Source organism: Calothrix sp. NIES-2098 (assembly GCF_963875125.1).
Lineage (GTDB): Bacteria > Cyanobacteriota > Cyanobacteriia > Cyanobacteriales > Nostocaceae > Aulosira.
The window spans coordinates 990001-1047671 of record NZ_CAWNKJ010000001.1 but is presented as its reverse complement, the minus strand read 5'-3'; the positions used below and the strand labels follow the sequence as shown (position 1 = coordinate 1047671).

Annotated in this window: 49 protein-coding genes, 2 tRNA genes, 2 rRNA genes and 1 CRISPR repeat array (2 of these 54 only partly in view); of the genes, 35 read left to right on the top strand and 18 right to left on the bottom strand. The window is 41.7% G+C overall.

All coding sequences use genetic code 11. The features are described 5' to 3' along the window. Together AACU33_RS04390 and AACU33_RS04385 are read right to left on the bottom strand one after the other, a co-directional pair. On the bottom strand, nucleotides 1–1364 hold the 5' portion of the coding sequence (locus tag AACU33_RS04390; RefSeq protein WP_096587214.1) for a sensor histidine kinase. It extends 361 nt beyond the left edge of the window; 1364 of the gene's 1725 nt are visible here — the first part of the coding sequence; its start codon is at nucleotides 1362–1364; the stop codon falls past the left edge of the window. A 601-nt stretch (nucleotides 1365–1965) separates the two neighbouring features. Further along, nucleotides 1966–2712: a creatininase family protein gene (locus tag AACU33_RS04385; RefSeq protein ID WP_096587213.1), complete on the bottom strand. Its 747-nt coding sequence runs from the start codon at nucleotides 2710–2712 to the stop codon at nucleotides 1966–1968. A 127-nt stretch (nucleotides 2713–2839) separates the two neighbouring features. Here AACU33_RS04385 and AACU33_RS04380 point away from each other — a divergent pair, with 127 nt between their 5' ends. Continuing rightward, nucleotides 2840–3400, top strand: coding sequence for a hypothetical protein (locus AACU33_RS04380; protein ID WP_096587212.1), 561 nt, complete (start codon nucleotides 2840–2842; stop codon nucleotides 3398–3400). 67 nt (nucleotides 3401–3467) lie between these two features. On the opposite strand, the gene AACU33_RS04375 is transcribed toward AACU33_RS04380, so the two are convergent. The 5 genes from AACU33_RS04375 to AACU33_RS04355 all read right to left on the bottom strand — a co-directional run bounded on the left by AACU33_RS04375 (nucleotide 3468) and on the right by AACU33_RS04355 (nucleotide 7170). After that, complete coding sequence (locus AACU33_RS04375) at nucleotides 3468–3740, bottom strand: cupin domain-containing protein (protein ID WP_096587211.1); 273 nt, start codon at nucleotides 3738–3740, stop codon at nucleotides 3468–3470. A gap of 18 nt (nucleotides 3741–3758) precedes the next feature. After that, nucleotides 3759–4109: a Mo-dependent nitrogenase C-terminal domain-containing protein gene (locus AACU33_RS04370; RefSeq protein WP_096587210.1), complete on the bottom strand. Its 351-nt coding sequence runs from the start codon at nucleotides 4107–4109 to the stop codon at nucleotides 3759–3761. Between the two features lie 1030 nt (nucleotides 4110–5139). Further along, nucleotides 5140–5595, bottom strand: a complete 456-nt coding sequence (locus tag AACU33_RS04365) for an NUDIX hydrolase (RefSeq protein WP_096587209.1) — start codon at nucleotides 5593–5595, stop codon at nucleotides 5140–5142. Nucleotides 5596–5612: 17 nt separating this feature from the next. Continuing rightward, on the bottom strand, nucleotides 5613–6065 hold the full coding sequence (locus tag AACU33_RS04360; protein WP_096587208.1) for a DUF3531 family protein: 453 nt from the start codon (nucleotides 6063–6065) through the stop codon (nucleotides 5613–5615). Nucleotides 6066–6237: 172 nt separating this feature from the next. Next, the gene (locus AACU33_RS04355; RefSeq protein ID WP_096587207.1) at nucleotides 6238–7170 is read right to left on the bottom strand and encodes a Sll0314/Alr1548 family TPR repeat-containing protein; all 933 of its coding nucleotides are present in this window, start codon (nucleotides 7168–7170) and stop codon (nucleotides 6238–6240) included. A 514-nt stretch (nucleotides 7171–7684) separates the two neighbouring features. Between AACU33_RS04355 and AACU33_RS04350 the strand changes: the two genes are divergently transcribed. Both AACU33_RS04350 and rsmG read left to right on the top strand, forming a co-directional pair. Continuing rightward, complete coding sequence (locus tag AACU33_RS04350; RefSeq protein ID WP_096587206.1) at nucleotides 7685–8359, top strand: ABC transporter ATP-binding protein; 675 nt, start codon at nucleotides 7685–7687, stop codon at nucleotides 8357–8359. Nucleotides 8360–8449: 90 nt separating this feature from the next. Beyond that, the gene (gene rsmG / locus AACU33_RS04345; RefSeq protein ID WP_096587205.1) at nucleotides 8450–9187 is read left to right on the top strand and encodes a 16S rRNA (guanine(527)-N(7))-methyltransferase RsmG; all 738 of its coding nucleotides are present in this window, start codon (nucleotides 8450–8452) and stop codon (nucleotides 9185–9187) included. Between the two features lie 28 nt (nucleotides 9188–9215). Here the strand turns inward: rsmG and AACU33_RS04340 are convergent, their stop codons facing one another. Both AACU33_RS04340 and AACU33_RS04335 read right to left on the bottom strand, forming a co-directional pair. After that, the gene (locus AACU33_RS04340) at nucleotides 9216–10085 is read right to left on the bottom strand and encodes a rhodanese-like domain-containing protein (protein WP_096595130.1); all 870 of its coding nucleotides are present in this window, start codon (nucleotides 10083–10085) and stop codon (nucleotides 9216–9218) included. A 200-nt stretch (nucleotides 10086–10285) separates the two neighbouring features. Beyond that, complete coding sequence (locus AACU33_RS04335; RefSeq protein ID WP_096587204.1) at nucleotides 10286–10552, bottom strand: Precorrin-3B methylase; 267 nt, start codon at nucleotides 10550–10552, stop codon at nucleotides 10286–10288. 181 nt (nucleotides 10553–10733) lie between these two features. Between AACU33_RS04335 and AACU33_RS04330 the strand changes: the two genes are divergently transcribed. From AACU33_RS04330 to AACU33_RS04285, 10 genes are all read left to right on the top strand, one after another. Then, a complete protein-coding gene (locus AACU33_RS04330) occupies nucleotides 10734–11519 on the top strand; it encodes a hypothetical protein (RefSeq protein WP_096587203.1) in 786 nt (261 codons plus the stop codon). 57 nt (nucleotides 11520–11576) lie between these two features. Further along, complete coding sequence (locus tag AACU33_RS04325; RefSeq protein WP_339375759.1) at nucleotides 11577–13415, top strand: LuxR C-terminal-related transcriptional regulator; 1839 nt, start codon at nucleotides 11577–11579, stop codon at nucleotides 13413–13415. Nucleotides 13416–13533: 118 nt separating this feature from the next. Next, nucleotides 13534–14157: a type 1 glutamine amidotransferase family protein gene (locus tag AACU33_RS04320; RefSeq protein ID WP_096587202.1), complete on the top strand. Its 624-nt coding sequence runs from the start codon at nucleotides 13534–13536 to the stop codon at nucleotides 14155–14157. A 15-nt stretch (nucleotides 14158–14172) separates the two neighbouring features. Further along, a complete protein-coding gene (locus AACU33_RS04315) occupies nucleotides 14173–14517 on the top strand; it encodes a DUF3703 domain-containing protein (protein ID WP_096587201.1) in 345 nt (114 codons plus the stop codon). A 115-nt stretch (nucleotides 14518–14632) separates the two neighbouring features. Continuing rightward, on the top strand, nucleotides 14633–15316 hold the full coding sequence (locus AACU33_RS04310) for a class I SAM-dependent methyltransferase (RefSeq protein ID WP_096587200.1): 684 nt from the start codon (nucleotides 14633–14635) through the stop codon (nucleotides 15314–15316). A gap of 2 nt (nucleotides 15317–15318) precedes the next feature. After that, nucleotides 15319–15783: an anthrone oxygenase family protein gene (locus AACU33_RS04305; protein WP_096587199.1), complete on the top strand. Its 465-nt coding sequence runs from the start codon at nucleotides 15319–15321 to the stop codon at nucleotides 15781–15783. Nucleotides 15784–15863: 80 nt separating this feature from the next. Beyond that, on the top strand, nucleotides 15864–16355 hold the full coding sequence (locus tag AACU33_RS04300; RefSeq protein ID WP_339375758.1) for a carboxymuconolactone decarboxylase family protein: 492 nt from the start codon (nucleotides 15864–15866) through the stop codon (nucleotides 16353–16355). 64 nt (nucleotides 16356–16419) lie between these two features. Next, the gene (locus tag AACU33_RS04295) at nucleotides 16420–16710 is read left to right on the top strand and encodes a hypothetical protein (protein WP_096587198.1); all 291 of its coding nucleotides are present in this window, start codon (nucleotides 16420–16422) and stop codon (nucleotides 16708–16710) included. After that, entirely contained in the window at nucleotides 16707–17648 is a 942-nt protein-coding gene (locus AACU33_RS04290) for an RNA polymerase sigma-70 factor (RefSeq protein ID WP_096587197.1), read from the top strand. The genes AACU33_RS04295 and AACU33_RS04290 overlap by 4 nt, the downstream gene beginning before the upstream one ends. A gap of 51 nt (nucleotides 17649–17699) precedes the next feature. Next, nucleotides 17700–18353 (top strand): methyltransferase family protein, encoded by a 654-nt coding sequence (locus AACU33_RS04285; RefSeq protein WP_339375757.1) that lies wholly within the window; start codon nucleotides 17700–17702, stop codon nucleotides 18351–18353. Between the two features lie 84 nt (nucleotides 18354–18437). Next, nucleotides 18438–19076: a CRISPR direct-repeat array (repeat unit 37 nt; unit sequence GTTTCAATCCCCTTGCGGGGTAATAATTCGTGGAAAC). A 456-nt stretch (nucleotides 19077–19532) separates the two neighbouring features. Here the strand turns inward: AACU33_RS04285 and AACU33_RS04280 are convergent. From AACU33_RS04280 to nagA, 3 genes are all read right to left on the bottom strand, one after another. Then, on the bottom strand, nucleotides 19533–20078 hold the full coding sequence (locus AACU33_RS04280) for a GNAT family N-acetyltransferase (protein ID WP_096587195.1): 546 nt from the start codon (nucleotides 20076–20078) through the stop codon (nucleotides 19533–19535). Nucleotides 20079–20346: 268 nt separating this feature from the next. Continuing rightward, on the bottom strand, nucleotides 20347–20559 hold the full coding sequence (locus AACU33_RS04275) for a hypothetical protein (protein WP_096587194.1): 213 nt from the start codon (nucleotides 20557–20559) through the stop codon (nucleotides 20347–20349). A gap of 450 nt (nucleotides 20560–21009) precedes the next feature. After that, entirely contained in the window at nucleotides 21010–22185 is a 1176-nt protein-coding gene (gene nagA / locus AACU33_RS04270; RefSeq protein ID WP_096595127.1) for an N-acetylglucosamine-6-phosphate deacetylase, read from the bottom strand. Nucleotides 22186–22264: 79 nt separating this feature from the next. On the opposite strand from nagA, the gene purE reads away from it, so the two are divergent. From purE to AACU33_RS04245, 5 genes are all read left to right on the top strand, one after another. After that, entirely contained in the window at nucleotides 22265–22783 is a 519-nt protein-coding gene (gene purE / locus AACU33_RS04265) for a 5-(carboxyamino)imidazole ribonucleotide mutase (RefSeq protein ID WP_096587193.1), read from the top strand. Between the two features lie 785 nt (nucleotides 22784–23568). Then, nucleotides 23569–25167, top strand: coding sequence for an ammonium transporter (locus tag AACU33_RS04260; protein WP_096587192.1), 1599 nt, complete (start codon nucleotides 23569–23571; stop codon nucleotides 25165–25167). Between the two features lie 135 nt (nucleotides 25168–25302). Beyond that, complete coding sequence (locus AACU33_RS04255; protein WP_096587191.1) at nucleotides 25303–25626, top strand: YnfA family protein; 324 nt, start codon at nucleotides 25303–25305, stop codon at nucleotides 25624–25626. A gap of 465 nt (nucleotides 25627–26091) precedes the next feature. Then, nucleotides 26092–27480, top strand: a complete 1389-nt coding sequence (locus AACU33_RS04250; protein ID WP_445291746.1) for an ammonium transporter — start codon at nucleotides 26092–26094, stop codon at nucleotides 27478–27480. 429 nt (nucleotides 27481–27909) lie between these two features. After that, on the top strand, nucleotides 27910–28839 hold the full coding sequence (locus tag AACU33_RS04245) for a carbohydrate ABC transporter permease (RefSeq protein WP_096587189.1): 930 nt from the start codon (nucleotides 27910–27912) through the stop codon (nucleotides 28837–28839). Nucleotides 28840–28934: 95 nt separating this feature from the next. Here AACU33_RS04245 and AACU33_RS04240 read toward each other — a convergent pair whose 3' ends face one another. After that, the gene (locus tag AACU33_RS04240) at nucleotides 28935–29723 is read right to left on the bottom strand and encodes a hypothetical protein (RefSeq protein WP_096587188.1); all 789 of its coding nucleotides are present in this window, start codon (nucleotides 29721–29723) and stop codon (nucleotides 28935–28937) included. A 482-nt stretch (nucleotides 29724–30205) separates the two neighbouring features. Here AACU33_RS04240 and AACU33_RS04235 point away from each other — a divergent pair, with 482 nt between their 5' ends. After that, entirely contained in the window at nucleotides 30206–30484 is a 279-nt protein-coding gene (locus AACU33_RS04235) for a Calvin cycle protein CP12 (protein WP_096587186.1), read from the top strand. On the opposite strand, the gene AACU33_RS04230 is transcribed toward AACU33_RS04235, so the two are convergent. Beyond that, nucleotides 30481–31299 (bottom strand): TlyA family rRNA (cytidine-2'-O)-methyltransferase, encoded by an 819-nt coding sequence (locus AACU33_RS04230; RefSeq protein ID WP_096595126.1) that lies wholly within the window; start codon nucleotides 31297–31299, stop codon nucleotides 30481–30483. The two genes, AACU33_RS04235 and AACU33_RS04230, sit on opposite strands and share 4 nt — an antisense overlap. Nucleotides 31300–31473: 174 nt before the next feature. Between AACU33_RS04230 and AACU33_RS04225 the strand changes: the two genes are divergently transcribed. Beyond that, nucleotides 31474–31953: a hypothetical protein gene (locus AACU33_RS04225; protein WP_096587185.1), complete on the top strand. Its 480-nt coding sequence runs from the start codon at nucleotides 31474–31476 to the stop codon at nucleotides 31951–31953. A 303-nt stretch (nucleotides 31954–32256) separates the two neighbouring features. Here AACU33_RS04225 and apcB read toward each other — a convergent pair whose 3' ends face one another. Then, a complete protein-coding gene (gene apcB, locus AACU33_RS04220; RefSeq protein ID WP_096587184.1) occupies nucleotides 32257–32766 on the bottom strand; it encodes an allophycocyanin subunit beta in 510 nt (169 codons plus the stop codon). Between the two features lie 356 nt (nucleotides 32767–33122). Here apcB and glnA point away from each other — a divergent pair, with 356 nt between their 5' ends. Next, the gene (glnA, locus tag AACU33_RS04215) at nucleotides 33123–34538 is read left to right on the top strand and encodes a type I glutamate--ammonia ligase (RefSeq protein WP_096587183.1); all 1416 of its coding nucleotides are present in this window, start codon (nucleotides 33123–33125) and stop codon (nucleotides 34536–34538) included. A gap of 250 nt (nucleotides 34539–34788) precedes the next feature. On the opposite strand, the gene AACU33_RS04210 is transcribed toward glnA, so the two are convergent. Then, nucleotides 34789–34989, bottom strand: a complete 201-nt coding sequence (locus AACU33_RS04210) for a hypothetical protein (protein WP_096587182.1) — start codon at nucleotides 34987–34989, stop codon at nucleotides 34789–34791. Nucleotides 34990–35549: 560 nt separating this feature from the next. Between AACU33_RS04210 and AACU33_RS04205 the strand changes: the two genes are divergently transcribed. Further along, nucleotides 35550–36443 (top strand): DUF455 family protein, encoded by an 894-nt coding sequence (locus AACU33_RS04205; protein ID WP_096595125.1) that lies wholly within the window; start codon nucleotides 35550–35552, stop codon nucleotides 36441–36443. 58 nt (nucleotides 36444–36501) lie between these two features. On the opposite strand, the gene AACU33_RS04200 is transcribed toward AACU33_RS04205, so the two are convergent. Beyond that, nucleotides 36502–37314 (bottom strand): ABC transporter permease, encoded by an 813-nt coding sequence (locus AACU33_RS04200; protein ID WP_096587181.1) that lies wholly within the window; start codon nucleotides 37312–37314, stop codon nucleotides 36502–36504. Between the two features lie 635 nt (nucleotides 37315–37949). On the opposite strand from AACU33_RS04200, the gene AACU33_RS04195 reads away from it, so the two are divergent. From AACU33_RS04195 to AACU33_RS04155, 9 genes are all read left to right on the top strand, one after another. After that, nucleotides 37950–41507, top strand: a complete 3558-nt coding sequence (locus AACU33_RS04195) for a DUF4912 domain-containing protein (protein ID WP_339375756.1) — start codon at nucleotides 37950–37952, stop codon at nucleotides 41505–41507. A gap of 570 nt (nucleotides 41508–42077) precedes the next feature. Beyond that, a complete protein-coding gene (locus AACU33_RS04190; protein WP_096587180.1) occupies nucleotides 42078–42782 on the top strand; it encodes a LabA-like NYN domain-containing protein in 705 nt (234 codons plus the stop codon). 196 nt (nucleotides 42783–42978) lie between these two features. Next, nucleotides 42979–43689, top strand: a complete 711-nt coding sequence (locus AACU33_RS04185; protein ID WP_096587179.1) for a response regulator transcription factor — start codon at nucleotides 42979–42981, stop codon at nucleotides 43687–43689. 105 nt (nucleotides 43690–43794) lie between these two features. After that, nucleotides 43795–44907: a sensor histidine kinase gene (locus tag AACU33_RS04180; protein WP_096587178.1), complete on the top strand. Its 1113-nt coding sequence runs from the start codon at nucleotides 43795–43797 to the stop codon at nucleotides 44905–44907. A 217-nt stretch (nucleotides 44908–45124) separates the two neighbouring features. Continuing rightward, nucleotides 45125–45430: a hypothetical protein gene (locus AACU33_RS04175; RefSeq protein ID WP_096587177.1), complete on the top strand. Its 306-nt coding sequence runs from the start codon at nucleotides 45125–45127 to the stop codon at nucleotides 45428–45430. Then, complete coding sequence (locus tag AACU33_RS04170; RefSeq protein ID WP_096587176.1) at nucleotides 45417–47402, top strand: ATP-binding protein; 1986 nt, start codon at nucleotides 45417–45419, stop codon at nucleotides 47400–47402. The genes AACU33_RS04175 and AACU33_RS04170 overlap by 14 nt, the downstream gene beginning before the upstream one ends. Nucleotides 47403–47412: 10 nt before the next feature. Beyond that, nucleotides 47413–50784: a PAS domain S-box protein gene (locus AACU33_RS04165; RefSeq protein ID WP_096587175.1), complete on the top strand. Its 3372-nt coding sequence runs from the start codon at nucleotides 47413–47415 to the stop codon at nucleotides 50782–50784. Nucleotides 50785–50858: 74 nt separating this feature from the next. Further along, nucleotides 50859–51236 carry a response regulator transcription factor gene (locus AACU33_RS04160; protein WP_096587174.1) on the top strand — a complete coding sequence of 126 codons (378 nt, stop codon included), beginning with the start codon at nucleotides 50859–50861 and terminating at the stop codon, nucleotides 51234–51236. 1259 nt (nucleotides 51237–52495) lie between these two features. After that, nucleotides 52496–52933: a hypothetical protein gene (locus AACU33_RS04155; protein WP_339375755.1), complete on the top strand. Its 438-nt coding sequence runs from the start codon at nucleotides 52496–52498 to the stop codon at nucleotides 52931–52933. A gap of 169 nt (nucleotides 52934–53102) precedes the next feature. On the opposite strand, the gene glyQ is transcribed toward AACU33_RS04155, so the two are convergent. Continuing rightward, entirely contained in the window at nucleotides 53103–53984 is an 882-nt protein-coding gene (glyQ, locus tag AACU33_RS04150) for a glycine--tRNA ligase subunit alpha (protein ID WP_096587172.1), read from the bottom strand. Nucleotides 53985–54295: 311 nt separating this feature from the next. Between glyQ and AACU33_RS04145 the strand changes: the two genes are divergently transcribed. The 4 genes from AACU33_RS04145 to AACU33_RS04130 form a co-directional block, all read left to right on the top strand. Then, nucleotides 54296–55782, top strand: a 16S ribosomal RNA gene (locus tag AACU33_RS04145). 119 nt (nucleotides 55783–55901) lie between these two features. Further along, nucleotides 55902–55975, top strand: a tRNA-Ile gene (locus tag AACU33_RS04140). A gap of 87 nt (nucleotides 55976–56062) precedes the next feature. Next, nucleotides 56063–56135, top strand: a tRNA-Ala gene (locus AACU33_RS04135). Between the two features lie 271 nt (nucleotides 56136–56406). Beyond that, nucleotides 56407–57671, top strand: a 23S ribosomal RNA gene (locus tag AACU33_RS04130) (it continues 1560 nt past the right edge of the window). Together the 16S and 23S rRNA genes with 2 tRNA genes alongside form the textbook arrangement of a ribosomal RNA operon.

Here is a 57671-nt window from a genome sequence, read left to right as displayed (position 1 = left end):
GTTTGATCGGCATACATCGTACCCAGTTGTTCATCACAATCTACTTCTAAGACATTGCCGTTTTTCTCGACAGCCGATCTAACTGTGAGCACTACATTATTAATTAGCGTAGCAATCTCAAATGTTTCTGGGTAGAGAGTCATTTTCCCCGCTTCAATTTTTGATAAGTCGAGGATGTCATTAATTAGTTCTAGTAAATGTCTACCAGCAGAGTTAATTGTTTCTAAGTCAGTGATAAAATCTCCCGATAAACCTAAATCTGTCGCATCATCTTGTAGGAGTTGGCTTAAGCCAATCACAGCATTTAAAGGCGTGCGTAATTCATGACTAACATTTGCTAGAAAGATGCTTTTAGCTTTGCTAGCAGCTTCGGCTAATTCTTTAGCTTGTTGAAGTTCTTTAGTACGCTCAGATACACGTTCAATTAAACGATTTAGTGATTTAGCTAATAAGCCAATTTCATCTTCGGTGGTGACAGGCGCGCGTAAATCAAAATTAGATTTTCTGGCTACTTGTTCGGCCACTTGCGTAACAGTGATCACTGGTTCTGCGATCGCGCGACTAGTACGCCAAGCTACAATGGCGGCGATCGCCACTGACACCAGCATACTCATAATGACAATTAATCTCTCAACTCCTTTAGCCTGCTCTACAGCTTGTGTCCTTTCTTGCTCTTGAAATTCAGCATTTTGTAAGATATTACTCAGTGTTTGCGAAAGCTGCTCTAGCCGTATAGCGGTTTCGCCACGCATAATTTTTAGTAACTGCTCGCGTGCTGATGCAACTTCCTGTGTCGGCACTTGCCGATCGTCAATTTGCTGTAATACAGACGTTATTTGCTTCACATACGACTCTAAGCTAGTCGTATAATCTTCCAATAAAGCTACTAAAGTGGCACTGTTTGCTGCTAATCTTTTAGGTTTCCTATCTATAAAATTGGTAATTTCTGATTCTAATTTTTTAGCTTTATCAACATTTCTCAGAAATTCGTTTTTCTTAGTTTGTAACCTTTTAGGATCTTCTAATACTGAAACTAGATTAGAGCTATATAATTGTGCCCCAATGACGGCATCTTTATAATTAGTCAGTAGTTGCCCTTGCTCATGAGCTTGATTTAATTGCCTAATTTCCCTTCCCCGGTAATAGTTCGCAATTACTAAACCGGTAAGCGAGCCAAAAAAACCAATGCCAATGGCTACAAAATATCCATAGCCAATTTTTTGATGTATGCGCCAGGAACTAGCTTTGAGTTTCCCGCGTGAAGGAAACTCAATAGTCGGGAGTTCGTCTGTCGATGGCTCTTCTGCTGGCACTGTTTCGCTTTCTGAACTGCTGTCAACAGGGATTGGCTGTTGAGTTTGCATCCCTCAAATCTCCTTACCCTCCCGTAAAAGTCACCACATTCATCTCACTTAGGCAATCAATTGAACTCGCAATGTCACTTAAATTACCTTTTTTCTATGACAAAAGCAAATTATCGCTGATTAGATAATTGGCATGACCATTATTATATTTGAGTTATTTGTGATGTGTCTGATGAATATGCAAGCTTACGGTCAATAAAAATAACTTTTTCTAAAAAAAGCGCTTCTCTGAAGAAAATGCACTCCTACAAGGATACCTTTTTCATCAATTGAATTTGAATTAAGGTTGATAGCAGCTATCTTGAGCGATCGCGTAAGCTACTAATTCACTCTTCTCTAGCTTTCCAAAATTAGCTTCAAGCTGTCGAAAGCATTTTATTTTAGTGTCTTAGGTAAAACAGTAACAAGATTACTGCTATCGATCGGCAGGCTTACTGCTTATCAATCTTATCACGATTCTCCAATAAACTATCTGCTGCGATCGGCTAGGAATGAGCTTGAGAGTCAGTCTTAGCTTCAGGGAGATGCAGCTAGCTATTAATAGTGCGCGATCCCACAAGCGATCGCGCACCCTCAAATTGGGATATTTACTGCAAAAGGGCTATTCTGCGTTTAAAAATTCTAAATACCCACTGCTGAGTTCCTTTACAGCCAAATCAAAAAACTGCTTACCGTGTTCTGGGGTAGCTAAAGCAGGATTCGATCCCATGCGTCCATCGGGGTAACGCGCGCGAAAGTCAGTTGCACTATAAATACTGTGTCCTTTTCCAACTTCCGGTGAAAGGGGTGCTTGCTTAATCGCTTCTGGGTAAACATACTGAGTGACAGCAACTTCGCTGGGTGTAGCATGGAAACCTTCTCGATCCCCATATAATTCTTTAGCCAATTTGTATACGGAACTGCACATAAACCAATTAGCAACTTGACATTGGACTCGATGTGCATCATGTATTTGCAAATCTTCTAAATGAGCATAAGTTTCTGAAAAAGCGGCTTTGAGGGTGGCAATATTACCGCCATGTCCGTTGATAAAGTAGAACTTGTTAAAACCTGCTTTGGCTAAACAAGTCACATAATCTCGCACCAGCTGAATTAAAGTACTGGGGCGCAGACTTATAGTACCGGGAAAGGCGGTGTGATGTAGTGCCATACCTACATTAATTGTCGGCCCTACCATTGCTTGGGTTGCTTCACCCACACCACGGGCGATCGCTTTTGCACAAATAGCATCTGTACCAATTAAGCCAGTGGGGCCATGTTGCTCTGTGGAACCAATAGGCAGAATAATACCTCTAGACTGTTGTAGATAAGCTTCAACCTCAGGCCAGGTACTCAAATGTAGTAACATTTCTAGTCAATATCCTCTTAAAAATTGCTGTGGCAAGCAACATTTTCTTACTAAGTAGCATCATTGATCGTAAGCCTCCCACTAACACGATTATGAACTCCCTGGCTGGGAGGTGGAGGTAATTAGGATGAAATTCTGTGATTTATACCAAGCTTTTACCGGGTTAACCGTGGGATTTCTGCTCGTTAACAGCTTTCTCACCCTTCCTGCTTGGGCTGGACGTTATGTTTTGAATCAAACACCCGAAACGATTGAGCGCTATTTTGGGCGTTATACTAGCAAAAAAACTAACGGCGAACAAGTTACTTATACTTACGCTCCCAAAAGCTTCCGCCGGCTATTTCCCCAGTTTCCTAAAAGTAATTTTTCGATCGCTTTCACGAACAATCAAGCAAAGTCTATTAGCCTAAACTTCAACGGAGATTTTTTTGCCTACCCAGGAAGCTACAATTACGATAAAGCTGAAGCGTCCAAGTTTTATAACTATATATTTGGGTATCAGCCACCAATTTGGAAGGAACTCTCTGCCAAATTTGGGGGTAATGAAACCATGTACTCTTACGAATATTGTTTGGGTGATGGAGTTGCAACGAGTTTTGATAGATACGGATACAAGCAGTTTACAGATACCGCTACTTTATTCTATAACAATCGTTGCGAACCCCCATACAACTTAAATCAGAATTGATTGATTTAAGCGCAGCCTATTTACTAAATAATGTGAGGAGTTAACGGCTATTACTCCGATTTATTGCCTAGTCAAAGTAATAATGTTTTTTGACATCGCTGATAATTTGCCATGTACAGGACATTCCAGCCGGAAAGATTACTAAATCTCCTTTACCTATTTGCACTGGCTGTCCGCTATCAGGTGTAACGATTGCTTCCCCTGCTAAAAAGTAGCAAGTTTCTTGAGTATCATAAGTCCAAGGAAATTTTGAAACTTCTTTTTGCCAAATTCCCCATTTTGCAACACCTAACTGATTAAGGCGTTCTTGACTAGGTTGATGCTCAATTTTAATTTCCATGCCGTAATCGATCTATTTTTAGCAGTAGGACTGAATATCTTCTCCACATTTATCTACTAAATAGCATAAAGCGCGAAAACGCAAGCCGACGAATTGATCGTAAAGCGGATTGAGCTTGCACATCGGGGGAATGTGAGCAATCTTGCGACCAAATACCACGATATCGCGCTCAAAGGGACACTGAGCCGGAATTAATTTAGCAATCAATTTCGCTAATTTACGATTCTGGATTTCGAGTTCATCGAGCCATTGGCGTAACGGTTGTAATAAATCAAATTTAGGTTTAGCGAATTGGGGATGATTAACAGTTTCGCTAACAGGGCTAATAAAAGCAGAGAGAATAATACTTTGATTTGCGGTTTTAATCATATTCATAAGTCAGGTTTTTTGTTTTAGATGAACTAATTAGCAGTTTGGTTTTACCTAGACTTTTTCGCTATGCAATTTATCTGGTGCTTGGCAATAAAAATTAGGTAAGGACAAAATGCTAATTTGCATGTTAGTCGCGGGATAAATGGTGCAACTAATGGTTATTTAAACGCACCACACCCTAGAGAACTGTCCAGTTAAATACAAAATAACAAAGAAATTATAAAGATGGTATAGTTTCCAGTTATTAATTACTTATATTCTCTATACCAATCTTATATCTTGAGTCTAAATCTCTAGTTATGAAAATGCACAGTATCCTGAGATGGAGTTGTATACATACAAGAGATGGACTTTTGTCTGTACAAGCGGTATTTGCTCTTACTTTCGCCAGATTACCTGAGGATTATACTGTCAAGGCAGTCCATTTTAAGGCATTGAATATCTAGTAAATTGTTATTTTTGTTACAAAAATACATAAAATTTTTATCTAAACAACTAACAACTCAACTTTGGCTTAGTTCAAGCTCATATAAGCTCATATAATACTTGAAATAAAGACTTCAGATTGGGTGAAAGCAAGAGTACTTTAAGCTGAGGTAAAGGTTGTAGATCTACGGAATTAAAATAGGTTCACAAGGCATGGTCAAGATCGAGGTTAGTAGTTAACTTTTTCAACTATTTCCCTTGGATACTTATTTCTACGAGTTGGCATGAGTCTACATTTAAATTGCAGAACACCAAGCGCTAGAATACTAAGCTAGCCGCTGTAGGCTAATAATATCTATCTTCATAGCGAATTGGTACTAAGCATAATTTGGAATTGCTCATCAAACACATTTTCACAACGTTACGATTGTTGTCTGCAATAAAATTCCGCTTTTACACTGACGATCGTTATTTGCATTCAACATAGACTATCAACACATTTGCATGATGTGTCTGATTGCTGGTTATATGAGAATAATATACCCAATAATTTCTGTTAATCTAACAGTACATATAAATTTTTTCGGGTGCGATGGCAATTTTATAAATAATTGAAAAATTCTTCGGGCACTAATCTTAACTCTCCTGATTTAAAACGGTTAATATCGATCCAAAGTGCCCGATGTTTATGAGTCTCAGACTCAGAAAATATGAGGCTATCTAATTCATAAAAGCTGGGATCGGCAAAATCACATTGGTAAAGTAAAATAATTTCGTGACCTTGCCTACCATTAAATGTAAAGATATTTTCAATACAACCTAGATAACAAATATTAGTTAAGTCTGCTTGAATTTCTTCTTGGAATTCTCGTTGTAAAGCTAAAATGCTAGGTTCGCCAAAATCAACACCACCACCTAAAGCGCGATAAAATGTTGATTGCTCTACAGGGTCGTAGCCTTCAGAAACAAATATGCGTTCGCCTTTGGCGTTGGCTCCGCCATCGCCATGCCGAATCAGTCCTAAGACTAAAACCCTGATTTCCCCTAATTTGCTCATTTTGGTAGCTTAAGTAATTAATTATCGTAGATCGAGTACGAACGACTGTCACTATCTTCTACAGGCCAATCTTCATTTTCGCCGCCGATATACAATTCTTCAACAGTGACATATTCTTCACTTAGCTGGGTGAGGGCATTAATTAAAATGTCCAAAGCGATCGCATCACTAGTTCCTAAATCAAACCAGCAACGCGCCCATTCCCCTTCGTACTCAAATTCACCCATATTATGCATGAGCGCTAATAAGCTTCTGTCATAACCTTGGGAGTCATAATTCATGTAGCTAATATCTAGCCCAGTTTCCTGCACTTGAAGATTTTCGGCATTAAATGCACCTAGTTTACCTAAATAAAACCAGGAATTGAAAACTTCTTCTACATACTGCTTTTCTCGTGCAGAAGGAATCGTGCTGAACTTTAGCCAAATCCAAACATCAAAAGGATTAAATTCACGAAATTGGATATGCATTGTCGTTAAATATCTTTGTTACTGTTTTCTGAAAACAAGCATAGCAGGATAGGGGTTAGGGATTGGGGAGAAGAGGGAGTGTGGGGAGTGTGGGAAGTGTGGGGAGACAAGGAGGACAAGGAGAAATAATTAATTTGCTCGTGACTTTTGACTATTGACCCTGGACTCTCGACTAATTTTGACTTTTGAGGCTATTGTTAGCGCTATTGCGTTCGTGTTCGATTTGTTTGGCTAAATCCGCTGGGAGTTGAGATTTTTTGCTCAAGGCTTTGTCAAAATGAGCGATCGCATCTTGAAGCGTTTGTCGGTTATTTTGTCTCTTTCCTTGCGCACTCAGAATTTGAGCTTTGAGATAATACAGTTCTGGGTTATCAGAGGTTGCTTTTAAAGCACGGTTGGCATAATCCAAAGCTTGGGAGTAATTTTTGAGATCGCGGTAGGCTATAGCAATACCTCGATCCACTAAATAACGGGGAGCAGCGTTTGTTTCTAGACGTTGAATTGCTTCATCTGGATTAGTAAAAGGCAGATTTACAGCTAGGAGTAAATCCATATAACCTTTAATCAAATTGAGTTCTGGATCGTTGGCAGAAATTGCTTCTGCTTTGTCTAAATATTGATAGACTTGTCGCAGCTTCCCTAAAGCTTGTGCTGCACCGCCTGTACCTTGACGCGTGATAATTACTGCTCCTTCTAAAAAGTTACCGACTGCTGTGTATAAATTACCCCGTAATGGATCGCTAGCAATCAACTTTTGTCCAATTTCTAGGGTTTTTGTGCTGTATGTTTCTAATGTGTTTAAATCCTTATTCGCATATGCTAAAGATGCCTTCATCGCATAGGCTAAAGGTTCATTTGGCTCGCTAGATAGGGCTTGTTGGATATAACTGTCTGCCTCTGGATAGTTGCCTTTTTGAAAAACTGCTTTAAATGCGGCTTCTGTTTTGTCACCAATGTTATGCGGGTTGCTAGTTCTAAAGGGATCGCCAGCAAACGCAGGATTGAGCGATAAATTAAATGCGATCGCAGCGGTAAAAGTTGCTTGAGCAAAGCTTGTAATTCTAGCAAACACAGTGGCGTGAGGAGCCGAAAACCATTTAGCCATTGTCATCCTCAGAATAATTGCGGTTGAAATAGTTGTTTATGTTACTTAAAATGCAAAAAGCGATAAACCTTAACTTGCGTCTGTTTTAGCCAGAATTGTATACAGAGATCGACTTTTGTAATTTTTACAGGTTCCCACGTTATTTGTAGGCATTGCTTGCGATTAAGCCTGCCAAAATGGAACAATGGCCTAATTTTCTACTTCCCTTGTTTCCTGTTCGCCGTCTTGATAAGTAAGTTCAAGAGTCAAATTGAACTGTTATAGCTGATTCTTACTGTTAGATTAGGGTTGTCAGGCAGTCCCAATGAATCACGAGAGAAGGACGTAGGAGGAAAAGGAAGTGTGCGGAAGAGCCATGACAAATGACTCTTGACCTTTGAGCAAAGACTCATTCATCAGAACTTTTTTAAGGCAGATTATAAGCTATGTAATGTTTTTGGAATTTTTTAATTGTTCTTAGTGTAGTTAAGCTTAGTCGATCCGTTATTCGCCAACTTTTTGGTAATCTTAACAAATGCTCTATCTCAGAAATCTGACTTATCACCCAACAGCCTGCCCAACAGCGATTCTCAAAGCCATCAACTTGGAATTACCACCCCAAAAGCTAGGTTTGATTATTGGGCCAAGTGGTTCTGGTAAAAGTACCTTACTAGAAATTTTATCTGGACTAGCCGAACCAACTTCTGGCGGAGTCTTCTGGCGCGAACAGGAACTCCTATCCGAACAACTACAACAATTGGCTGGGTTGGTATTTCAGTTTCCAGAGCGACATTTCTGTGGCGGTACGATTTTAGAAGAACTGCGCTTAGGCCATCCAGAATTGAGGTCAGAGCAAGTTAGGCAGGCGCTTAGTGAAGTAGGATTAGAGCATTTATCACTGTCAGCAAAACCTCATGCATTGAGTGGTGGACAGCAGCGACGTCTAGCCTTAGCGGTACAGTTAATTCGCCAACCTAATTTACTGTTATTAGATGAACCGACAGCCGGCTTAGATTGGTCAATGCGTCGGCAGTTAGTAAATTTATTAGCAAAGCTCAAACAAGATTGGACATTGTTAGTAGTAACACACGATGCCGGAGATATGTTAGCGATCGCAGATAGTTGTTGGACACTCAACCACGGTGAACTAAAATCAGTCGATCCCGCAATACTGAAAGCTAAAGTACAAGAACCCCAACCGGCTGTGTAATTAGGGGGATGGGCAAGCAGGAGATGAAGGAGTGTGGGGAGTGTGGGGGGATGAGGGAGAGAAGAACAAATGACCAATGACAAATGACCAATGACAAATACATTGCCTGAAATGGCAGAAATCTGGCAAGAAACTCTCAATTGGCAACCTACAGCCCAACAGCAATTAAAATTTCAGCAGCTTTATGAATTAATTCTTGAGGGGAACCGCCAATTAAATTTAACTCGCATCACCGAACCTCAAGAGTTTTGGGAGAAACACCTGTGGGATTCGCTACGGGGAATTGCGCCACAGCAGCAATTTATTTCTTCCTTGAAAGAGGGTGCGTCTGCGATTGATATTGGCACGGGTGCAGGTTTTCCTGGTATTCCAGTGGCGATCGCTGCACCAAATTGCACAATTACACTGTTAGATTCAACTCGCAAAAAAATTAATTTTATCGAAAAAATATTGACTGAACTTGGTCTAAGTAATGCCAAAACTCTCGTTGGTAGAGCTGAAGAAATTGGTCAACAACCTCAGCATCGACAAAGTTACGATCTTGCCTTCATTCGTGCTGTCGGTTCAGCTTCCGCCTGTGCAGAATACACTCTACCATTGCTCAAAAAAGGTGGTTTAGCAGTAATTTACCGTGGTAATTGGACTGAAGAGGAAACCACAGCTTTAGAAAATACTGTTAGCCAATTGGGTGGTGAAATTGAAGCGATCGCACAATTTATTACTCCTTTAAGTAAAAGTATTCGTCACTGCTTGTACTTGCGTAAAATAGCAACCACACCAGCTACTTTTCCTCGTGCTGTTGGTGTACCTACTCAAAAGCCGCTTTGAGATTGCCTATTCAGATATAGCAATTTATCTACTTTTCATTTTCTTTGATGACTCTGCTATCAATTGGTAGCGAAAAGTCAATAGACCATTCATTCCAAGACCCAAAATAATTTCTAGCAGAAATTCCTGCAAGTTCCAGAGCAATTAAAGTATTCGCCGCCCTGGAACCTTTAAAACAGTATACGTATACAACAGAATTAGTAGTAATACCAACAGATTCACAAATTTCTAAGATTTCGTCTTTTGAGCGAAACATAGAGATTTCTGAATCTGATGTCATCAGACGATGCCATTCTAGCCACACAGCATTAGGAATTCTACCTTTACGGGGGCAAAAATCAGGAGCGTAGGGAGAAGAACTTAACCCAACCCATTCTGAGCGATCGCGCACATCTAATTTAATAATTTCTGGATTATTAATTGCTTCCAACATTTCGCTGGTAGTCACGATCATCTCAGGGTTGGGATGCAATTTAAATATGCTACTTTCACGTAATGCTACTTCATCAGTAGTAGATAATCCAGCCCTCAACCATGCTCTATATCCTCCGTGTAAAATAGACACCTGAGCGCAACCCAAATACTTCAATAAGAAAGCTGCACGACAAGATTGACCATAACCTCGATTGAAAGTGTCTTCATAAACAATTAACCATTCTGTGCCAGATATTCCTAACCTGCTGAGAATTTCTGTAAAATGCTCTTGTAATTTTTTAAATCCTGCTGGTGAGGAATTTTCTAAAAGATAGGTAAAAAAATCTCTAATATTGATTGAATTAGGAATATGAGAAATAGCATAATCTTCTTGACTTCGCGTATCGATAATGACAATCTGTGATGAGTTTTCTGCTAATAGAGATGTAAGTTCTTGAGGAGAAATGAGGAGTTGAGTATTCACGCTTTCATGCTGCTGCGATCGCCATAAAGCATTATCGCGTTGCTCCCCATTTGTATTGAGAAAGCCAAATAACAAAAGAACAAATGTGAAATGTTCTCAGAGAACTAAGAAATCCTCATGAATAAATTCAGGGTATTGAATATTCAAGAGTTTTCAACTATTGAAAATGAGAACTTAGAACTAAGAAAACCAAAATCTGCTTATTTCGATTTTCTTGCTGATTTGGGTGGTGTTCGATGTGCGCCAAAATATTTTTCACTGCGATAGCGTAGCCATACCCGTAAAACTTGCGGTATCTGCTGTTTTTCTTCCTTAGTCAATGTGTTGTAAAGGGCTAATGCGCGATCGCGCTCACCCCGACAAGCAGCATTGTTATGAGCATCCCAATAGCTGCGGGCTACTCGAATTCGACGACACACTTCTTTAATCAAGGCTTCTCCTGTGAGTGGAGTGTCTTGCTTTGCCATACTTCGATACCATTAATTACTAATGCGATCGTAGCGGATCGTTCTTTCTGCTTTCTACAATCTACCTCTTCAGTAATTTCTCAAATTGTCCACTTACTTTACTGAAGTGATAGCTCTATGAAGAGAAAACGGTTTATTCGTTACCCTGAAAATAGGGATTTGTGCAGATGTTCAATTTGATATGGTTAGCCCCCTGTTAGTAACCAAGTTGCATCTTCCATCGTCACGTTCGCCTTTGGTGCAGCGGAAACGTTTGTGGGAGAAATTAGATTGGGGATTAACCAGCAGGCTGATTCTAATTTCGGCTGCGGCTGGCTTTGGTAAAACAACTGTGCTGAGTGAATGGGCGCATCAAACTCAAGCATTTGTAAGTTGGCTCTCTTTGGATGAACAAGATAACGATCCCACGCGCTTTTGGACATATATTATTGCCGCTTTGCAGCAGAATATTCAGGATATTGGAGAAGCTACGCTGGCGATGTTGCGATCGAGCGAACCTTTTCCATTTGAGGTATTTTTAACACCTTTAATCAATGAATTAGCGCAACTAGAAACAGCATTAATTCTCGTTTTGGATGATTATCATCTAATTACAACTCCCGAAATTCATGACTCACTGACTTTTTTTCTGGAGCATTTACCAACACAGATTCATTTGGCGATCGCAACTCGTGTCGATCCACCGCTACCTTTAGCCAGATTGCGCGTCCGCAGTCAGTTAACCGAACTGCGGGCAGAAGACTTACGCTTCACTGATGAAGAAGCTGTAACATTCTGGCATCAGAGCGTGTCACAGCCGTTAACAGACGCTCAGATAGCAACCCTACAAACGCAAACTGAAGGCTGGGTTGCTGGGTTACAACTAGCTATGCTTTCTCTACGTGATAGTATTTCTCACGACGTATTCATTAACTCCTTTGGAGGGAATAAGCGCTATATCTTAGATTATCTAGTCGAGGAAGTTTGACAACGGCAATCATCGCCCCTGCAATTATTTCTCCTGCGAACTTCTATCCTTGGGCAGATGTCTGGCTCCCTGTGTGAAGCAGTTGTGGGAGAAGATGGAATGAATGGAGCCGAGATTTTAGAGCAATTAGAACGTCAAAACTTATTTGTAATTACACTAGACGCTAACCACACCTGGTATCGCTATCACCATCTATTTGCTGAGTCATTGCGTCACATTCTGCACCGGATAGAACCGGATGGCGGCGGGAAGTATCATTATCGTGCTGCCCAATGGTACGAACAGCAGGGATATATTACAGAAGCCATTCAACACGCCATTTCAGCAAAAGCGTTTGAGTATGCAGCCAGTTTAATTGAGCAAGAAGTTCAAACAAAAGAAAACCCTCGAATTGATGCACTCTTTTTGCGAAATGTCCTGAACGAATTACCCGCACAACTAACTGATAGTCGTCCCTGGTTACTTGTAGCCAAAGCTTGGGCAGCGTTCACCTCTTCCCAATTTCCAGATGCGATCGCGATCGTTCAAACTCTGGAACGATTACTCAATCAAGGCATTGATCCCACTGAAAACAGCGATCGCCTTTGGGGTTTAGTTGTCGCACTCAAAGGAATGCAAGCCCGTCAGCAAGGAAATACAGCAGAATCAGTTGCATTCATGGAAAAAGCCTTGCATTTATTGCCGTCAGACAATTCTTGGTTGCGATCGCTAATTCTTCTCAATCTGGGCGTCACTTATTTTGTTGGCGATAATTATCAGGGAGCAAAGCAATTACTTAAAGAAGTTAGCTACATTGGCAAGGTACGAGGCACAGCCGATCCGGCGATCGCTGGGCTTTATTTACAAGCACAGTTTCTCGCATTACGAGGAAAACTAGATGATGCAACTTCCCTGTGCCAGCAAGGTTTAGAACTAGCAACGGAACGCCGTTGGTTAGCAACCTATGCCGGAGTACTGGTGCAAGTAGCCTTGGCTGATTTATTAAGAGAGCAAAATCAATTAGCAGATGCGGCACAACATCTAACTCAAAGCATCGAGCGTGCTATCCAGAATCAGCAACCTGGATTGATGATGGGCTATATTACACTGGCACGAGTACGCCAAGCGCAAGGAGACTTTCCGGCGGCGTGGGCGGCGATTCATGGAGCTGAACACTGTCAATTGTGGGTTTGGCCTACCATCCTGGCAGTAGAAGCCTGTAAGGTGAGATTGTATTTGGCAGCAGGAAATTTAGATGCCGCGATCGCTTGGGTAGAGAAAAGTAATCTGAGTGTAGAGGGTAAACTGCGCTACAGCATCACTGAACAGTATCCGACTGTTTCCGAACTCAATTACTTAACCTATGCCAGATTGCTGCTGGCTTACGGTCAATTACAAGATGCTCTGGGATTGCTGAAGCGACTGTATAAATTTGCTCAGGCAGGTGGGCGAACTATCCGCATGATGGAAACTTTGCTGTTACAGGCGTTGGTTTTGCAGGCTCAAGGAGATAGGGAAGAATCTGTCAATTACCTGAATCAAGCCCTAAATATTCCTCACCAAGGGAATTACATTCGTCTGTTTTTGGATGAAGGAAAACCAATGGCAGAGTTATTGCAACAGGCTGTCTCCAAGAATATTCATTCCTCGGAAGTGAATCGTTTGTTAGCTGCATTTGGTTCACTTGCGCCCAAGAAATCTACTTTAATCCCAGCTTTGATTGAGCAATTAACTGACCGCGAGCTAGAAGTACTGAATTATCTAGCAACCGGAATGTCAAATCAAGCGATCGCAGACCAACTATTTGTAAGTTTGGCGGCAGTCAAATGGCACGCCCGTAATATCTACGGCAAGTTAGAAGTAAAAAATCGCACTCAAGCTGTGACAAAAGCCAGAGAATTACGGCTTTTATCCTAGCAGCAATCACAACTCCAAGACCTATCCTTTCGGCTAGTGAACGAATCACGGCATTTAGATAAGCTGGGGGAAATGGGGCTTTTGGTAACGAAAGAATCCACTTCCCCATGTGCGGTGTATGGAAAAGCAAATCGTTCATTTATTCATATTTAATACCCTTGCTGATTGGGAAATTGGTTTTGCTGTTGCGGGAATCAACAACCCAGCATTTCAAAAACATCCCGGACGTTATCGCATTCAAACTGTTGGCTTAGATGCTGAACCTGTGACAACGATTGGGGGTGTGACGATTCTACCGGATATCACCCTCGACGAACTAAACTCAAGTGCCATGCTGATTCTGCCAGGGGGGGAAGTATGGAATGCAGGCAAAAATGCTGAAATCTTAGAAACAGTAAAAGCGTTATTAGTTTCAGGTATCCCAATTGCAGCGATTTGTGGCGCGACAGCAGGGTTAGCGCGTGCTGGCATCTTGGATGACAAACCCCACACCAGCAATGCTTCAGAGTATTTGCAAGCCACAAACTATCGCGGAGCAGCCTTTTATCAAAATCAACCTGCGGTGACTGCTGGCGATGTCATTACCGCTAACTCAACAGCACCGTTGGAATTTGCTTACCACATCTTCAAAAAGCTTGATATTTACGATACCCCAATTTTGGAAGCCTGGTATGCACTTTTTAAGACAGGTGATGCTTCCTATTATTTCACCTTGCAAAAATTGAGAAGCCCATCAACTTAATAGTTGGAGGATAAAATGAAAGCGATTTTATATGAACATTTCCACGCAGAACTTGACAAAGCGAAGAAATTTATTGCAGAGCAAGACTTTGAATCAGCATGGATAGCTCTACAACGCGCTCATATTCTAGGACAAACTGATGCGATCGCTCATGTAATTGCCCATTGGAATATGCTGAAGCTGGCTTGGAAACAAAGAGATTTTAAGGAGATTGCTGGGCAATTACTGCCAACATTTCTGGCAATTCCCTTAACACTTTTGTATGGAAAAAAGAGATATCTCAGAGGAGGTAAAGCCAATGTTAATAACTCAGAAAAAATGACTATCCCAGAAGATATTCAACAAATTTTAAGCCAGTAATTTTGCGGCTTGAACTCCTGCAAAAACTATTCTTTTAACTATCCATTCGGTCAGGGATGAATTTGAACTTCCAAGCGATTGTGAAAGTACAGTCATACATCAATGAGGTTTCACAATGGAATGGACGATTGGATGGTGGCAAATCTCAGTTCAACGAATTTATCCCACGAACGCGCAACTGTCTCAAACCTATAATCAAGCTGCTTCTTGGTGGCATCAGCATCTTCAGTTTCTGGGTTATAGCCATGCTTATAGAGAATTATGGCGATCGCTAAAAAACTCCAATATCCTGCCTTTGGGACAAGACAAGTTAACTATTTGTGATTGCGGTATTGGCACAGCAGCTTTTAGTCTGGCATTTGCTCAAATCATTAACCCGAAAACGCAGATTACAGGAGTAGATATTTCATCGCAGATGCTTCAGAAAGCAGATCAAAAACTTTCTGTGGCAAATGTTCCTCATCGCATTTGTCAAAGTGATGTTAATACTTTGCCATTTGCAGATCGTTCCTTCGATGGTGTCATCTGTGCCCACACGCTTGAACACTTGCCCGATCCGATACAAGGCTTACAGGAAATGGTTAGAGTTCTGCGTCCAGGCGCACCATTAATTCTTGTCGTTACTCAGTCTGGACTACTAGGTTGGTTAATTCAGTGGTATTGGGGAAATCGATGTTTCAACCGGGAGGAACTATCAAAACTCATACACGAAGTTGGGCTAACTCAGCTTCAGTTTGTGCCGTTTCCGGTTGGGCTAGCTCGTTTCACCAGCATTGCTTGTATTGGCTTTAAGAGGTAACTATGTTTCTAAAAATCTGGCGTTTGCTGACACTTATCCTCGTGGCGCTATTCATGGGGTTAGAGTTTGCCCATACTTTAGAACTACCTGCCAAAATGCAGTATGACGGGGCACTGTATGTAACGATTCAGAATAGTTTGTACCGCTATTTTGGTGCGCCAGGGCCAGGGGCGTTTATTACTGTAGGTGCAGTTCTGTGGGCGATCGCACTCACAGTTCTAGTGAGAAAACACAAATCGGCTTTTTGGTGGACATTAGCGGGTACATTGTGTTTAGCGATCGCTTTTCCTCTGATCTATTTTCTACGGATTGAGCCTGTCAATGTCGCGATCGAACAGGCAAATGCAGGTTCACTACCAACCGATTGGCAACAGTTAAGGAACCAGTGGGAATATGCCCATGCTACAAACTTTGGTTTGAGTTTAGCTGGCTTCAGTGCGATCGCAATGTCTATCCTAGATGGCTAATTTTATTTTTTCATCTGTCACAACCAGTAACCCTAATTCGTCTAATAAGCGAATACCTAATTTTAGGAAGAGGTTGAAAGATGCAAAGCCGAATGGAACTTAAAGTTGAATCCGCTGCTTACCGAGCGATGGTTCAACTAGAACGGTATGTCAGAAGTAGTGGCATTAACCCAACGCTACTGGAACTAATTAAAATTCGCGCATCACAAATCAATGGCTGTGCGTATTGTATCGATATGCATACCAAAGATGCCAGACTCAATGGTGAAACAGAGCAACGAATCTACGCCCTCAATGCTTGGCGAGAAACACCATTTTTTACAGATGAGGAACGGGCAGTTTTGGCGTTCACAGAAGCTGTCACCTCGATTGCGACTCATCAAGTTACTGATGAAATTTACAACGAAGTCAGCCGTTATTTTACTCCCGACGAAGTTGCTAATTTACTAATGGCGATCGTGACGATCAATAGCTGGAATCGTATTGCCATTACGACTCGAATGCTTCCGGGTAGCTATGAGCCAGGAGCATTGCAGCACAAGAAAGGTGTTGCTGAAAAACTTTCTGTGTAGACAATTGGGGAGAGTCAAAACGTTGATTGTACTCTCCCAATATTTCTGAATATATTGTTAATTTGTGAGAGGGAACTATGCGATCGCTCCAATTGCAGCCTTGATTTTATTTTGGACACAATTTCAACAGGCTGGTAGCTGGTTGTTGCTGATTTCAATGGCTAGTGCCATGCTATTTGGTCTCTATCATCATTTCATTGCGATTGGAAGCGATCGCATCTTTGAAATTCCGTTTGCAGCTTGGGGTGTGCTTTTCCACATTACAGCGATTTTTCTATTGCTAACCGAAGGAATCGGATGTGCAATTGGCGCTTGGGCATTAAGCACTCTCCGTCGAAGAGAGCAGTTTTTATGAGCGATCTCGAAACCTTTAACCAGCATCGTTCTTTATTATTTGCGATCGCCTACCGTATGTTAGGAACTGTTACCGATGCTGAAGACATGGTGCAAGAAACCTTCCTCCGTTGGCACCAAACAGCCCAAACAACAGTAAAATCTGCCAAAACCTATCTGGCAACCATTACCACCCGCCTCTGTATCGATCGTTTGCGTTCAGCCCACGTGCAACGAGAAAAGTACGTTGGGACGTGGCTACCAGAACCAATCGTGACTCAACAAACTGCCGATCCCGTTGATCAGTTAGAATTGGCAGATTCGCTTTCAATGGCGTTTTTAGTCGTTCTAGAACGCTTATCGCCGATTGAACGAGCTGTATTTCTCCTGCGAGAAGTGTTTGATTATGACTACGATGAAATTGCCCAGATAGTAGGGAAGAGTCAGGCTAACTGCCGTCAAATCTTCAAGCGATCGCGCCAGCATATTAGCGATCGCCGCCCCCGCTTTCCTGTCTCTGATCGGCAACAGGAGGAAATCACAGCGCAATTTGTGAAAGCTTCCACCCAAGGCAATTTACAAGGTTTGCTAGCACTTCTGGCAAAAGATGTTACTTATTGGTCTGATGGTGGTGGAAAGGTTGTCGCAGCTCTCAAACCGTTACAAGGAGCGATGAAAGTAGGCAAATTTCTGCTGGCACTTCGCAGTAAATGGCTTTCAACATCGATTAGTCAAATCGCTGGAATCAATGGGCAACCTGGCATCATCTTGTTTGTCAACGATCGCATTCACAGTGTGACAACCTTTGAAATTTTCGATGGCTACATTCAATCTGTCTACACGATCAGGAATCCAGACAAGTTGAAGCGAATCGCTGAAAAGCTGAATTGCCAATCTGAGATGAATCCAAAACCGATGTCCTCAAATGCGCAAAATAATTTCACTGATTTAGCGACATAAATACATATAAGTGAAGCAATTATGTTTATTTTCAAGATTTTGAGCGCGCTCATGTGGAATATCATTATCTTTGGCGGTTTACTATTCTTGCCAGCCTGGACGTTGAATTGGTGGCGTGCTTGGGTATTGCTCGGTGTTGTCGTTATTGGCACTTTGGCAACGATGATTGGTGTTTTCCGAGAAGATGACGAATTATTAAAGGAACGCCTCAAACCACCCATTCAAGAAGAACAACCCCTAGCTGACAAAATTCTTGCCAACCTACTGATCCTGACATTCCTAGGTTTAATTGCTTTCATTCCCCTGGATGTGTTCCGACTTCATTTGTTTGCTGAACCGAGTGCGTTCGCTTCAGTACTAGGATTGCTCATGTTTATCATTGGTTGGTTGATTATCTCCCTATCCTTTAAAGTAAATACCTTTGCGGCAACTGCGGTAAAACATCAGGCAGACCGACAACAAAGGGTGATTGATACAGGAGTTTACAGCGTTGTGCGGCATCCCATGTATGCAGGAGCAGTTTTGACGATGGTTGGTATGTCCCTATGGTTAGAATCCTACGCGGCGGCTCTGCTAGCGATCGTTCCAATTATGACGCTGGTTATACGGATTCAATTTGAGGAGCAATTTTTGAAGCAAGAACTAAAAGGCTATGATACCTATACAGAAAAAGTTAGGTATAAACTATTACCCTATATTTGGTAAAACAAATTATGATGATGTCCGGCTAATTACCCCGTGGGAACTATGATTTTCAATCATTGCGGCATCAGCGATCGCCTAGTGTGTATTTCAATCCCCTTGCGGGGTAATAATTCGTGGAAACCCTCCAGGTAATGAAAGATGTCTCCGAGGGGATGTTTAGGTTTCAATCCCCTTGCGGGGTAATAATTCGTGGAAACTTCTACCGAAAAAATAGGTAACTTTTAGGCGATCGCGTTTCAATCCCCTTGCGGGGTAATAATTCGTGGAAACTAACGGGACAGTCCCTGCGGACGTCCAGACCGCCGTTGACAACACGTTTCAATCCCCTTGCGGGGTAATAATTCGTGGAAACCAAATAAAAGTGACTTTTAAACGTCAGACGTATTAGTTTCAATCCCCTTGCGGGGTAATAATTCGTGGAAACTTACTAAACCTGGTGGTGTTGCTGAACGAATTATCAAGTTTCAATCCCCTTGCGGGGTAATAATTCGTGGAAACCAAAGTTGCAAAATAAAATGATACTTGAATCAGTTCAATGTTTCAATCCCCTTGCGGGGTAATAATTCGTGGAAACGCTACCACCAGGCGATCGCCCAACTCAAAACCAGAGGAATGTTTCAATCCCCTTGCGGGGTAATAATTCGTGGAAACCAAAGCGATCGCTGTTGAAATATCAAAAGTTAAATGTTTCAATCCCCTTGCGGGGTAATAATTCGTGGAAACTGCTCGGTATTGAAACTCAACCAGAGCAAGCTTTCTGGGAAGAGGTTTGACAGATCGAAAATTTTAATCATTTTCAGCCTACCTTATTGCAAATTATTTGCATTTCCCCAAATTTTTGAAACGCTGGAATTATTTACTTATCAAGGTTCTGGCGATTTTGGCAGATACCCTAGGGTTTTCGCCCTCACTTCGACTTGCCAAACATCAAGTTGTTAAATTCATCATAAAGCTACTGCCAGGTCTTGTCGAGTTTTTATCAAAAATTATGTAGTTTTTCTTAGTGCTAGTGGCTACCAATGACGATTTTACTGGAAAAACTGTTTAGCATAGCTTTCTATAATCTCGCGTATCTCCACTATATCCCCTGAAGCTATATATATAGAAGATCCCTAATTGCGTGTGTTTTTCCTATTACCGCGCAACACTGAGTAGCGATCATGAATTTACGTAGAATATTTAACTATCAGCACCGAGCCAAGGGCCAATTGGTTTATCGGGTAGTTCTTGACTATGCACCTTTTGCTGATATATTTGGAAGCCTCGTGCTTGGTAGTTTGCTAGTGCATGAGGGCTATCTAAACTGCAAGTATGTACCCAAACTCGTTTTGCTCTCATCTCCCAAGCCCTTTTAACTCCTACACTTAGTAAGTGCCCTCCTAGTCTTTGCCCAGTAAATTGCGGTAAGATTCCAAAATAAGCAACTTCCACATTATCTTCTGGCTGCTTTTCTAGTTCGATGTACCCTGCTGGTGTACCGGAAATATAAGCAACCCAAGTTTCCACCTCTTTCCGATTCAAGTAATTTTGCCAACGCTCGTAATTCCAACTCAGGCGATCGCTCCAGAAGTAGTTACCTCCAACACTACTGTAGAGAAATCGGCTAAATTCGGGTGAAGGAATTTTTGCTTGCTCAATTCTCAATTCATAGTTACCTGGATCTGATGGATGCAGATACTTGGGATCGAGCATTTCTAAATACCAAGTCTTGACTTCAACTAACATGATTCTACACTCAGTCGTTTCACTGGAGTATATGCTCGAATCGGCTGCAAAATCCAGTTTAAACTGTAATTTAAATCGTTAGTCTTTCTATAAATTTAATCAGTATTCATGTAGGAAATTGAGAAATAATCTCTAGTCCAGAGTTGAGCAAAGCTCATAACCTTAACCATAAATAGTATATAGAGTTTAGGTGAAAAAGAAAATTGCATTTTTGTACACTTGACTCCAAAATTAACCTGTTTGAAATAATTTCGACTGATGAAAAAAATTAATTCTTAAAAGCATTGGGGTTTAAATCAACAGGAAACACTAACGTTTCGCCAGCCACCTCATGCTTAGTTCGTTGATAAATTTCGATTGCTTTTGACAAACGACAATACTTAATCGGTATCCATTGCCCATCGCTAAAGTAATATATTACAACTCGGTGATTTAGGTATTGTTCTAAAGGAAGTGGAACATTCCAGTTTGAAATCAACATCTATGTCTTGAGTAGTATATTTTTCAGCATTAAAGGATCGACATTTTAATCGATTATCATCCTATTGGAATAAACTAATTATTCTGTACTGTCTTTAGTTAGGTTCCTCTATACTCCAAAAGTTATAAGCGCAAAAAATAGTCAATATCAATTTAGAAATTAGTAAGCAGTTCGCGCCTTAGAATCAAAATTGATTCAATAAAACTTAGAAAGACCGCGAATTTTTACGTAATTTTTGAGAGAGTCTGATACTGGAAAATATTAAAAAAACTAAAATATTGTTGAAATTACGTTGTTCTGAATTTCTTTGTTAATTTGTTGAAAAAGTCGGAGAGAAGCTAAATCCTCTCTATTCAAAGCCAAGGATTTAGTATTAATGTCGAGAACGAATATTTGGAAGCGATCGCAGTTAATACTGGCGCGATCGCTTAAAACTAGTATGCTTCAACATTAACTAAATAATCGTTGCCAAGTTAGTTCTTTTGTAACTTCATCCCAATGCCAGCGTAATAAATTAGCGGGTTGATTGGGAGATATCCCTGGTAATGCGATCGCTTTTCTGGGTGCATCAGTAGCTAAAGCGATCGCTCTTTCTACATCACAAATTCCCCACTTCACTAAATTCTGCACGCCAACCAATAAAGGTAAGGTCGTCCCAGATAAAGTGCCATCAAGTAGCCGCGCTGTGCCGTTTTTCACTTCTATTTGCCGACTATCCCAAGGATACACACCATCAGGTAGTCCTAGAGGTGCCAGCGCATCGCTGACGAGAAACAGTCCTTCGCTAGCACGCAGCAGAATTTGCAGCATTGTCGGTGCAACGTGCTGTCCATCAGCAATAAAACCACACATTACACGCGGATGAGTAATTGCTGCGCCTAATAACCCTGGTTCGCGGTGATGCAGTGGTGGCATAGCATTAAAGGCGTGCGTTACCATTGTGGCACCCAGTTCAAAGGCACGCTGTGCTTGGTTCGCCGTGGCTTGAGAATGCCCTAAACTGACTGTGATGCCTAAAGAACGCAAATAAGGGATGACTTCATCAGTAGGATCTAACTCTGGTGCTATGGTGATGACTTTCACAATCTGGGCATAATCACCCAAAACCTGCTTAACTCGCTCAATAGTTAAGGGTAAGAGGTATTCTGCTGGATGTGCGCCGCGTTTTTGAGCATTTAAAAATGGCCCTTCTAGATGTACGCCGAGAATTTGGGCACCTGCTTTTTGACTTTGAATAAAATCAGCGATCGCAGCTAGCGATCGCTGTATATTTTCTATTGAAGTTGTCACTAAGGTGGGTAAAAATCCATCTACCCCCACATCCCATAAAAATTGGGAGATTTTAGGCAATAAATGAGAGTTATCTGCTTGCAATTCGGGAAATGCTAAACCTAACGCACCATTAATCTGTAAATCAACACCACCCAAGGAAATCCAATCACCTGCAACATCCAACACTTGTAAGTCTGGGTCAGGAACTCGCTTGAACACAGTACCCATTGGCAGAATTTGCTCGATCGTACCCTGTTGATTAATTAAGAGCATCTGCAAGCCTTTGTAACCTGGGATGCGGGCATTAATAATATCTACATTTGTGGCTGTGGCGCTTGGTGTTGCTTTAGTCATCACATTGGCGGGAAAATAGCTAAATCTGATTTTAGATACAACAGTCAGTAATAATCCAAAATCCAAAATCTAAAATTCTATGGCTCCCCTTGTCGGTATTATTATGGGCAGCGATTCTGACTTGCCCACGATGAAAGATGCGATCGCAGTTTGTGACGAGTTTGGTATTGAACACGAAGTGGCGATCGTTTCTGCTCATCGTACTCCAGAACGCATGGTGCAATATGCCCAACAAGCACACCAACGTGGCATTAAGGTAATTATCGCTGGTGCTGGTGGTGCTGCTCATCTTCCGGGAATGGTAGCTTCTTTAACCCCACTTCCTGTAATCGGTGTGCCTGTAGCTACCCGTAACTTACAAGGCGTAGATTCCTTGTATTCAATTGTACAAATGCCTGGTGGTATCCCTGTAGCAACTGTGGCTATAGGTAATGCTAAAAATGCTGGTCTGTTAGCGGTACAAATCCTGGCTACTCACCAACCAGAATTACTAGAGAAAGTACAACAATACCGTAAAAGTTTATCTGAATCAGTAATGGCAAAGCAAGCAAAACTTGAACAATTGGGCTACGAAGAATATTTAAAACTTGAATTATAATCTTGTCACAGAACTGAGATTTAATTGCAATTCGCTTCTGTTATTAAGTTAAATATTTATCTCGTAATAATACTGCTTACTAGCTGTTATTAATTATGCAATGTAAACATTGAAACATATATCTGCGCAGCCTGGTTTTATTAATGTTTTGTAGGAAAAATTAATAATTTTTTGATTTTGGCTCTAGATGTCAGGAATTGCTGATATGTAGAGAATTCAGTTTACTGAATTGAAACATTTAGAGGCTAATGTCAGCGGTTAAACAAACAAATCGTATATTCTGATACAGAATTATGATTTTGGTAACATAGACAATCAATCAAATTTATTAATGTGTTCATCAAGAATTTGTCTAAGGGGATGCATATATAGTTATCCCCTTAGAGCAGCTTTTATGAGTTCAAAACACCAATTTTGTAACTTGCAAAATTGTGTTATGGAGATGTATCTCTACTCTCTACCGTGTTTTTAACTTTGTAATGGGGAATGATAGACGATCGCAAAAGCATCATGGTTAAAAGTTAAAGATTCAGTGAACACGATCGAACTGTTTGCCAAGCTAAATAATAATTTTTTCTGAAGAGTTACCTCAAAGTTTGCCAAAATATTTACAAAAGTAGCAACAGTTTCTTAAACTTTTATTTAGGTTATTTGCTTTTCTGCTAGGCAAATAAATTGCCTAAACAATCAATATCAAAAACGACTTGATTAACATTCAAGCGTTAGTTTTGTCTACTTAGATATTGAACCATTAATAATGGTTTAGGAGTAAAATGTTCAGATTCATGCACAAACAGAAATTAAGAACAAAAAATAGGCGTAGGTCTGTAAAGGCTTACTCTAAAACTCCGCAATCTAAATCAAAAATTCAGCTACTCAGTGTAGCAATTAAACGACTATCTCCGAATTGGCAAGCCTCTTTAGCTTTAGCAACTCTGATTGTCTTCGGATGGGGCTATGCAGCATTTGCCCAAGCTCCAGCCGCCGGGCCAACAACAGCGGAACTCAAAGTTGCTATTGATACCTTATGGGTAGCGATCGCCGCCTTTTTAGTATTTTTCATGAACGCTGGTTTTTGTATGTTAGAAACCGGCTTCTGTCGTCAAAAAAATGCTGTTAACGTTCTAGCCAAAAACTTAATTGTATTTGCCCTATCTACATTAGCTTTCTGGGCAATTGGTTTTGCATTCATGTTTGGCGATGGTAATGATTTCATTGGACTTAATGGCTTCTTCCTCGGAGGAGCAGATAACAGTCCCGCTACTGGAGATGCCTACAAAGGTATTTTTAGCGCTCTCAATTGGACAGGAGTGCCATTAGCAGCTAAGTTCTTATTTCAATTAGTTTTTGCAGGAACAGCCGCCACAATTGTTTCTGGTGCAGTTGCAGAACGAATTAAGTTTATTGACTTCTTAATTTTCAGTCTCTTACTCGTAGGTATTGCCTACCCAATTACCGGACACTGGATTTGGGGTGCTGGCTGGCTGGCTGATATGGGTTTTTGGGATTTTGCTGGTTCTACGGTAGTTCACTCAGTTGGCGGCTGGGCAGCTTTGATGGGAGCAGCATTTCTCGGGCCACGCATCGGTAAATATCAGGATAAGCAAGTTGTAGCTTTACCCGGCCACAACATGAGTATTGCTACCTTAGGTTGTTTAATTCTGTGGTTGGGTTGGTTTGGTTTCAACCCCGGTTCAGTCATGGCTGCTGACCCAAATGCGATCGCTCATATTGCTTTAACAACCAACATGGCAGGAGCAGTTGGTGGGATTGCGGCGACAATTGCAGCTTGGCTGTACTTGGGCAAACCAGACCTATCGATGATTATCAACGGTATTTTGGCTGGCTTGGTTGGCGTGACTGCGTCTTGTGCTTACATCAACATTGGTAGTTCTGTAATCATTGGCTTAGTTGCCGGAATACTGGTAGTTTTCTCTGTCCCTTTCTTTGACAAACTCGGTATCGATGACCCAGTAGGAGCAACATCGGTTCACCTAGTTTGTGGTGTCTGGGGAACTCTAGCCGTTGGTTTGTTCGCTGTTGGGCCTGGTGGCTATCCTTGGCTGGTTGACTTAGCAGGTAAACCAATAGGGCCACATGGCTTATTCTTCGGTGGTGGCTTCGGAACCCTAATTCCTCAAATAGTTGGCATTCTCTCTGTAGGTGGTATCACTGTACTTCTGAGCAGTATTTTTTGGCTGGTACTGAAAGCTACTTTAGGTATCAGAGTCTCTAGCCAAGAAGAATTAGAAGGTTTGGATATTGGCGAACACGGTATGGAAGCCTACAGCGGATTTATCACAGAAACTAGTTCAGATGGATTTTCTCAAGGTTATAGTTCTGGAGACATTCCACAAGCTCGTGATTTACCAAATACCCTTTAAGCTCGCTTCACATTTTTCCTTTTTTAAATTACGAGTCTGTTGATTTTATTAGATAAAAATCCACCCCTGTGATTTTTATACTCACACAGGTGGTGAGATTTTTATTTTCACTTTCCCAACTCAGAAATTGAACCAATGATGAAGTCCTTGTTTTATTTTTTCTGGGCAGGTTTATTTGAAATCGGAGGTGGTTACTTAATATGGTTATGGTTACGCGAAAATAAGTCTATTTGGTGGGGAATCGGGGGTGGAATAGCTTTAGCTATATATGGCATGATAGCTACTCTCCAACCTGCGAATTTTGGGAGAGTGTATGCTGCTTATGGTGGTGTATTTATTATTATGGCCATGCTTTGGGGATGGAAGATAGACGGTGTAGCCCCAGACAAATACGACTTAATAGGAGTTGGTTTAAGCTTGGTTAGTGTTCTCGTAATTATGTATGCACGCAGAATGTAAGCAAGGCTGATTTTTAGGAGATTGTATCGCATAACGATAACTTTGCTAACCTTGAGTCTAGCAGTCGTTAGGTGTTAAGGAGAAATAAAAATTATGATATCAATGAGCAACTTCGCTGTTAAACCTAATGAGAATTTTTCCGATTTATTAAAATCATACTAGTGAGTTAGTTTGTAATACTAACTAGCCAATACCATAAAAAGACAAATTTTTTATAACTTTTAAACAAAATTATATTAATCGAATCTAAAAAATGTAATTATTGCATCTTTATATAATCATTCAAATATTTGTCATATGCTATTAGTATTATATTTTTATAAACCTTTCTAAATAACTAATGTTGAATAGCTGCTCGGACAAAAAGTGTATCAAAAAATACTCTAATGTCTGAACAAGAAACTCAACAATGTTGGTGTTCGGGGACAAAAAGAAGTGTTGAAGAAAGTTGTAATGATTGGGGCTATGACCCTATTGCTTTTGGGAGGCCCGTTGATGGGCAATGCTTTAGCCCAAGCGGCCGCTACTCCTCCGCCTACTGCCGATACTGGAGATACAGCATTTATGCTGATTTCAGCAGCACTGGTTCTGCTGATGACACCAGGATTAGCATTTTTCTATGGTGGGTTTGTGCGATCGCGCAACGTCCTAAACACATTGATGATGAGCTTTGTGTTGATGGCGATTGTAGGAGTTACCTGGATTCTTTGGGGTTATAGCCTTTCCTTTTCACCAGGAACGCCTTTCATCGGTGGCTTGCAGTGGTTAGGGTTGAATGGTGTGGGTTTGGAGGTGACTGATTATCTTAAAGGCTCTAACCCACCTGAGGTTGTTTCCTATGCTGGGACGATTCCTCACCAAGCATTCATGATCTATCAAGCCATGTTTGCGATTATCACCCCAGCATTAATATCCGGAGCAATAGTTGAACGGATTAGTTTTCGAGCCTATGCTCTTTTTGTTTTGCTGTGGTCAACATTTATTTATACACCTCTAGCTCACATGGTATGGGCAAAAGGCGGATTTTTGGGCTTGTATGGTGGTTTGGGTGCCCTTGACTTTGCTGGTGGTACAGTAGTTCACATCAGTTCTGGTGTTTCTGCCCTCGTAGCAGCGATTGTTCTTGGCCCTCGCAAAAACCATCCCGATCGTCTCAGTCCGCCACACAATGTTCCTTTCATTTTGCTAGGTGCTGGCTTACTCTGGTTTGGCTGGTTTGGCTTCAATGCTGGAAGTGCCTTATCTGTTTCTGGTGGTACTTCCGGGAACATCGTCACAAATATTGCCACCACAGCCTTTGTAGCCACTAATACAGCAGCAGCAGCAGCAGCTTTGATGTGGCTCATTTTGGAAGCAGTTTTACGCGGTAAACCAACAGCCGTAGGTGCAGCTACAGGAGCCGTGGCTGGCTTAGTAGGAATTACCCCAGCTGCTGGGTTTGTCACCCCCCTATCAGCAATTTTGATTGGCTTCATCACCGCTTTTGTTTGCTTCTATGCGGTGAGTTTCAAGCACAAGCTACAAGTTGACGATGCTTTAGATACTTACCCCGTACATGGCGTTGGTGGTACGGTGGGCGCTATTCTAACGGCAATCTTTGCTACTACACAAGTCAACTCAGGCGGTAAAGATGGCGTGTTGCGGGGTAATTTGGGCGAACTAGGGGTCGAGCTAGCCGCCATTGTGATTGCCTATATCATTGCAGCCGTTGGTACTTGGATCATTCTCAAGATTATTGATGCTACAGTCGGTCTGCGCGTCAAGGAAGAAACTGAATACCAAGGTCTGGATATTAACGAACACGGGGAAGAAGGTTATAACTCCGAGTTTAGCGATCGCATTAACGTTCCTTAGGAATTAGACATTTTGACCATCAATCTCCCCTCCAAGTCCTGTGGACTATGAAGTGCGAGCAATGGTATCTCAATAAAATCATGCCCTCTGAGTGTTCGCCTCATATATCAGGCAATCTTCAGAGGGCAGTTGCTTTTTTACAAGATTAATTATGCTACTGTGCTGACAGTACGCTTGCAAGTGCGAACATCTATATAATCTCAGGGTGAAGAGGTGGGAGAATATTAGTTTTATTGTTCAAATTGAGAATTTACACCAAGTTTGAATTAAAGATAGTATCTGTCATTACGACCGTAGGAAAGCAATCTCATTAATTCTGAGGTACTACAACAGACTGCAACTTAGTATTAAATAAAACTCAACAGTAACGTTTAAACAGATTTATATTAAAGTTCGTCAACTAACTATTGAAACCTCAAACATACTTTTATGAATCAATTGTCCTCTAAAAACTGGATGTTGATTAGACACCAACTAACTCCTTATTTATTCTTGCTACCGGCCTTAATAATTTTGTGCTTAACTGTCTTTTGGCCTGCGTTGCAAGCATTTTATCTTAGTTTTACAAGCTATGAGGATCTTGCTCAACCACCACAATGGATAGGTATTACTAACTTCCTCAAGCTTTGGCAAGATGCAGTTTTTTGGCAAACTTTGACAAATACTTTTTTATATCTTGTAGGAGTAGTGCCAATTCTTGTAATTGCTCCTTTAGCTTTGGCAATTTTAGTCAATCAGAAATTAGGGGGAATGAATTGGTTTAGAGCCGCCTATTATACGCCAGTAGTCATTTCAATGGTAGTTGCAGGAATAGCTTGGAAATGGCTATATGCAGAAAATGGCTTACTAAATCAGTTGTTTAAAGCTGTGGGTATATTTCCTGAAGGAATTCCCTGGCTAACTAGCCCCAGTAAAATTTTGGGTATTGTGCCTATTTCTTTAGCAAGTGTTATGGCTGTGACTGTGTGGAAAGGCCTAGGCTATTACATGGTAATTTACTTAGCAGGATTACAATCAATTCCCGCTGATGTGTATGAAGCCGCAGCAATTGACGGTTCAGATGGTATCCGCAAACATTGGGATATTACTATACCTTTAATGAGGCCTTATTTAGCTCTAGTAGCAGTTATTTCAGCAATTTCAGCTACTAAAGTCTTTGAAGAAGTCTACATTATGACCCAAGGCGGCCCGCTTAATAGCTCAAAAACCATAGTTTACTATTTGTATGAACAAGCATTTAGTAACGTGGAATTTAGTTATGCTTGCACAATTGGGCTAGTATTATTTTTAATAATTTTGGGTCTGTCAGTTGTGCGATTAGTTATCGATCGTCAAGGCAATGATAACATCACAATTTAAATATGTCCCCAACAGTTCAGATTCCCAACTTTTCTAAAAAGTTGGGAATCTTGTAGCGAATCAAAATTCACAAGCTTTGGGCTAAATACCTGTGCTCAATTAATTACGCTGAAGACACTTTGAATAGCTTTAACCCGTCTTCTTTGATCTAACGCTATACAAGACCAGCGCCAGCTTTCTGACATCAAAGGATAAGTCTGCAAGCGACTTTGATAATAGGTGTTATTTGGGTTTGCACAAATACCAAACAATCCTCTATAAACACCCCTATTCATATCTATGTTACCTGCTGACAATTCTCCTGATTCATCCCGAAAAGCCTCTACCCTTGCCCACAAAATAGCTTCATGGCCTTGCAATCCCCGATTGAGTGCAGCGCGATAAGCAGCGGGAAAAGCATCGCTAACTCTAGGAGATGCTTGATTCCATAAATCAGTTGCATTTACAAATGCTTCTAAATAGTGTTCGGGATTTAGCCCTACATGCTTCATTCTTTGGATTAGGCGAGGAATACGGCTTTGCGTGCGTTTTAGACATCCAGCATCCGCATTTGCCAAATTAGAACCACCTCTTCCTTGATCCGAACACCAACCTCTATTTATCAAGCCATTACCCGGATCGATATTTTGAAAATAATTCTGGGTTTTCTTGCCATTAATCTCGCAATTTCCTTCAGCTACGCAAATAGCAAGTACTCCAACAGAAGAATTATTGGCGAATAGAGAGTCGAGTCTTCTAGAATATGAAGCGCTAATTTCTGAGATAGACTCTACACTACTAGAAACTAGTTTGATAGTAGGTGCGCTAATTACAAAAGCACTAACAATGGTTAAAAATAGGGTGCTGAGTAAATCCCAAAACATCCCTAATAACGGACGGTTCATTCTGACATTAATTACCTATCTGAACAATAAATAAAAGATTAATTTTTTGGCATCCACCTCTATTTGTGAAGAAAGGTTAAGAGTTACGAACACACTACTTATAAACAAAAAAATTTGCTGAAACAACAGTGGCAAACTAGAGAAAAATGTAAAATTTAAAAGGAAAATTTTTGTTGTACGGAGTCTGCTAAATAATCCAAACTCTACAGTTAATTCAGTAGCTAGTGCAGAAATAATTACTTGAGAAATCCACAATTTTTCCTATGCCGCAGGTAGGAGTAGATTTATGCCTATTGTGTGTTGTATGTTGTATTTTTTATAGTTATTTCCTGCTATTTGAGTATGCTAATTTCAGGAAATATTGAACAAGATGATTTTATTAAGGTAAATTTTTCTCAGATTTGTCAGAATAGAATTTACCTGCAAAAGTACCTTTTGCAAGGAGTCTGATTCTTATCTCACTACACAAAGGTAAAAGTATCATGCAGACAACTTTAGAAGTAGTTCAGGCTGCTGTTAATGCTGACCAGAATGGTACGAAAACTCTTGAACAAGCCATCACAGAAGCTATTACTGAAGCGCGTACAACCTGCGATCGCAACGGTAATAATTCTGCTAATTGTGCTGTAGCATGGGAAATTGTGGAAGAATTGCAAGCCGAAAAAGCTCATCAACAGCAGGCTAAAAAACGCAAAACTGATTTAGAAAGATACTGCGAGCAAAATCCCGAAGCAGTTGAGTGCTTGATATACGATGTTTAATTTTCTCGTAAATCAGCGATCGCTGATTTAGTAACGTGCTGAATTGCTTCTAAACTAGGCGATGGTGCTTCGCTATCCATTCTCAACCATAAAAGATATTCGATATTTCCCGCAGGCCCGGTAATTGGCGACCAAGTTAAACCTTGGTATTTCCAACTTAATGCTTCAGCCGCTTGCAATACCTGGAAAATCGCGTCTGCGTGGTCGTTTGGGTCGCGCACCACGCCTTTTTTACCTACACGGGATTTGCCAACTTCAAACTGTGGTTTGACTAATAATACTGCTTCGCGAGGCGGTTGGGTGAGTTGCCACAACGCAGGCAAGATTTTAGTTAAGGAAATAAACGAAACATCTACCACTGCTAAATCGGGAATTGGAGCGGCTTCACCATACAATTGCTGTGGTTGTAGTTGGCGTAAGTTGGTACGTTCCCGCAAAATCACCCGTGAATCATTGCGCAAGCGCCAGTCAACTTGCCCATAACCGACATCAATACCATAAACTTGTTTAGCTCCAGCTTGTAGGAGACAATCGGTAAAGCCACCTGTAGAAATCCCACCATCTAGACAAATCCGCCCTTCCACAGGAATTGCAAAGATTTCCAAAGCTTTGACAAGTTTCTCTCCACCTCTAGAAACAAAGCGCGATCGCTCTTTAATCTGAATTTGAGATGTAATATCAACTTCTGTACCAGGTTTATCAATAACCTGTTGATTAACGCTAACTTCCCCCGCCTGGATGAGTCGCTGTGCTAAGGCGCGAGAAGCACATAAATTTCTTTCTACTAAGAGTGTATCGAGTCGTTGTTTAGCCAAGTGAACTATATAAGCGTGAGCATTTTCTATTGTGCCGGATTTAAGTGTCAATCTATCTATCGCCATCGTTTTTGTAATTGGCGTGAGTTAACCGCTTCCTAAATTTTGCCAAAATTAGCTCTGGCAGTAGAAATGTAAATATAATTACAAAAGTTCATATATTAGGAACAGAACATGGCTAAAACAACTTCTTTTGCGATTCTTGCACCTGTTCCAGAGATGCACTTATTGTCTGCATTGGAAACAATGGAAAAGCTAGACAGTGAATTAAGCGATGAAACTATCAAAGTAGCTTTTGGTAGCATGGCTTTTGAAGTATTTCGCAAAGCTGATGAATTACGTGCAGGTAAAGAAGTAGAAGTATTAATTTATGCTTCCGATTGTATAGATCAACCGTTAAATTCGGAAGCCTCTTGGCAAGGTTTGTATATTGGTCATACAAATTCTCGTAATGGCAGATATCCGGGTAAATCTAAGTTTCGTCCAGCATCTACTGCAACTGACAAGCCTACTTGGGCAATTTTTTGGGAATTACAAGAGTTGAAGCGGCTAAAAACTCCTATTGCCATAGCTTCTCTCAAAGCTTTAGGTAAAAAGACTAACTATACTTCTCGATTCATTCCTGAAGGCCCTTTACTCATCGAATATTACTAATTTTTTCGCTCTGATTTGATTATGAACTTTTGAGGAAAGTTTGTAACTTTAAGTAACCTCAAAAGTCATGTTCAAGATTATTTAATTTTTAGCATAATTGCTTATTGACAAAAAAATATTATTTAGCGATCGCTTAAAACTTGATAATAGTAAAGAAAAATTTCTAAGTATGAAGTATGTTTTATTTTGTGTTGACTTTGCATTTATATAGTGGATTAAAAAAAAGCGATCGCCTTTGCAAAAGTTTTTTGAGCGATCGCCTTTGATATTTTTAAAGGGTGGACATTTGCCCGCCCTTTATATCTAGATATCTGTCTCGCTCAATTCACGAGTGATATGGTCAAATGGTTCATCAACAAAGGCGGTATTAGCTACGCCCGCTGCTACAACTTGTTCCTTGACAATTTCCTTCATAATTTGCACGCCACGAACTGTTGGGCCAATAGGAACTCCTAAAGAATTGTATGTTTCCCGCAACCCTTGTAGCACTCGCTCATCTAATACATTGTTGTTGCCAGCAACTAACGCGTATGTAGCATAGCGCAGGTAGTAATCCATATCCCGCAGACAAGCTGCATAACGGCGAGTTGTATAAGCATTTCCACCAGGACGAATCAACTCTGGCAGTTCTTCAAATAATTTAGCACCAGCCTGCTTGACAATTGCAGCAGCATTGGAATTTATTGTTGCCGCAGCTTTGACTCTAGCGGTACCACTTTCAAAGTAGGATTTAAGGCTGTCGAGCGCATTCCGGTCAAAATACCGTCCAGCTACGTCATAATTCTTAATTAAAGTTGTTACTGCATCGCGCATTCTGGTTTCTCCCAATCATTACTATCTATGGTTTGATATTTATTTGGCTGTTGTCATTCACAGTCATTTTTGTGCCAATTACAATATAGGTTTCGGCACAAAACAATCTATCCGCTACTTAAGGATTCTATGCCAAAGTTGCCCCCTATGAGATGATATGTTTGAGTTTTGTACAGATGTTAGGGAAAGGTTAAATAACCTGTAAACTGGAAATTCTGTAGCAAAAACTACAAATTTTGTTAATCTCCTATCCTTAGGATATTCCAGGTGTGTCACAATTGGGTTCATCTCAGCAGGGTCAGCAAGCTTTGAAGATTCTAAATTGAGTTTATTTAATTGGCAGAGAAGGAGTAACAATGACAACCCCACAAGAAGTCTTGAAATTGATTCAAGACCAAAAAATTCAGATGATTGATCTGAAATTCATCGATACACCAGGGACATGGCAGCACCTCACCGTGTACTACAACCAAATCGATGAAAGTTCATTCACTGATGGCGTACCCTTCGACGGTTCCAGTATCCGGGGTTGGAAAGGTATCGAAGAATCGGACATGACAATGGTTCTCGATCCAAACACTGCCTGGATCGATCCATTCATGAAAGAGCCAACACTAAGTATAATTTGTAGCATTAAAGAACCACGTACAGGCGAATGGTATAACCGTTGTCCCCGCGTGATTGCCCAAAAAGCCGTAGACTACTTAGTTTCAACTGGTATTGGTGACACAGCGTTCTTAGGGCCAGAAGCTGAGTTCTTTATCTTTGATGATGCGCGTTTTGACCAAACCGCCAACGCAGGTTACTACTACGTAGACTCCGTAGAAGGTCGTTGGAATTCTGGTAAAGATGAAGGCCCCAACCTAGCTTACAAACCACGCTTTAAAGAAGGCTACTTCCCAGTTGCACCCACCGATACTTTCCAAGATATCCGTACAGAAATGCTGCTGACGATGGCAGCCTGCGGCGTACCCATTGAAAAACAACACCACGAAGTTGCCACCGGTGGTCAGTGCGAACTGGGTTTCCGCTTTGGTAAGTTAGTCGAAGCTGCTGACTGGTTGATGACTTACAAATATGTCATCAAGAACGTTGCTAAGAAATATGGCAAAACCGTCACCTTCATGCCCAAGCCATTGTTTGGTGATAACGGTTCTGGGATGCATACTCACCAGTCTATTTGGAAAGATGGTAAGCCTCTATTTGCAGGCGATAAGTATGCTGGTTTGAGTGAAACAGCGCTGTATTACATTGGTGGTATTCTCAAACACGCACCAGCGTTATTGGCAATCACTAACCCCACAACTAACTCATACAAGCGCTTAGTACCTGGTTATGAAGCACCAGTGAACTTGGCTTACTCCCAAGGGAACCGTTCGGCTTCTGTGCGCATTCCTCTGTCTGGCACTAACCCCAAAGCCAAGCGTTTAGAGTTCCGTTGTCCAGATGCTACCTCTAACCCCTATCTAGCATTTGCGGCGATGCTTTGTGCTGGTATTGATGGTATTAAGAACAAAATCGATCCCGGCGAACCTCTAGATAGAAACATCTATGAACTTTCTCCAGAAGAACTAGCTAAAGTTCCTTCCACCCCCGGTTCTCTAGAATTGGCGTTGGAAGCACTGGAAAACGATCATGCGTTCTTAACTGAAACTGGCGTATTTTCAGAAGACTTTATCCAAAATTGGATTGAGTACAAGCTAGTTAACGAAGTTAAGCAGCTACAACTACGTCCTCATCCCTACGAGTTTTATCTGTATTACGATTGCTAATTGCAAAAATCAGAAAGTAGACAGCAAAAGGTAAAAAAGTTGATGAGATAAGTTTTTCACCTTTTCCGCTGGAAATTTCTTGCTGCTAATTTTAAAGCCACCTCAAGGGTGGCTTTTTTTTAGAGTTAATAATTCTCAGGATGCAAAACCCCCTTTAAATTCAAGGGGGCGTTTATGAAGGTTGAGACACCTGATTTACCATTCATGGTGTATTATGTTCTCCTTCAACTCAGCTAAAAACGCTTGCAGCCTAACTCATACCTGCATGGCTGCTGCCATAAAGTGTCCGCGCATCCTGATCTACTTTTCCTTGAATGGGGTTCCAGTAGTGGGACATTTCTTCAGGAAGACCGAGTTCTTGTGCGCTACGCATCAGCATCGATTGTTGACGCTTCTTGACTTCTTGATATTGACGCGCCATGATTGCACGAGATTTTTCTTGAATAGACATAACTGAGTCCTCCCTAATTTTTTACTTATAGTTGATTGATTTAATCTCCTCTCTATTTAATATAGCAAACAATTCTGTAACCAATGTTACAAAATGAGGTTTTGTCATAAAACTTAATCAAAAGCTGTGGTCTAGTGTGGAAAAAATACGAAAAAACTCATTTTCTATTTAGCTGAAATGCTTGTTTAGCTTAGACATCTGGCTTTAGTGTGTTAACAAAGCAGGAAGTACACCTGCCTTACGGCTGATTGCTTATTCGTTACACATATTTATATTTGAGGTGTAAAAGTCTCAGAAAGCTCAAAACTGTTGTGCGGAGTTCAAAATACTCCACAGGAATCTAGTTTTTCGATGTCTAAAAAATTCAAAAATCTTTTATTCTGGGCTGCTATAGGATTTTGAATGGTATTTTTTGAGAGCGATCGCCAAATACAGACAACTCTCGACTGCTTTCAAAGAGAGTGTTTTGTTGAGTGTGGCAGTGCGAGTGTACTAGTAAAGGCTAACTACGCTACCATCAAAAACAGATGAAAACCGAGTTTACAAAAGTTAATAAAGCTATGACAGTTATTTATCCGCGGAAATTTCAAAATGCGATGAGTGCGAGAGATATCCTTGAAAGGGTAGTGCGCGATCGCGAAATCCATCTAATTACCCTCAATCGCTACCGTTACAGCGAACAACGCAGTTGTAAAGACCTGACTGACTTGATTGAACTATTAGATGGACAACCTAAAGAACTAATTAAGGATTTATCTCACCATATATCAGATGAAGCTCGTCATGCCATGTGGCTGACTGACTTGTTGGCAGATTTAGGCGCAAATCTTGGCAAGCCACCAGGTTCTTCTTACATTGACGAATTTGAAAGGTTACTCGATCAAGAAAGCAAAGATCCAGTTAGAGACCGAGACGACTTTGTAATTTCTGCCCTAGCCACGATTAACATTACCGAAAAGCGGGGTTGCGAGTATTTCTCTGCGCACATCTACGCCTTGAAAAAAGCACCGCAAACTGAAGAAAATATCAAAATCCGCGAAACCATCGAAAAAATTCTGCCAGAAGAAGCCGGACACGTCCGTTGGGGTAATCGCTGGTTAGCACAAATCGCAGATAAAAGTCCAGAACATCGGCAAAAAGTAGAACAAGCCAAGCGCAAGTATGCTGCAATTGAACAAGCAGCCTTTGAGTCTGGTATGGATATTACCCTAGGGGCAGAACTGCGACGGGTTGCCAACTTAGTGGAGGTGGCTAATACCATGCCGTTGTGGCAACGTCCCCAGTACCTCATGGAACGTTTACCACAGACTTTGCTAGCACCTGAGTTGCAATTACTCAGAATTGAGGCCGCACAACGGGCTTGGCAACGCGATCCTCAAGCATTTATGGAGAAATTTGTGCCTATGTTCCTCAATGGAATTCAGAAGCAGGAGAAAACCAAAGCTAGGGAGTAGGCAAGAGGCAGGGGGCAGGGCGCAGGGGAAGGAATAATTATGATTGGTGCCCCATTCCCTAATCCTGCTGATGCGCAAATTTATAACCGCCCCAAAGAGCAAGCGCGATCGCTATTACTAATAAAATTGGGATACTGTACCAAGGAAATTCAAATAATGATAAATGGGCGACTGCCCGCAATCCAATACTGGTATAGGTCAGGGGTAATAAGTAAACCAAAACTTTGAGGGCGGTTGGTAATGTGCTGGGGTCGAAGAAAGTGGCTCCTAAAAAAGACATGGGGATGATGACAAAGTTGTTGTAGAATCCTACAGATTCGAGCGATCGCACGCTCAATCCCACAATCACCCCCAACCCAGCAAATACTGTACAGTTGAGTACCAGTAACAACAGAAAAAGTGGATGGAGAAAGTGCCAATTTCCTGTTAGCAGCAATGCCACCAAAATTACAGAACCAGAAGTCATCAATCCCCGCACTACTCCTGCCAGCATTTTGCCCAGATGCAATGCTACAGGATGTATAGGAACTAACAAAAATTCTTCAAATGTCTTGGTAAATAACCTCTCACCACAAATTGAAAATGTTGTGCCACCAAAGCTGATAGTCATCGAAGATAAGGCTACCATTCCTGGCAAAATAAATTCTAAGTAGTTATTATAGTTACCACTAATTCCTGAACTAGAACTAATTGAACTACCTAAACCAAGACCAAACGCTAATATATATATCAGCGGTGATACTAAACCAGATGCTGCAATTTGTACTAACCTAATACGTAAATCCAGCCAATCTCCCCAAAAAATTGTTAGGCTATCAGCTAAAAGAATTTGTAATTGCGAACTTTTGAATTTTTTGCCCCTGAGTACCATTTTTATACTTTCATCTTAATTATTTATTAATTATTACTTTATATTTCTTTATATTTACTTAGCAAGTCAAGTTGTCTAAGTAATTAATTTTGATTGACTGCAAGATTCCCAACTTTTCTATCGGGAATCTGAATTGCTTATCAAGATGAGTTAATTAATAATCTGAACGATTTGATTTGGACTAGAATCTATAGGCGATCGCTAATAGATCTATCAAGTCAGTATCCGCCAACTATCCATAACAATATAATTGCCAATACTTTGCGAAAACTCGTTTTTCGGCAACTTCAGTCTTCGTAATTCTAACTAAATAACATGTTTGACAGTATCTTCAAACTTAACTTGTAGGGCTGACTGGAGATACTTTAAAAAACATAAACAGTCTATGAATCTTGGCTAGAGACAAGATAAAGTGAAACGCAGTATACATCTATATAACGATAAAAGCAACTTAGAAGAAAGTGAATAGAGATGTATAATGAGCGCGTCTCCTCCTTGATACATAAAAATATAAAATTTAAAGCTGGCTGAATTTCTGTTTTCTGTACCCTAATAAGGAGCATATGTGGCAAAAAGAAACAAAAGATAGCGCAATAGTCCGTCTGGCATTAGTGCTAGCCATAGGAACTATGCCTATGACAACAAATCTCTTAGTGCCAACACATATACTGGCACAATCTGCAACTAATGCTCCCTCTTTTCCACTACCAACAACCGTGGAAAATGGAACTACAGTACGGATTGATGGTTCCAGTGGCTTGAGTGCAATTAATCAAAATCTGAAACAAAGTTTTGAGAAACAGTTTGCTGGAACCAAGGTTGAAATTGCAGCTAATGGCACTGATGCGGCACTAAAAGCTTTGCTAGATGGAAAAATCGATATAGCAGCACTCGGTCGTGGTTTGACCCCACAAGAACAAGCACAAGGTTTAGAACAAGTGCGCTTACACCGAGAAAAAATTGCCATCATTGTGGGTGCTGACAATCCTTTTAAAGGAAGCTTGACAGCTAGGCAATTCGCCAGGATTTTCCGGGGTCAAATTACAGATTGGTCGCAACTAGGCAGATCTCCGGGGAAAATTCAAGTTCTCGATCGCCCCACAACCAGCGACACCCGCAATACTTTCCGGAGTTATCCAGCCTTTAAATCTGCTAACTTTGCTACAGGCTCTACAGCAACTCAAATAGCTGATGATAATACCGCAGAAATTGTCAAACAACTGGGTAAGGATGGAATTAGCTACGCCTTAGCTAACCAAATATCGCAACTTCCAGGAGTGCGAGTTCTTCAGATACATCAAACCTCACCAACAGATGCGAAATATCCCTTCTCGCAACCGTTAGTTTACGCCTACAAGAAAAATCCCAATACTGGTATAGCTGGTTTTCTCGGTTTTGCGATCGCACCACCAGGACAACAAGCCATAGAAGCAGCCAGAACAGCTGAAGCAGCTGCGATCGCCCAAGGTGGATTGCAAGCATTTGCTACAACTACTACCACCTCCCCTGCACCTGAGGCAACCACTGCTGTTACTGCTTCCCCATCAGCAGAGGCTATAAATACTACAGCAGATACTAGCGTAACTACTGCTCCTAACGAGTCATTAGCAAATCCTGCTGCCAATGACAATGCAAGGATGCAAAGAGAAGCACCGTTTTGGTTACTATTGCCTTTGTTGGCTATAGCGGTCTTAGGTGGATTGTCTTATTGGTGGTTTCTTAAAAGACGCCCGCGAGCAGTTGAAGAAGCAGATAAAGACTCAGCTTCCCAAGAGCCTACCATATCGCCAACACCAGCTATAGCTAGTGGCACAGGAGCCGCCATACCATCTGGTTTTTCTGATACAGGATTGACAGATGAGACAAGAAATAACGGCGACACTGCATGGGATACAGAAGCACCAGCAGCAGTTGTCAATACTCCTTATCCCCACATAGCAGAAGTGCCTACAGCAGCTACTAGCGAATTGCCCAAGGCTGAACTACCAGCCACAACTTCAGATAATTCAGAAGTTCCTATAGTTGCATCAGATGCTCAAAATCGTTACGAAGAACAATCTCAAGCAGAATCAAACATTGCCGAAGATAGTACCTCAACTGATAGTGCAGTTGTAGCTGCTGGTGCAGGTATAGCAGCTGGGGCCGCTACCTGGTCGGCAGTTACTGGTACAGAGTCAAATTCTGAAGATGGTAGAAATCCCGTAGGCAATACCAATTATTCTATATGGGATTCACCAGAGTCTGAATTGTCGGTGAATGACACAGCCGCAACACTCCCCGATTTACCTGAGGTTCCCGAACAAACAGGGGATGTGGAATTACCAATCATTGAAACAGCCGCCACACTCCCCGATTTACCCGATGTTCCCGAACAAACAGGGGATGTGGAATTACCAATCATTGAGACCGCCGCCACACTCCCCGATTTACCCGATGTTCCCGAACAAACAGGGGATGTGGAATTGCCAATCATTGAGACAGCTGCAACACTTCCCGATTTACCCGATGTTCCCGAACAAACAGGGGATGTGGAATTGCCAATCATTGAGACAGCCGCCACACTTCCCGATTTACCTGAGATTCCCGAACAAGCAGGGGATGCGGAATTGCCAATCATTGAGACCGCCGCCACACTCCCCGATTTACCCGATGTTCCAGATGTCGCATTAGATGCAGTAGCAGATGAAGCTGAATCAAGTACTGATGCCACAGAAGAAGAGATTATCGAAATAGTATCGAATCTACCAGAACCAACATCCGTAGACGCATCACCTAATTTAGAGATATTAGCAGGTGGTGCTGTTGCAGCAGGTGCAGGAATTGGGGCTTGGGCTAATCTTTACAGCGATCGCGAAGATAATGATGCATCACTCGTAGAAGCATCAACAAATGGCAATGATGCAGACAGTGTGAACCTAAGATCCCACACACCCAAGTGGGCTTATGTGTCATGGCAGATTTCCAACACTCAAAAGCAAACACTGGAAAATTCAGGTTCCAAATTGACACTGCGGCTGTACGATGTCACCGATATCGACTTGAGTTATCAGAATCCCCATTTAGTACAGCAGTATGAATGTGACGAATTAGCACGCGATCGCTTTGTCGCGATCCCCACAAGCGATCGCAATTACATTGCCGAAATTGGCTATATTACAGATGGCGATCGCTGGGTAAGAATAGCTCGTTCCGCAATTGTGCGTGTGTTTAGCAATCCCTACATCCCAAGTGAAGATACTGATGATTTAGCGGCAACTAATGTCAAAGATAGCATTAGCTTTATACCCCAGACTTCAGAATTGGCTACTGCTTCATGGCGAATTTCGGATGCGAACAAGCAAGCATTGCAGGATACAGGTTGCCAATTAGCGCTGCGGTTATATGATGTCAGTGGTATCGACCTAAGTTACCAAACTCCCCAGTTTATCCAGCAGCATGAATTTGACCCAGCAACAGAAAGTAGCTCGATCGCAATCCCAGCAAGCGATCGCGACTACATTGCCGAAATTGGCTATGCTACAGATAGCGAGCATTGGGTATCAATAGCCCGTTCTGAAATTGTGCGCGTCTTCAGTCGTCTTCACACCGAAAATCAAGACCATGCTGACTTAATAAATGCAAATACTGCACCAATTGAAAGCAGCATCACTCTCACACCCCGGACTTCCAAATGGGCTTATGTAAATTGGTACATTTCTGAGACTGACAAGCAAGTATTGCAGAATTCTGGCATTTCTCAACTAGCAATTCGGATCTACGACGTCACCGATCTCGATCTGAGTTATCAAACTCCCCAGTTTGTACAGCAATATGAATGTGAAGAATTATCTCAAGATCGCTTTGTGGCGATCCCGACAAGCGATCGCGATTACATTGTAGAAATTGGTTATGTTGCAGAGAGCGATCGTTGGGTATCAATAGCACGTTCAACCACTGTTCGCATCTTCAGCCGTCTCTATCCCAATTTCTGGTTTGTAGCTGATACTGAATTGATTATCCACGGAGCCACAGAACCGGATGCGATCGTCAACATTGCAGGTCATACCATTAAACTGAAACCGGATGGTACTTTTCATGTGCGTATCCCCTTCTCAGACAGCTTAATCGACTATCTAATGACAGCAACTTCTGCTGATGGACAACACACTACGATCGTTCATAAGAAGTTCTCCCAGGATACCCCCGAAGCCTAGAAATCTAGGACTATATTCCCAACTACGAACACCAACTCGATAGTTGCCACAATACAATTAATAAAAAAGAAAGAAGGAGACTTTGCTTCTTTCTTTTTTTTTGATACAGTGGTTCTTTTTCAGATTCAGTAAGAGTTTCTCTGTATTTATCTGTAATTAAATCTTATTCTTGGTATGCAAAAATTCCCCGATCAATATACAAAATGTTTTCCAGTAAACTTAGTTAAATATGGATGTACAATACAAATAAATCCTGATAGATCGAGCCAATGCTTGCGCCACAGAAGCATAAACGCATTGAATCCCGCGTTTCTGTGTCAGCCACAAGTCAGCAGTAGTGGCTTTACAGCGATCTATCTATAGAATATTGGGAATATTTCGTTAAATCTGTCTCGACATAACTCACAATCCAGACATTCTACGTTGGAATCTGCACAATTGACAGCAGCAATGTTGATTTGCAGCAATTTACAGCATGGGATATGCTGCTAGGCTAATAAGCCGATAAAGAGTATTGAGTGCCAATTGCCCCAGAACCTTTTGTGATAGACAATCTAGAGGTATCAAACAATGGATATGAATACATTTATCAAGGAAAAAGATAAACCCCTTCATCAGGAAACTGATTGGCAAAACCAACAGCTCGTAGATCGTGGTGACGAAGCTGAAGAAATAAAAAAACAAGATTCTGCTGTATCAAGTTTACTTTTTCAAGGCGTTCATCGTGGTAGAGTAGCTATTTTTATTGATGGCATAAATCTATTTCATGCAGCTTTGCAACTGGGATTGGAAATTGATTATCTCAAATTACTTTGTCGTTTAACAGAAAATTCGCGGTTGTTACGGGCTTTTTTCTATACAGGAATAGATATCTCGCGATCACCAGCTATTCGTTTACGCTCCCATGAAAAGCAACAGGGTTTTCTCTTTTGGATGCGTCGCAATGGTTATCGTGTAGTCACCAAAGAATTCCAACCTTCCGAAAATTATAAAAAACCAAATTTGAATGTAGAAATTGCTGTAGATATGATCAATTTAGCTCCTTACTACGATACTGCTGTATTAGTAAGTGGAGATGGAGATTTAGCTTATGCAGTAAATGCTGTTAGCAGTACAGGAGTGCGAGTAGAAGTAATCAGCTTACGTACAATAACTAGCGATAACTTAATTGATGTTGCTGACTATTTTCTTGACCTTGATAGCATTAAACACCATATCCAAAAGGATTCTAAGGTTGGTTATAATTATCGTGCTTTATCAAATTCTAGTCTTTAAATTTAAATCACATAGCTATCAAGCATAGGACATCAATATTCTTGGCTGTGATTTATTATTTATTGGTCATTGATGTTGAGATAGCACAAATGACAATTGGGTCATGACGATTCTTACGAAAAAATGCAATATGTAAGCGTATTAGCTTAAAATTACAAGCCAGGAACGACCCTGCGTATACGCTTACTTCATCTATATGGATATTTTAATTGTTGAGGATGAACCCGAAATTGCGCAATTAATCCAACTGTCTTTAGAAAAAGAAGGATTTATCTGCCGAATTAGCCGTGATGGTATAAATGCCTTGCGGATGTTTCAAGAGCAACCACCAGATTTAATTATTTTGGATTTAATGATCCCTGGTCTGGATGGGCTAGAGGTTTGTGCGAGAATTCGCCAAAAACCAGGTGCAAAAGACCCTTATATTTTGATGCTTACAGCTAAAAGTGAGGAAATCGATCGCGTGATTGGTTTATCTACTGGTGCTGATGACTACATGGTCAAGCCCTTTAGCCCTAGAGAATTAGTTGCGAGAGTGCGTGCCTTATTACGGCGTAGCCTCCGTCAAGGCGGACAACATCAAGTTAATCGCAGTCAACATTTTATTGTAGATATCGACCAGCGCACTGCCAGCCGTCAGTTAGATTCTCAGCCACCAGAAATTTTGGACTTAACTACTTTAGAATTTAACTTATTAAGTACTTTTGTCAGCAATCCTGGTCGAGTTTGGAACCGCACTCAACTAATTGACAAACTGTGGGGCGATAACTTTTTTGGTGATGAGCGTGTAGTTGATACTCACATCGCTCGGTTGCGAAAAAAAATTGAACCTGACCCAGCTAATCCTACATTTATTAAAACTGTAGTAGGAGTAGGCTATAAATTTGATGACTCCACCGCGGTGTAACAAGTAAAAAGGAAGAAGAGATCGATATACTACACATAAATCAATCCCTAATACCTTGAGGCTCAAAACCATTTTTTCTTTCTTTTACCTGATTTGGTAAACACTATGAAACGTGACTGGCGTTGGACAAAGTCCTTGCCTTTAGCATCGCGCCTCTTATTCTCACACTTGGTAGTGATGATAGTAGGGGTATTTAGTCTAGTAATCATTAGTAAAATCTCTTCTCCCCGTTTCTTTGTCCTTCACTTAGAACGGCTAGAAAATGAAGGAATAGATTTAATTGATATCCGCACAGAATTAGTGCAAGGATTTGAAACAGCTTGGCGGCGCAGTACTCTCTGGTCGGTGATAGTTGGTACAACTGCTGCTGGAGGATTAAGCTACTGGGTATCTAAAAGGATTATGCAGGGATTAACCGAAATGGAACAAATTACCCGACAATTTGCAGCGGGTCATTTTGAAGCACGGCTACCCATGTCTGATATTCCAGAAATTAATCAACTAGGCGCTAGTTTTAATCGCATGGCAGATAGTATAGAAGGCGTGGAAGCGCGGCGGCGAGAACTAATTGGAGACATGACCCATGAACTGCGAACACCTCTAACAGTTGTACGCGGTTACTTAGAACAACTAGCTGATGGTGAAATTGAACCATCTGCTGATGTCTATCGGCGGTTAGCAAAAGAAACTAAGCGTTTAGAGCGATTGGTCAACGATTTGCAAGAACTATCTAAAGCAGAAGCAGGTTATTTAGCAATTAATATACAGCGAGTAAATTTGCGTCCTTTGTTAGAGTCATTAGTAGATAAATTTACCGACCAATTATTAGAAGATGGCCCAGTTCTGCGTTTAGAATGTCCATCTTCAATCCCTATGGTTTTGGCGGATTTAGATCGCACAGAACAGATACTAGTAAATCTCTTAGGTAATGCTGTACGTTATACTACTAACGGTTCAATTATCATCCGTGTGTGGACTGAGCCATCTTATCTGTGGATTGCTGTTGTAGATACAGGTATTGGTATTGCTGCACAAGATTTGCCCCACGTGTTTGAACGCTTTTGGCGTGCTGATTCATCTCGCGCTCGTCATTCTGGGGGAACAGGTATTGGTTTAACTATTTCTCAGCGTTTAGTTGAACTGCAAGGCGGTCACATTCAGGTAGAAAGTCAAAAAGGCGCAGGTAGTAAGTTTCAATTTTCTTTGCCTTTAGCTTAAATGGTATAAACAGCAACTTTAGTCAATTTTTTATCACTGTACTGAGTAAAATAACTTAATTGCCGAGCGAACTGCTGTTATTTGCATATATGCATACAAGCAAGTTATAACGCTGAGTTTAAAGATTATATGTTACTGCTTCACTCGATCGTTACACGTCCCACATTTCTGGGAAAACTACTTTTAATTAATAAACTTAGTATATTCCTAGACTGTTATGGCAATTCCTCTGTTTGTCGGAGATGCTAGACGAACGGATAGCTATGCTGAAGCAACTATTCAGATTCCTGGCTATCAAATTACCGAAGAAATGTATCGGGTAGTTAGCGATGCTATCCAATTCCTCATTGTCATCAAACAGTCTGCAAAAGCTTGTAGTGGCGATCGCATCTCGCGCAAAAACGCACAGATCGATCGAAACCTCAGACTGCAACTTTTGTCAACAGAGATCGTTTTCACCTTAAAAAACTTAGTGCCAGGAATGCAACCTGCTCTAGATGAGGTGTTTGATGTCCGCAGTTAATCTCAGAAGGATTCTTAATAAACAAGAGTTACCATCTTTGCTGCAAAATTTAGTCTCTCAGCTCGACATTGCGCTTGATGTTGAACTATTAGACGGTACCAAACTGATAAGCATTGGCGAGCAAACTTCAGAAAATCGCTATCCAATAGAGCTATCAGGAGAAATCATCGGTTGGGTTGTGGGAAAAGAACAGGTAACTCTACTAGCGACTTTACTCTCGTTTTTGGCAAAACAGGAAGCTGAGAAAAAAGAACTCGCTAAAGAACTGCTGGAGAGATATCAAGAAATTGATTTGTTTGAGGATATCTCAACGCAACTGACAACAAGTTTGAATACACGACAGATTGCTCAACTTGTGCTTCAAGAAATCAGCCAATTGATGGAATCGTCGGCGGGAACTATCTTGCTCCTTAGTCCAGATGCAACTAATTTTGAAATTATTGGCGAATTTGGAGAGTTTTTTGCCCAAAATCAGCCAGAACCAGGTAAGGGTATTATTGGCGACATTGTACAATCTGGGCGGGCAGAACTTGTCAATAACGTGCAAGCAGATCCGCGATTTTGGGGAGAGAAAAACATTAATGCTCTGATTTGCGTACCTTTAAGAGCCAAGGAAAGGATACTGGGAGCGATCGCTATTGGCACCTCAAAAATCGATGCATACAAAGCCGAACACCTGAAGTTAGTAAGTATCTTTGCCTCGCAAACTGCGATCGCTATTGAAAAAGCTTTACTTTACGAGCAAAGCACTCATGCCACTGCCCAAGCTAAAGCCCAAACCCAAAAACTTCAGCAAGCCCTCCACGATCTGCAACTCGCACAAACTCAGTTAATCCAAAGCGAGAAAATGTCGAGTTTAGGGCAACTTATTGCTGGAGTTGCTCACGAAATCAACAACCCAGTGAATTTTATCTGCGGCAATTTAAGGTATGTTTCCGAGTACTCCCAAGACTTATTGCACCTGCTGCAAGAGTATCAGAAATTCCTCTGTGTGATTCCGCCAGATATGGAATCAGAGCTAGACAGTATCGATCTGGAATTTATCATGGAGGATCTTCCGAGAATGCTGGATTCCATGAAGCTAGGTAGCGATCGCATCGTGGAAATTGTCCAATCTCTGAAAAACTTCTCTCGCCATGATGAATCCCAAATGAAAGCCGTCAACATCCACGATGGGATTGACGGGACGCTGATGATTCTGCGCCATAGGCTGAAAGCGGCTACTCACCGTCCGGAAATTGAAATTGTCAAAGACTATGCAGAACTTCCCTTAATTGAATGCTATCCCGGACAGTTGAATCAGGTATTTATGAATATTTTGGCAAATGCTATTGATGCTTTAGAAGAGTCATCAGCCATTGGCGATCCCAAGGAATTCCAAAAGACACCCCCAACAATTACGATTCGTACCGAAGTTATCGACAATCAATGGGTTGTAATACGGATTGCTGACAATGGCCCGGGAATGAAGGAGGAAGTAATCAAACGTATTTACGATCCCTTTTTCACAACGAAAGAGATTGGTAAAGGAACTGGGTTGGGTATGGCAATTAGCCACCAAATTGTTGTAGACAAACACCAAGGAATTCTTAAATGCCGTTCTCAACCAAGTAAAGGTACAGAATTCTGGATTCAAATTCCGGTGAATTGTGCAGTTGTGGAAACTATGGAAAAGCAGGGTAACAAGATTGCTGCCACAGCGATCGCTGCGCCAATTTCTACCACCAACCTCTCTTCCTCTGTCGATACCGACGGCTTCATTCCATCAACAACTCCCATACTTAAACCCACGGAACTACTGCTGCGCCATACTCAATTATTGCGGCGACTTTCACAGCAGAATCAAGAAGTTAGCGCTACATCACCCGATCGGATCTACCAAATATTTCAACGCCACCCGATTTCGTTAAAGCTTTACGCCACCTTATTGTCATGGTTCTGTTGTTCCAACACTACCCATATCCACCACTGAAGAAATAACCATGTCTAGCCAACTTGAGGAATACAATCGTCAGCTTTTAGAAAAATGTCCCGTTGGTCTGGTATTGTGCCGGATGGATGGGACTTTAATTGACACCAACCCTGCTTATGCTGCTATTTTAGGTCGTACTGTCCCGGAAGCTCTAAATCTTAGTTATACCCTTGAGCCAGCCATTTTAGAAGATTTGAAACTCACTGGTCGCTACGGGCCTTGCGAACAGGAGTTCATTCATCAATATGGGCACTTAGTTCCGGTCAGAGTTTCCGGAAAAATAATTGAAAAAGATGGAGAACAGCTGATCTGGTCAAGTGTAGAGGATATAACCGACATCAGGCTTGCTCAAAAAGAAAGCCAAAGATCTGAAAAAATCCTGAAACAGAATGAAGCAAGATATCGCTCTTTGATCAAAACTAATACACAAATCATTTGGGTCAGTTCGCCAGAAGGAATTTGCTTTGAATTGGAAGATTGGATAGCCTACACAGGGCAAACATTAGCCGAAGCTGAAAACGGAGGCTGGATTGATGCTGTTCATCCCGACGATCGCGGCTATACCGGAGAAGCTTGGGGTAAAGCTGTAGCAAACTTGAGCATGTATCAACTTGAATATCGCATTCGGGGTCAGGATGGCAACTATCGCTACTTTTGGGTTTGGGGTGCCCCTGTCATCGAAGAAGATGGCAGCGTTCGAGAGTGGATTGGTACTTGTACAGATATTCACGATCGCAAGTTAGCAGAAGCCGAAAATCAGCGGCTAAAAGAACGATATAGCTCTTTAGTGACTGCTACCTCACAAATTTTTTGGGGGGCTTCTCCCGAAGGATTGGGTATCAGCAGTGAAATGCTCACCTGGATTGCCTATACAGGCCAAACTGAAGAGGAAGTTGACGGTTGGGGCTGGATCGATCCTATTCACCCCGACGATCGCGCCCATTCCTTTGAAGCTTGGAGCGCGGCGGTGGCGAACCGAAGTACCTATCAAACCGAATATCGGCTACGTGCCAAGGATGGCACCTACCGCTACTTTTCAGTTTGTGGTGCCCCCGTTTTAGAAGCAGACGGCAGCATCCGCGAATGGATTGGCACCTGTACAGATATTCACGATCGCAAGCTAGCAGAAGCCGAGAATCAACGTTTATTAGATATGTTGAATCATTCCAGCGATGCCATCATTGTGCGCGATATGACCGACAAAATCTTGTACTGGAATCAAGGTGCGGAAAGGCTCTACGGTTGGATGCGTGAGGAAGTAAAAGACCAATATATTCAAAAATTTATCAAGAAAATCTTTCCCAAACCGAAAGAGTTAATTGTAGCAGAGTTATTAGAGCAAGGAAATTGGGAAGGAGAAGTGCAACATCTCACCCATGATGGCAAAGAGATTACTGTCCAGAGCCGCTGGACATTGCAACGAGACATTGATGGTCAACCTAGCGCCATACTCGAAATTAATACTGATATCACTGCCCGTAAGCAAGCAGAAATGGCTCTACGCCAACTAAATCAAGAACTAGAAGCTAGAGTTGCAGAACGAACAGCTGCCTTGCAAAATACCTTAGCAGAAGCGCAGGGTTTAAATGCGATTTTGGATAACTTAGCAGATGGTTTATTGGTGACAGATATCACTGGACAAATCACTCACTTCAATCCTGCTTTTTTAGCCATGCATGGATTAACAGCTACCAACCTCAACGGTCATTATCGGGATCTGCCGATCGCTGGTTTAGCAAATCTCATTGAACAAACCCAATCTAATCCGCAAGAAGTGTTTGCTGCTGAAATTGCACTGGCGAAGGAACGCATTGGTCAAGCAGTAGCGACCGCCATTTTCAAAACAGCAGTAAATAAAGAACCTGCTACTTGCTTCGGGTCAGCGCTGCTGATTCGAGATGTAACTGCGGAAAAAGAAATCGACAAAATGAAGACTGACTTCATCTCCACAGTTTCCCACGAGCTGCGCACACCATTAACTTCTGTCCTCGGTTTTGCCTCGATTATTAAAGAAAAGCTAGAAACTGATGTGTTTCCTATGCTTTCTAGCGAAGACCGTAAACTTCAGAAAACGATCAAGCGGGTAAGTGACAATCTCAACATTATTGTATCGGAAGCAGAACGGTTGACATCTTTAATTAACGATGTTTTAGACATTGCCAAGATGGAAGCGGGTAAGGTGGAATGGCAGATGCAACCTCTAGACCCCACTGAATTACTCGATTGGGCAACTACTTCCACATTCGCTTTATTTGAAACTAACGGCTTGCACTTGATCAGCGAGATTGAACCAGGATTGCCCCAAATCGTAGGCGATCGCAACCGTTTATTGCAAGTCTTGATCAACCTGATTTCTAACGCCGTGAAGTTTACCAAATCTGGTTCTGTCACCTGTCGTATTCAACAACAGAATGATGGTGTTTGTATCAGTGTAATCGACACAGGTATAGGCATTGCACCTGAAGACCAGCCCAAAGTGTTTGAGAAATTCCGCCAAGTTGGTGACACCCTCACCGACAAACCCAAAGGTACAGGCTTAGGGCTGCCCATCTGCAAACAAATTGTCGATCATCACGGCGGTAGAATTTGGGTAGAGAGCGAACCAGGTAAAGGCAGTACTTTCTCATTCCTCATTCCTACCTACACTTGCGATGCTTTCGGCAAGCCGCTAACGCATCTACAAAAAACCAATGCAAATCTAAATTTAGATGCATTGGTTAAACAACTTAAAGAACATGTCATTACCACAAACACTCTACTCGAAGAAAACCGCAAAACTATTCTGGTAGTAGATGATGATGTCAATATTCGCGAACTGCTTCGCCAACAACTAGAAAACGAAGGCTATAACGTTCGAGAAGCTAAAGATGGGATGGACGCCATTCAACAAATCAAAGCAAACCGCCCTGATTTAATTCTTTTAGATGTGATGATGCCTCAAATTAACGGCTTTGATGTAGCAGCAGTCCTGAAAAACGATCCTCATACCGCAGACATTCCGATCGTTATTCTATCCATTATCGAAAATAAGGAACGCGGATATCACATTGGCATCGATCGCTATCTCACTAAGCCCATCAATACAGAGCAACTTCGCAGCGAAATTGGTTCGCTACTTTCTCAGGGTACTTCTAATAAAAAAGTATTGGTTGTCGATAAAAATGCATCAACATTAAAAACCATATCTGATGTACTGCAAACTCAAGGCTACAACGTGATTGAAGCTTCCAATCCCCAAGAATGCATTAAGAAAGCTCTCTCAGTGAAACCTGACATGATTGTTATCGATTCTATCTTGTCTCAAGAAACTGACTTAGTTAAAACTCTCAGATTTGAAAAAGAGTTGGAGAATGTATTATTCATTATGCTTTCGGAACGCTAATTTTAGCAGCAGGCAGATGAGGAGAATGGCAACTGACTATAATTCAAATTTCTTAGAAACAACTTGGAGACTCTATGACTCAGAAAATTTTGATTGTTGATGATGAACCTAATATCGTGACTTTGATGGAACAAGCTCTAGAAGCATTGGAAGACGAAGGAGTTGAACTCTTAACTGCTAGAAACGGAGAAGAAGCTCTCGAAACTATTAAAACTGAAAAACCGAACTTGGTTTTTCTTGATGTAATGATGCCTAAAATGAATGGTTTAGAAGTTTGCCATACCGTCAAGCACGATCTGCAAATGACTGAAATTTACATCGTGATGTTGACAGCTAAAGGGCAAGAATTTGATAAGCAAAAAGGAATTGATGTGGGTGCCGATCTGTATCTAACTAAACCTTTTCGTCCCAAAGAAGTATTGGAAAAATCAATGCAAGTGTTGGGCTTTTGAGAAAAGCTTTGATAATAGCTGATAATTAGGCATTCGTCGTTCGCTCTTAAAGTTACTCTAGGCTAGAAATTGCCTAAGACATCGCTCCTGCAACCAAAATCAGCTATGACACAGCTTAGATTGATAAAGTAGGAAAGCAGGGTATAAGAATTGGCACTTTTTTCCAAAATTTAAAATCTATAATTTCAATGTTTATTAGCTCAGTACGATAGAGCCATACACAAGCATTGAGACAATCTTAACTTTAGTATCAAATGCAATTTGCTAAGTTGAGGTAGGGTGCGAATTGTTACATATACAATAAATTGACACAAGGTAGTCATGGCTGTGTCATATTCAATTGCTAGCTTAAAAATTAGAAAAATATAGTTTTCCTCAGGAATGCTGCACAAAATTACAGGCAGACATTGCGTAAGTACTATACAAACACAACAAAACAACTCTTGATATGTCTACTTTTATATTGGCTGCATTTTTGGTTAGCTTATTAACTGTATCTGGTTGTGCTGCGATCGCCTACCTATTCCCTCACAATAATTCCCAAGATTAAGTTATGTCAATGCACGCTCAAAAATGTTGGTATAGTCTTGACTGGATTCTTTACCATACTATCTTGGGTTTAATGGTAAGTATGTATAAGCATTGCAATAGTTGTTGAAAAGCGTGTTATGTGATGCAAAAGTTTAATTTAGTACTAAAGCCCCAAAATATAGCCTCTTAAAAATATTTTTTCAATTTTAAGTTAATAATTTTTAAGATAAATCAAATTATTTTAGATAAAAATAAATTTTATCTAACCTATTGTATAAAAAATAATCACCCTTTAGGATATTGACTGTATTAGCAGGCATTGCAATAACACAATATTTAAGTTGGAGGGTACATTTTGGAAATACAATGGGGCTTTAATGTCTTATCTAAATTTATTCAGATTGAGATTTGGCTGTTTCTTGTAGGCTTAATCTCTTCTATTATTTTTCTGATTTTTAAAAAGAAAATAAATCTGAAAAATTTACTATATGACAAGACAGACGATCGCAAATATAGTCAAGAGCGATTGCAGTTATTGTTATTTAGTTTAATATTTGTTGTTTACTACTTATTTGACCTTAGACATAATCTAAATATATGTAAAGTATCGCATTTTTCTTGTAGTATGCCTAGAATCAGAACAGAATTTCTATTTGCATTAGGAGGAAGTAACTTTGCCTATTTGTGGGGTAAGTTATCTTCAATTCTTAAACAACGGAGGACAGAGCGTGCCTAATATTAACGATATTTTCGTAGTCCTGGCGCTGATTATCGGTTGTGCTATCACCATTTTTGTGGCAGTTTTAGAAATATTCATTCTCATATTTATTTGGGAAGGAACTTGGAATTACAAACCTGATAAAAAAAGAGGTATTAATCTCGATATGTTGCTGAGTGAAAGCACAGGTGATGCAAGCTTGGCACGCTTTCAGCTATTGATATTTACCTTTGTTATTTCCATGAGTTTAGTGTTGATAATTACTAGTAGCAAACCACCAGCATTTCCCACCGCTATTCCAGATCAGATTTTAGGTTTATTAGGTATTAGCAGTACTTCCTATGTTCTCGGTAAAGCTCTGCAAACTCAGATCAAAGCTTCTCCTCCCGAACCGCCACCTACCGAGCAACCAGTCTCACCAGAACAACACTCCGATCCTTACTCATAGTATTCTAGGCGAAGTTATATTTATCCTCATTAGCTTCTAAGTTGTTAACCCAGATTTCTAAGTTATGAGAAATCTGGGTTAGTAGGGCTTAAGTATACTCTATGGATTCTTGGCGTTCTTGGCAATTTGGATCAATTAACCATAAAAGCGATTTTTGTTTGAGTCCTAACTATTTAACTTCCGCATTTTTAAGCAACGGAAAACCCAGCTTCTCTCTTTGCTCAACATATAAAGTAGCTACCTTCCGTGCCAAATGCCTAATCCTAGCAATGTAGCGAGTCCTCTCAGTAACTGAAATTACACCTCTCGCATCCAGCAAATTAAAAGTATGCGAACACTTAATTACATAGTCTAAGCCTGGTAAAACCAATCCTCGCTCCGTCAATTGAGTAGCTTCCTGCTCATACAAATTAAACAGTGTCAACAACATCTCCGGATTCGACGCTTCAAAGTTATAAGTACACTGTTCAATTTCAGCTTGGAGAAACACATCACCATATGTAATACTGTCTGTCCACTGGATCTTAGTAATAGCTTCCACCTGCTGGAGATACATTGCCAATCGCTCAAGTCCATAAGTAATTTCAATCGAAACAGGACGACAGTCAATCCCTCCGCATTGTTGGAAGTAGGTAAATTGAGTAATTTCCATTCCGTCTAACCACACTTCCCAACCAGTACCCCAAGCTCCTACCGTCGCATCTTCCCAGTTGTCTTCGACAAAGCGAATATCATGATCTTCTGGACGAATACCTAACGCCCTCAAGGAATCGAGATAAATCTCTTGAATATTATCTGGCGAAGGTTTAATCAGAACTTGATACTGGTAATAGTATTGAAAGCGATTGGGGTTTTCACCATAGCGTCCATCCGTAGGACGACGGCATGGTTCCACATACGCGACAGCCCAAGGTTCTGGCCCCAGCGCTCTCAAAAAAGTATGCGGATTTTTGGTGCCTGCTCCCTTCTCAATGTCATAAGGTTGGGCAATCAAACAACCCCGATTCCCCCAAAATTCATGTAATGACGCTATTACCGATTGAAAATTCACGCTCTACCTTTCCTTAGTCACCACAGTGCATCCATCATTGTTACTTAAACCCAGCACTGTAGGCAGTTGTGAGACGCAAAAATAAACTCGAAAAAATTTTCCGAAAAAAAGAGTTGACAAAAAAAGATAGGCTCGATATATTAGATAAGTGCCTGAGAGCGGAGCGCGAAAGAGCGACGCCGGAGGGACACCGAACCTTGAAAATATTATAGTTTGAAAGCCAGTATACAACAATTAGCCTGCGTCAGTAAAGAAAATAACCTGACTGAGGTTAAAATCAGTCAAAAGAGCTAAACAAACGAATTCATCACAAAATGGAGAGTTTGATCCTGGCTCAGGATGAACGCTGGCGGTATGCTTAACACATGCAAGTCGAACGGTGTCTTCGGACACAGTGGCGGACGGGTGAGTAACGCGTGAGAATCTGGCTCTAGGTCGGGGACAACCACTGGAAACGGTGGCTAATACCGGATGTGCCGAGAGGTGAAAGATTAATTGCCTAGAGATGAGCTCGCGTCTGATTAGCTAGTAGGTGTGGTAAGAGCGCACCTAGGCGACGATCAGTAGCTGGTCTGAGAGGATGATCAGCCACACTGGGACTGAGACACGGCCCAGACTCCTACGGGAGGCAGCAGTGGGGAATTTTCCGCAATGGGCGAAAGCCTGACGGAGCAATACCGCGTGAGGGAGGAAGGCTCTTGGGTTGTAAACCTCTTTTCTCAAGGAAGAACAAAATGACGGTACTTGAGGAATAAGCATCGGCTAACTCCGTGCCAGCAGCCGCGGTAATACGGAGGATGCAAGCGTTATCCGGAATGATTGGGCGTAAAGCGTCCGCAGGTGGCTATGTAAGTCTGCTGTTAAAGAGTGAGGCTCAACCTCATAAGAGCAGTGGAAACTACATGGCTAGAGTGCGTTCGGGGCAGAGGGAATTCCTGGTGTAGCGGTGAAATGCGTAGAGATCAGGAAGAACACCGGTGGCGAAAGCGCTCTGCTAGGCCGCAACTGACACTGAGGGACGAAAGCTAGGGGAGCGAATGGGATTAGATACCCCAGTAGTCCTAGCCGTAAACGATGGATACTAGGCGTGGCTTGTATCGACCCGAGCCGTGCCGGAGCTAACGCGTTAAGTATCCCGCCTGGGGAGTACGCACGCAAGTGTGAAACTCAAAGGAATTGACGGGGGCCCGCACAAGCGGTGGAGTATGTGGTTTAATTCGATGCAACGCGAAGAACCTTACCAAGACTTGACATGTCGCGAATCCTGCTGAAAGGTAGGAGTGCCTTCGGGAGCGCGAACACAGGTGGTGCATGGCTGTCGTCAGCTCGTGTCGTGAGATGTTGGGTTAAGTCCCGCAACGAGCGCAACCCTCGTTTTTAGTTGCCAGCATTAAGTTGGGCACTCTAGAGAGACTGCCGGTGACAAACCGGAGGAAGGTGGGGATGACGTCAAGTCAGCATGCCCCTTACGTCTTGGGCTACACACGTACTACAATGCTACGGACAAAGGGCAGCGAGCTAGCGATAGCAAGCAAATCTCATAAACCGTGGCTCAGTTCAGATCGCAGGCTGCAACTCGCCTGCGTGAAGTCGGAATCGCTAGTAATTGCAGGTCAGCATACTGCAGTGAATTCGTTCCCGGGCCTTGTACACACCGCCCGTCACACCATGGAAGCTGGCAACGCCCGAAGTCATTACTCCAACCCTCGGGGGGAGGATGCCTAAGGCAGTGCTGGTGACTGGGGTGAAGTCGTAACAAGGTAGCCGTACCGGAAGGTGTGGCTGGATCACCTCCTTTTAGGGAGACCTACCCAACTCAGATATCGAGAACACACAGTTAATAGATATTGAGATGGTCATACCCTAGGTCGGTCGCAGAAATTGTTGAGGCTTTCAAACTATATTGAGGTTCTTTTTGGGCTATTAGCTCAGGTGGTTAGAGCGCACCCCTGATAAGGGTGAGGTCCCTGGTTCGAGTCCAGGATGGCCCACCTGAAGCAAGTCAAAAGTTAAAAGCCAAAAGCCAAAAGTAAACACTTTACTTTTGAATTTTGAATTTTGAATTTTGAATTGTTGATGGGGGTTTAGCTCAGTTGGTAGAGCGCCTGCTTTGCAAGCAGGATGTCAGCGGTTCGAGTCCGCTAACCTCCACATGCTCTACAGTACTGTGACAGTCACAAAAGTGAATATACCAATGGCAGTCAAAAGCTAGAGACGATATGATATTTGTGGCGACAGTGAGAGTGTGATAAGATAAAAGATCGTGGATAAATTCAGCAATCGACAATTATACAAAGTCGAACTGCTGGGTTTGAGCCAGCCAGAACCTTGAAAACTGCATAGTAACGCGATAGATAGCAGGCAGACACAGACATTATTTGTAATAGTAGTTGTGTTTGCGGATAGCAACCAATGGAATTGTGGTCAAGCTAATAAGGGCTGATGGTGGATACCTAGGCACACAGAGGCGAAGAAGGACGTGGTTACCGACGAAATGCTCTGGGGAGTTGGAAGCAAACATTGAGCCAGAGATGTCCGAATGGGGCAACCCTAAATACTAGCTGCTGAATATATAGGCAGTCAAGAGCCAACCCAGCGAATTGAAACATCTTAGTAGCTGGAGGAAGAGAAATCAATTGAGAGATTCCCCGTGTAGTGGTGAGCGAAAGGGGAAAAGCCTAAACCAAAGGGTTTACTCTTTGGGGTAGTGGGACAGCGATATCGAATCTAGCGGTTAGACGAAGCAGCTAAATACTGCACCAGAGAAGGTGAAAGTCCTGTAGTCGAAAACTTTATAGATAGTAGCTGAATCCCGAGTAGCATGGGGCACGAGGAATCCCATGTGAATCAGCGAGGACCACCTCGTAAGGCTAAATACTACTGTGTGACCGATAGCGAACCAGTACCGCGAGGGAAAGGTGAAAAGAACCCCGGAAGGGGAGTGAAATAGAACATGAAACCATCAGCTTACAAGCAGTGGGAGTCCGATTCAACGGATGACCGCGTGCCTGTTGAAGAATGAGCCGGCGACTTATAGGCACTGGTAGGTTAAAGCGAGAATGCTGGAGCCAAAGCGAAAGCGAGTCTGAAAAGGGCGATAATCAGTGTTTATAGACCCGAACCCTGGTGATCTAACCATGTCCAGGATGAAGCTTGGGTAACACCAAGTGGAGGTCCGAACCGACCGATGTTGAAAAATCGGCGGATGAGGTGTGGTTAGGGGTGAAATGCCAATCGAACCAGGAGCTAGCTGGTTCTCCCCGAAATGTGTTTAGGCGCAGCGGTAATGAATATATCTGGGGGGTAAAGCACTGTTTCGGTGCGGGCTGGGAGACCGGTACCAAATCGAGACAAACTCAGAATACCCAGAGCACACATTGCCAGTGAGACAGTGGGGGATAAGCTTCATTGTCAAGAGGGAAACAGCCCAGACCACCAGCTAAGGTCCCCAAATCATCGCTAAGTGAGAAAGGAGGTGAGAGTGCATAGACAACTAGGAGGTTTGCCTAGAAGCAGCCACCCTTGAAAGAGTGCGTAATAGCTCACTAGTCAAGCGCTCTTGCGCCGAAAATGAACGGGGCTAAGCGATGTACCGAAGCTGTGGGATTAAGTGATTAATCGGTAGGGGAGCGTTCCGTCGTAGGTAGAAGCAGTAGCGGCAAGCAGCTGTGGACGAAACGGAAGTGA

Excerpts from the sequence above, each read along its gene's own strand:
- AACU33_RS04370 (WP_096587210.1), bottom strand. The coding sequence starts at position 4,109 with ATGATTAAAACCGCAAATCAAAGTATTATTCTCTCTGCTTTTATTAGC.
- AACU33_RS04305 (WP_096587199.1), top strand. The coding sequence starts at position 15,319 with ATGTTTCTAAAAATCTGGCGTTTGCTGACACTTATCCTCGTGGCGCTA.
- AACU33_RS04195 (WP_339375756.1), top strand. The coding sequence starts at position 37,950 with ATGACAACAAATCTCTTAGTGCCAACACATATACTGGCACAATCTGCA.
- AACU33_RS04385 (WP_096587213.1), bottom strand. The coding sequence starts at position 2,712 with ATGTTACTACATTTGAGTACCTGGCCTGAGGTTGAAGCTTATCTACAA.
- AACU33_RS04180 (WP_096587178.1), top strand. The coding sequence starts at position 43,795 with ATGAAACGTGACTGGCGTTGGACAAAGTCCTTGCCTTTAGCATCGCGC.
- AACU33_RS04325 (WP_339375759.1), top strand. The coding sequence starts at position 11,577 with ATGTCTGGCTCCCTGTGTGAAGCAGTTGTGGGAGAAGATGGAATGAAT.
- AACU33_RS04290 (WP_096587197.1), top strand. The coding sequence starts at position 16,707 with ATGAGCGATCTCGAAACCTTTAACCAGCATCGTTCTTTATTATTTGCG.
- AACU33_RS04200 (WP_096587181.1), bottom strand. The coding sequence starts at position 37,314 with ATGGTACTCAGGGGCAAAAAATTCAAAAGTTCGCAATTACAAATTCTT.
- AACU33_RS04335 (WP_096587204.1), bottom strand. The coding sequence starts at position 10,552 with ATGGCAAAGCAAGACACTCCACTCACAGGAGAAGCCTTGATTAAAGAA.
- rsmG (WP_096587205.1), top strand. The coding sequence starts at position 8,450 with ATGACAAATACATTGCCTGAAATGGCAGAAATCTGGCAAGAAACTCTC.
- AACU33_RS04235 (WP_096587186.1), top strand. The coding sequence starts at position 30,206 with ATGCAGACAACTTTAGAAGTAGTTCAGGCTGCTGTTAATGCTGACCAG.
- AACU33_RS04365 (WP_096587209.1), bottom strand. The coding sequence starts at position 5,595 with ATGAGCAAATTAGGGGAAATCAGGGTTTTAGTCTTAGGACTGATTCGG.
- AACU33_RS04315 (WP_096587201.1), top strand. The coding sequence starts at position 14,173 with ATGAAAGCGATTTTATATGAACATTTCCACGCAGAACTTGACAAAGCG.
- AACU33_RS04225 (WP_096587185.1), top strand. The coding sequence starts at position 31,474 with ATGGCTAAAACAACTTCTTTTGCGATTCTTGCACCTGTTCCAGAGATG.
- AACU33_RS04280 (WP_096587195.1), bottom strand. The coding sequence starts at position 20,078 with ATGTTAGTTGAAGTCAAGACTTGGTATTTAGAAATGCTCGATCCCAAG.
- AACU33_RS04375 (WP_096587211.1), bottom strand. The coding sequence starts at position 3,740 with ATGGAAATTAAAATTGAGCATCAACCTAGTCAAGAACGCCTTAATCAG.
- AACU33_RS04250 (WP_445291746.1), top strand. The coding sequence starts at position 26,092 with ATGACCCTATTGCTTTTGGGAGGCCCGTTGATGGGCAATGCTTTAGCC.
- glnA (WP_096587183.1), top strand. The coding sequence starts at position 33,123 with ATGACAACCCCACAAGAAGTCTTGAAATTGATTCAAGACCAAAAAATT.
- AACU33_RS04175 (WP_096587177.1), top strand. The coding sequence starts at position 45,125 with ATGGCAATTCCTCTGTTTGTCGGAGATGCTAGACGAACGGATAGCTAT.
- AACU33_RS04245 (WP_096587189.1), top strand. The coding sequence starts at position 27,910 with ATGAATCAATTGTCCTCTAAAAACTGGATGTTGATTAGACACCAACTA.
- AACU33_RS04160 (WP_096587174.1), top strand. The coding sequence starts at position 50,859 with ATGACTCAGAAAATTTTGATTGTTGATGATGAACCTAATATCGTGACT.
- AACU33_RS04255 (WP_096587191.1), top strand. The coding sequence starts at position 25,303 with ATGATGAAGTCCTTGTTTTATTTTTTCTGGGCAGGTTTATTTGAAATC.
- AACU33_RS04380 (WP_096587212.1), top strand. The coding sequence starts at position 2,840 with ATGAAATTCTGTGATTTATACCAAGCTTTTACCGGGTTAACCGTGGGA.
- AACU33_RS04210 (WP_096587182.1), bottom strand. The coding sequence starts at position 34,989 with ATGTCTATTCAAGAAAAATCTCGTGCAATCATGGCGCGTCAATATCAA.
- AACU33_RS04275 (WP_096587194.1), bottom strand. The coding sequence starts at position 20,559 with ATGTTGATTTCAAACTGGAATGTTCCACTTCCTTTAGAACAATACCTA.
- AACU33_RS04300 (WP_339375758.1), top strand. The coding sequence starts at position 15,864 with ATGCAAAGCCGAATGGAACTTAAAGTTGAATCCGCTGCTTACCGAGCG.
- purE (WP_096587193.1), top strand. The coding sequence starts at position 22,265 with ATGGCTCCCCTTGTCGGTATTATTATGGGCAGCGATTCTGACTTGCCC.
- AACU33_RS04165 (WP_096587175.1), top strand. The coding sequence starts at position 47,413 with ATGTCTAGCCAACTTGAGGAATACAATCGTCAGCTTTTAGAAAAATGT.
- AACU33_RS04240 (WP_096587188.1), bottom strand. The coding sequence starts at position 29,723 with ATGAACCGTCCGTTATTAGGGATGTTTTGGGATTTACTCAGCACCCTA.
- AACU33_RS04350 (WP_096587206.1), top strand. The coding sequence starts at position 7,685 with ATGCTCTATCTCAGAAATCTGACTTATCACCCAACAGCCTGCCCAACA.
- AACU33_RS04260 (WP_096587192.1), top strand. The coding sequence starts at position 23,569 with ATGCACAAACAGAAATTAAGAACAAAAAATAGGCGTAGGTCTGTAAAG.
- nagA (WP_096595127.1), bottom strand. The coding sequence starts at position 22,185 with ATGACTAAAGCAACACCAAGCGCCACAGCCACAAATGTAGATATTATT.
- AACU33_RS04285 (WP_339375757.1), top strand. The coding sequence starts at position 17,700 with ATGTGGAATATCATTATCTTTGGCGGTTTACTATTCTTGCCAGCCTGG.
- AACU33_RS04170 (WP_096587176.1), top strand. The coding sequence starts at position 45,417 with ATGTCCGCAGTTAATCTCAGAAGGATTCTTAATAAACAAGAGTTACCA.
- AACU33_RS04205 (WP_096595125.1), top strand. The coding sequence starts at position 35,550 with ATGACAGTTATTTATCCGCGGAAATTTCAAAATGCGATGAGTGCGAGA.
- AACU33_RS04190 (WP_096587180.1), top strand. The coding sequence starts at position 42,078 with ATGGATATGAATACATTTATCAAGGAAAAAGATAAACCCCTTCATCAG.
- AACU33_RS04320 (WP_096587202.1), top strand. The coding sequence starts at position 13,534 with ATGGAAAAGCAAATCGTTCATTTATTCATATTTAATACCCTTGCTGAT.
- AACU33_RS04310 (WP_096587200.1), top strand. The coding sequence starts at position 14,633 with ATGGAATGGACGATTGGATGGTGGCAAATCTCAGTTCAACGAATTTAT.
- AACU33_RS04330 (WP_096587203.1), top strand. The coding sequence starts at position 10,734 with ATGGTTAGCCCCCTGTTAGTAACCAAGTTGCATCTTCCATCGTCACGT.
- AACU33_RS04360 (WP_096587208.1), bottom strand. The coding sequence starts at position 6,065 with ATGCATATCCAATTTCGTGAATTTAATCCTTTTGATGTTTGGATTTGG.
- apcB (WP_096587184.1), bottom strand. The coding sequence starts at position 32,766 with ATGCGCGATGCAGTAACAACTTTAATTAAGAATTATGACGTAGCTGGA.
- AACU33_RS04355 (WP_096587207.1), bottom strand. The coding sequence starts at position 7,170 with ATGGCTAAATGGTTTTCGGCTCCTCACGCCACTGTGTTTGCTAGAATT.
- AACU33_RS04185 (WP_096587179.1), top strand. The coding sequence starts at position 42,979 with ATGGATATTTTAATTGTTGAGGATGAACCCGAAATTGCGCAATTAATC.